This window comes from Clostridium moutaii (genome assembly GCF_041205085.1).
GTDB lineage: Bacteria > Bacillota > Clostridia > Clostridiales > Clostridiaceae > Clostridium_B > Clostridium_B moutaii.
This window is the reverse complement of sequence record NZ_JBGEWD010000013.1, coordinates 1-57,671: the sequence shown is the minus strand read 5'-3', so window position 1 is coordinate 57,671 and position 57,671 is coordinate 1. Positions and strand designations below refer to the sequence as shown.

At 32.9% G+C, this 57,671-nt stretch carries 43 protein-coding genes, 4 pseudogenes and 2 other annotated features; of the genes and pseudogenes, 7 read left to right on the top strand and 40 right to left on the bottom strand.

Annotation, left to right across the window (positions count from 1 at the left end; translation table 11 throughout):
* Positions 1 to 163: 163 nt before the first annotated feature.
* The 27 genes and pseudogenes from ilvC to modA form a co-directional block, all read right to left on the bottom strand.
* Entirely contained in the window at positions 164 to 1,177 is a 1,014-nt protein-coding gene (gene ilvC, locus AB8U03_RS13080) for a ketol-acid reductoisomerase (RefSeq protein WP_369704997.1), read from the bottom strand.
* A 245-nt stretch (positions 1,178 to 1,422) separates the two neighbouring features.
* Positions 1,423 to 1,621, bottom strand: a binding site (T-box leader).
* A gap of 271 nt (positions 1,622 to 1,892) precedes the next feature.
* Positions 1,893 to 2,091: a binding site (T-box leader), on the top strand.
* A 481-nt stretch (positions 2,092 to 2,572) separates the two neighbouring features.
* Entirely contained in the window at positions 2,573 to 4,006 is a 1,434-nt protein-coding gene (locus AB8U03_RS13075; protein ID WP_369704996.1) for a glutamate synthase subunit beta, read from the bottom strand.
* A 12-nt stretch (positions 4,007 to 4,018) separates the two neighbouring features.
* Entirely contained in the window at positions 4,019 to 8,548 is a 4,530-nt protein-coding gene (gene gltB, locus AB8U03_RS13070; protein WP_369704995.1) for a glutamate synthase large subunit, read from the bottom strand.
* A 291-nt stretch (positions 8,549 to 8,839) separates the two neighbouring features.
* Positions 8,840 to 10,228 carry an Ig-like domain-containing protein gene (locus tag AB8U03_RS13065; RefSeq protein WP_369704994.1) on the bottom strand — a complete coding sequence of 463 codons (1,389 nt, stop codon included), beginning with the start codon at positions 10,226 to 10,228 and terminating at the stop codon, positions 8,840 to 8,842.
* A 176-nt stretch (positions 10,229 to 10,404) separates the two neighbouring features.
* A pseudogene (locus AB8U03_RS13060) lies at positions 10,405 to 11,342 on the bottom strand (3-hydroxyacyl-CoA dehydrogenase family protein).
* Between the two features lie 36 nt (positions 11,343 to 11,378).
* The gene (arcC, locus tag AB8U03_RS13055; protein WP_369704993.1) at positions 11,379 to 12,332 is read right to left on the bottom strand and encodes a carbamate kinase; all 954 of its coding nucleotides are present in this window, start codon (positions 12,330 to 12,332) and stop codon (positions 11,379 to 11,381) included.
* Between the two features lie 36 nt (positions 12,333 to 12,368).
* Complete coding sequence (gene uraA / locus AB8U03_RS13050) at positions 12,369 to 13,700, bottom strand: uracil permease (RefSeq protein WP_369704992.1); 1,332 nt, start codon at positions 13,698 to 13,700, stop codon at positions 12,369 to 12,371.
* Between the two features lie 16 nt (positions 13,701 to 13,716).
* Positions 13,717 to 14,901, bottom strand: coding sequence for a xanthine dehydrogenase family protein molybdopterin-binding subunit (locus tag AB8U03_RS13045; RefSeq protein WP_369704991.1), 1,185 nt, complete (start codon positions 14,899 to 14,901; stop codon positions 13,717 to 13,719).
* Between the two features lie 123 nt (positions 14,902 to 15,024).
* Complete coding sequence (locus AB8U03_RS13040; RefSeq protein WP_369704990.1) at positions 15,025 to 15,165, bottom strand: hypothetical protein; 141 nt, start codon at positions 15,163 to 15,165, stop codon at positions 15,025 to 15,027.
* Between the two features lie 4 nt (positions 15,166 to 15,169).
* Entirely contained in the window at positions 15,170 to 15,895 is a 726-nt protein-coding gene (locus tag AB8U03_RS13035) for an oxamate carbamoyltransferase subunit AllH family protein (RefSeq protein ID WP_369704989.1), read from the bottom strand.
* A 145-nt stretch (positions 15,896 to 16,040) separates the two neighbouring features.
* Positions 16,041 to 16,349, bottom strand: coding sequence for a PucR family transcriptional regulator (locus AB8U03_RS13030; protein WP_369704988.1), 309 nt, complete (start codon positions 16,347 to 16,349; stop codon positions 16,041 to 16,043).
* Positions 16,350 to 16,478: 129 nt separating this feature from the next.
* Entirely contained in the window at positions 16,479 to 16,619 is a 141-nt protein-coding gene (locus AB8U03_RS13025; protein WP_369704987.1) for a hypothetical protein, read from the bottom strand.
* A 122-nt stretch (positions 16,620 to 16,741) separates the two neighbouring features.
* Positions 16,742 to 17,242, bottom strand: a complete 501-nt coding sequence (locus AB8U03_RS13020; protein ID WP_369704986.1) for a PucR family transcriptional regulator ligand-binding domain-containing protein — start codon at positions 17,240 to 17,242, stop codon at positions 16,742 to 16,744.
* A gap of 7 nt (positions 17,243 to 17,249) precedes the next feature.
* Entirely contained in the window at positions 17,250 to 19,121 is a 1,872-nt protein-coding gene (locus AB8U03_RS13015; protein ID WP_369705032.1) for a sigma-54-dependent Fis family transcriptional regulator, read from the bottom strand.
* 73 nt (positions 19,122 to 19,194) lie between these two features.
* The gene (locus tag AB8U03_RS13010; protein WP_369704985.1) at positions 19,195 to 19,821 is read right to left on the bottom strand and encodes a histidine phosphatase family protein; all 627 of its coding nucleotides are present in this window, start codon (positions 19,819 to 19,821) and stop codon (positions 19,195 to 19,197) included.
* Positions 19,790 to 20,896, bottom strand: a complete 1,107-nt coding sequence (locus AB8U03_RS13005) for a DVU_1551 family NTP transferase (protein ID WP_369704984.1) — start codon at positions 20,894 to 20,896, stop codon at positions 19,790 to 19,792. Before AB8U03_RS13005 ends, AB8U03_RS13010 begins: the two co-directional genes overlap by 32 nt.
* 1 nt (position 20,897) lies before the next feature.
* The gene (locus AB8U03_RS13000; RefSeq protein ID WP_369704983.1) at positions 20,898 to 21,941 is read right to left on the bottom strand and encodes an XdhC family aldehyde oxidoreductase maturation factor; all 1,044 of its coding nucleotides are present in this window, start codon (positions 21,939 to 21,941) and stop codon (positions 20,898 to 20,900) included.
* Positions 21,938 to 23,227 (bottom strand): DVU_1553 family AMP-dependent CoA ligase, encoded by a 1,290-nt coding sequence (locus tag AB8U03_RS12995; RefSeq protein ID WP_369704982.1) that lies wholly within the window; start codon positions 23,225 to 23,227, stop codon positions 21,938 to 21,940. The genes AB8U03_RS13000 and AB8U03_RS12995 overlap by 4 nt, the downstream gene beginning before the upstream one ends.
* 25 nt (positions 23,228 to 23,252) lie before the next feature.
* Positions 23,253 to 24,608 carry a radical SAM (seleno)protein TrsS gene (gene trsS, locus AB8U03_RS12990; RefSeq protein ID WP_369705031.1) on the bottom strand — a complete coding sequence of 452 codons (1,356 nt, stop codon included), beginning with the start codon at positions 24,606 to 24,608 and terminating at the stop codon, positions 23,253 to 23,255.
* Between the two features lies 1 nt (position 24,609).
* Positions 24,610 to 25,065, bottom strand: coding sequence for a DVU_1555 family C-GCAxxG-C-C protein (locus AB8U03_RS12985; RefSeq protein WP_369704981.1), 456 nt, complete (start codon positions 25,063 to 25,065; stop codon positions 24,610 to 24,612).
* Positions 25,058 to 25,792, bottom strand: coding sequence for a DVU_1556 family methyltransferase (gene trsM, locus AB8U03_RS12980; protein ID WP_369704980.1), 735 nt, complete (start codon positions 25,790 to 25,792; stop codon positions 25,058 to 25,060). Before trsM ends, AB8U03_RS12985 begins: the two co-directional genes overlap by 8 nt.
* On the bottom strand, positions 25,792 to 25,998 hold the full coding sequence (locus AB8U03_RS12975) for a DVU_1557 family redox protein (RefSeq protein ID WP_369704979.1): 207 nt from the start codon (positions 25,996 to 25,998) through the stop codon (positions 25,792 to 25,794). Before AB8U03_RS12975 ends, trsM begins: the two co-directional genes overlap by 1 nt.
* A 2-nt stretch (positions 25,999 to 26,000) precedes the next feature.
* Positions 26,001 to 28,277, bottom strand: a complete 2,277-nt coding sequence (locus AB8U03_RS12970; protein WP_369704978.1) for a pyridine nucleotide-disulfide oxidoreductase/dicluster-binding protein — start codon at positions 28,275 to 28,277, stop codon at positions 26,001 to 26,003.
* A gap of 148 nt (positions 28,278 to 28,425) precedes the next feature.
* Complete coding sequence (locus AB8U03_RS12965; protein ID WP_369704977.1) at positions 28,426 to 31,155, bottom strand: molybdopterin-dependent aldehyde oxidoreductase; 2,730 nt, start codon at positions 31,153 to 31,155, stop codon at positions 28,426 to 28,428.
* A gap of 295 nt (positions 31,156 to 31,450) precedes the next feature.
* Positions 31,451 to 32,512, bottom strand: coding sequence for a sulfate/molybdate ABC transporter ATP-binding protein (locus tag AB8U03_RS12960; protein WP_369704976.1), 1,062 nt, complete (start codon positions 32,510 to 32,512; stop codon positions 31,451 to 31,453).
* A gap of 1 nt (position 32,513) precedes the next feature.
* On the bottom strand, positions 32,514 to 33,200 hold the full coding sequence (gene modB, locus AB8U03_RS12955) for a molybdate ABC transporter permease subunit (protein WP_369704975.1): 687 nt from the start codon (positions 33,198 to 33,200) through the stop codon (positions 32,514 to 32,516).
* A 170-nt stretch (positions 33,201 to 33,370) separates the two neighbouring features.
* Positions 33,371 to 34,195 carry a molybdate ABC transporter substrate-binding protein gene (gene modA / locus AB8U03_RS12950; protein WP_369704974.1) on the bottom strand — a complete coding sequence of 275 codons (825 nt, stop codon included), beginning with the start codon at positions 34,193 to 34,195 and terminating at the stop codon, positions 33,371 to 33,373.
* 293 nt (positions 34,196 to 34,488) lie between these two features.
* Here modA and AB8U03_RS12945 point away from each other — a divergent pair, with 293 nt between their 5' ends.
* Positions 34,489 to 35,871, top strand: coding sequence for an FAD-binding oxidoreductase (locus AB8U03_RS12945; RefSeq protein ID WP_369704973.1), 1,383 nt, complete (start codon positions 34,489 to 34,491; stop codon positions 35,869 to 35,871).
* A 117-nt stretch (positions 35,872 to 35,988) separates the two neighbouring features.
* Here the strand turns inward: AB8U03_RS12945 and AB8U03_RS12940 are convergent, their stop codons facing one another.
* The 4 genes from AB8U03_RS12940 to AB8U03_RS12925 form a co-directional block, all read right to left on the bottom strand.
* The gene (locus AB8U03_RS12940) at positions 35,989 to 36,828 is read right to left on the bottom strand and encodes a sulfurtransferase (RefSeq protein WP_369704972.1); all 840 of its coding nucleotides are present in this window, start codon (positions 36,826 to 36,828) and stop codon (positions 35,989 to 35,991) included.
* Between the two features lie 65 nt (positions 36,829 to 36,893).
* Positions 36,894 to 37,574 carry a lysophospholipid acyltransferase family protein gene (locus AB8U03_RS12935; protein ID WP_369704971.1) on the bottom strand — a complete coding sequence of 227 codons (681 nt, stop codon included), beginning with the start codon at positions 37,572 to 37,574 and terminating at the stop codon, positions 36,894 to 36,896.
* 167 nt (positions 37,575 to 37,741) lie between these two features.
* On the bottom strand, positions 37,742 to 38,581 hold the full coding sequence (locus tag AB8U03_RS12930; protein WP_369704970.1) for an epoxyqueuosine reductase: 840 nt from the start codon (positions 38,579 to 38,581) through the stop codon (positions 37,742 to 37,744).
* Positions 38,582 to 38,757: 176 nt separating this feature from the next.
* A complete protein-coding gene (locus tag AB8U03_RS12925; protein WP_369704969.1) occupies positions 38,758 to 39,351 on the bottom strand; it encodes a GDSL-type esterase/lipase family protein in 594 nt (197 codons plus the stop codon).
* A 327-nt stretch (positions 39,352 to 39,678) separates the two neighbouring features.
* Between AB8U03_RS12925 and AB8U03_RS12920 the strand changes: the two genes are divergently transcribed.
* Positions 39,679 to 40,422, top strand: coding sequence for a LysE family translocator (locus AB8U03_RS12920; protein WP_369704968.1), 744 nt, complete (start codon positions 39,679 to 39,681; stop codon positions 40,420 to 40,422).
* A 31-nt stretch (positions 40,423 to 40,453) separates the two neighbouring features.
* Here AB8U03_RS12920 and AB8U03_RS12915 read toward each other — a convergent pair whose 3' ends face one another.
* Positions 40,454 to 41,305 (bottom strand): YitT family protein, encoded by an 852-nt coding sequence (locus tag AB8U03_RS12915; protein WP_369704967.1) that lies wholly within the window; start codon positions 41,303 to 41,305, stop codon positions 40,454 to 40,456.
* 290 nt (positions 41,306 to 41,595) lie between these two features.
* Between AB8U03_RS12915 and AB8U03_RS12910 the strand changes: the two genes are divergently transcribed.
* Entirely contained in the window at positions 41,596 to 42,288 is a 693-nt protein-coding gene (locus AB8U03_RS12910) for a DUF3298 and DUF4163 domain-containing protein (RefSeq protein WP_369704966.1), read from the top strand.
* Positions 42,289 to 42,357: 69 nt separating this feature from the next.
* On the opposite strand, the gene brxC is transcribed toward AB8U03_RS12910, so the two are convergent.
* The gene (gene brxC / locus AB8U03_RS12905) at positions 42,358 to 45,891 is read right to left on the bottom strand and encodes a BREX system P-loop protein BrxC (RefSeq protein WP_369704965.1); all 3,534 of its coding nucleotides are present in this window, start codon (positions 45,889 to 45,891) and stop codon (positions 42,358 to 42,360) included.
* Between the two features lie 184 nt (positions 45,892 to 46,075).
* Between brxC and AB8U03_RS12900 the strand changes: the two genes are divergently transcribed.
* Positions 46,076 to 46,390: a rhodanese-like domain-containing protein gene (locus tag AB8U03_RS12900; RefSeq protein WP_369704964.1), complete on the top strand. Its 315-nt coding sequence runs from the start codon at positions 46,076 to 46,078 to the stop codon at positions 46,388 to 46,390.
* Between the two features lie 96 nt (positions 46,391 to 46,486).
* Here AB8U03_RS12900 and AB8U03_RS12895 read toward each other — a convergent pair whose 3' ends face one another.
* Positions 46,487 to 47,563 (bottom strand): M24 family metallopeptidase, encoded by a 1,077-nt coding sequence (locus tag AB8U03_RS12895; protein WP_369704963.1) that lies wholly within the window; start codon positions 47,561 to 47,563, stop codon positions 46,487 to 46,489.
* Between the two features lie 305 nt (positions 47,564 to 47,868).
* Here AB8U03_RS12895 and AB8U03_RS12890 point away from each other — a divergent pair, with 305 nt between their 5' ends.
* Positions 47,869 to 48,414: a helix-turn-helix domain-containing protein gene (locus AB8U03_RS12890; RefSeq protein ID WP_369704962.1), complete on the top strand. Its 546-nt coding sequence runs from the start codon at positions 47,869 to 47,871 to the stop codon at positions 48,412 to 48,414.
* A 52-nt stretch (positions 48,415 to 48,466) separates the two neighbouring features.
* On the opposite strand, the gene AB8U03_RS12885 is transcribed toward AB8U03_RS12890, so the two are convergent.
* The 6 genes and pseudogenes from AB8U03_RS12885 to AB8U03_RS12860 all read right to left on the bottom strand — a co-directional run bounded on the left by AB8U03_RS12885 (position 48,467) and on the right by AB8U03_RS12860 (position 55,503).
* Positions 48,467 to 49,165, bottom strand: a complete 699-nt coding sequence (locus tag AB8U03_RS12885) for a response regulator (protein WP_369704961.1) — start codon at positions 49,163 to 49,165, stop codon at positions 48,467 to 48,469.
* Between the two features lie 17 nt (positions 49,166 to 49,182).
* The gene (locus AB8U03_RS12880) at positions 49,183 to 51,897 is read right to left on the bottom strand and encodes a DUF4118 domain-containing protein (protein ID WP_369704960.1); all 2,715 of its coding nucleotides are present in this window, start codon (positions 51,895 to 51,897) and stop codon (positions 49,183 to 49,185) included.
* 41 nt (positions 51,898 to 51,938) lie between these two features.
* Positions 51,939 to 52,310 (bottom strand): hypothetical protein, encoded by a 372-nt coding sequence (locus AB8U03_RS12875; protein WP_369704959.1) that lies wholly within the window; start codon positions 52,308 to 52,310, stop codon positions 51,939 to 51,941.
* Positions 52,311 to 52,389: 79 nt separating this feature from the next.
* Positions 52,390 to 52,860 (bottom strand): annotated as a pseudogene (locus AB8U03_RS12870) (potassium-transporting ATPase subunit C); the annotation flags it as partial.
* Positions 52,854 to 53,303, bottom strand: a pseudogene (locus AB8U03_RS12865) (potassium-transporting ATPase subunit B); the annotation flags it as partial. The pseudogenes AB8U03_RS12865 and AB8U03_RS12870, both read right to left, overlap by 7 nt.
* 343 nt (positions 53,304 to 53,646) lie before the next feature.
* Positions 53,647 to 55,503: an APC family permease gene (locus AB8U03_RS12860; protein WP_369704958.1), complete on the bottom strand. Its 1,857-nt coding sequence runs from the start codon at positions 55,501 to 55,503 to the stop codon at positions 53,647 to 53,649.
* Between the two features lie 365 nt (positions 55,504 to 55,868).
* Here AB8U03_RS12860 and AB8U03_RS12855 point away from each other — a divergent pair, with 365 nt between their 5' ends.
* Entirely contained in the window at positions 55,869 to 56,834 is a 966-nt protein-coding gene (locus tag AB8U03_RS12855; RefSeq protein WP_369704957.1) for a sulfide/dihydroorotate dehydrogenase-like FAD/NAD-binding protein, read from the top strand.
* A gap of 12 nt (positions 56,835 to 56,846) precedes the next feature.
* A pseudogene (locus tag AB8U03_RS12850) lies at positions 56,847 to 57,632 on the top strand (FAD-dependent oxidoreductase); the annotation flags it as partial.
* Positions 57,633 to 57,671: the final 39 nt, after the last annotated feature.

Below are 57,671 nucleotides of genomic sequence, written 5' to 3'. Positions count from 1 at the left end.
GCCCCTTTTTATTTATGGGGCTGCCCTGCTAAAGCTCCCCAGCTTCTCCAAAATAGAGAATAAGCAGTGACAACCCTCTCATAATTTCTTTTCTGATTTATGGCTCATAAACAAAATCTGCTTGAACCCATAACTCACTTGACATTTATGTTTGCAGAACAAACTATTCATTATCCGGGTTTTCATTTATCCAAGGCATCATCGACCTCAGTTCCTTACCAACTTTCTCGATAGTTGAATTTTGCTCCAACCTTCTCCTTGCAGTGAATCCTGGTCTTCCAGTTTTATTTTCAAGTAACCAGTCTCTTGCAAATGTTCCATCTTGGATTTCCGTAAGAACCTTTTTCATTTCAGCCCTTGTATCTTTGTTTATTATCCTCTTTCCAATCTTATAATCTCCATATTCTGCGGTATCACTGATAGAATATCTCATTTTATTTATTCCACCTTCATACATTAAATCAACTATCATTTTCATCTCATGCATACATTCAAAATATGCATTTTCTGGAGCATATCCTGCTTCGGTAAGAGTGTCAAAGCCTGCTTTTATAAGTTCAACAATTCCTCCACAAAGTACTACTTGTTCTCCAAATAAATCTGTTTCTGTCTCTACTCTAAATGTTGTGGTCATAACACCTGCTCTTGTTCCGCCAATTCCTTTTCCATAAGCAAGAGCGATATCTTTGCCTTTTCCTGTGAAATCCTGATATACTGCATAAAGACACGGAACTCCTGCACCCAATGTATATTCTCTTCTAACTATATGTCCAGGTCCCTTAGGTGCAATCATAAGTACATCTATATTCTTAGGTGGAACTATCTGATTAAAGTGAATATTAAAACCATGGGAAAAGAACAGTGCATTTCCTTCTGACAAATTATCTTTTATGCTCTCTTCATAAACTTGTTTTTGTTTTTCATCGGGAATGAGGACTGCCACAATATCAGCTTGTTTAACAGCTTCAGCTGTTTCATATACCTTGAATCCATAATCTTCAGCTTTTTTCCAGGACTTGCTGCCTTTATACAATCCAACTATTACGTCAAGACCACTGTCTTTTAAATTTAAAGCTTGTGCATGTCCCTGACTTCCGAAACCTAAAACAGCTATTTTCTTTCCCTTTAAAAGATCCAGATTAGCATCCTCATCATAATAAACTTTTAACTTTTCCATAATATTTTCCTCCTGAATAATTTAATTTGTGCCCACTGTACATTGTCAATTTAATAATTCTGAAATAAAGCACATCAAGTCCCCTTTTTAATTAAACGAAAATTGAGATAATTAAAAATGTTATGACTATTATTTTTAATATAGTTACTCTGCTTTATAATAAATGTTCCCCATAACTTATCCATAAAGCCTAAGTCAAAACAAAATTCCTAAAATTTTGTATAAAAAAACAACCAACATTCTCTCCTTGGGGCGAGAAGTTTGGTCGCGCGGTACCACCCAATATTTTTACTCAAAGTAATAACGGTTTTACCGGTAAAGCCTACTTAATTTCAGCTCACAACTTCAAGGCTACCTTCAATAGTTATATTTATGAGTTTTCACCAAAAACCTCACTCTCTAAAAAATATACTCCTATTTACTCTTCCTTATCATTGTCTTTATACTCTATAATATTTATGCTAACTTTCATAACAATTTATTTTATTAAAATTTAGTGTATGTGACGATAATAATACGCCTTTAGAAGAATGTCAAGGGTTTTTTTTATAAAAGTTTTACTTTTTGTAGTATTATTTTTTTATTACATTATATACAAAAAATAATTTTTTGCATTTTAAAAAGTCAATTATTAAAAATATATTTCTTGCAAAAAAAATTCAAAATATATTGTTGACATACATAATTTTTTATAGTATAGTAAATGCAATAAATATAAAAAACTTTGACGGAGAAGAGTAAATAAAGATATGCCTTCAGAGAATGGGTATTTGGTGAGAGCCCACAGGCTAAATTTATTGAAAATCACTCCCGAGTTGCATGCTGAAATTTATTTAAAGTAAGTTATGCCGGCACAGCCGTTATACATACGAGTAATAATTTGGGTGGTACCGCGGTAGACTTTCGCTCCATGATGGACGTATGTCTGCTTTTTTTATACCATATTTTTGTACTAAACTATTCAATCAATTATTTATTTAAAATTATTAGTGTATATGTTCTTAATATTAAAATTAATTATTTACACATTTCATATTTGTGTAAACATTGGGATCCCTTAACACATAAAACTACAATCAAATATTTAGCTGTTATTTTAGATTAGTTTACTTACAGCAATTCTTTTATTTATATTTACTAAAGCTAAATTTATTGCGCCTGGAATAAGCTTTCCCCAGGGGGAGGTATTCAGGTTGTATTTTATTCGTTTTATTTTTGATAATTCATGAGCTCTTACGTGCTATTTGCTTTAATTAATAATTTTTCATTGCTTTTTGAGAAGAAGCATTGTATTTAATTACTTAAAAAGTCCGATTTATGTCGGACTTTTTAAATGAAATTTTACTTGCAATTATCTGTATATTTTTTAATCAACTCTACGGACAATAGCTGTCATCATCCTCTTAAAGATGTCTCACCCATAAGATAGTAATCAACTTTTTGAGCTACCCTTCTTCCATCTTTTAAAGCCCATACTACAAGGGATTGCCCACGTCTCATATCTCCTGCAGTAAATATTCCTTCTTTATTAGTCATATAATTTTTATCTGCTTTGACATTTCCCCTTCCATCAAATTCTACTCCAATATCATTTAACAGCCCCTCATGTTTAGGATGGATAAAACCCATGGCTAAAAGAACCAAATCAACTTTTTGATGAAATTCCGTACCAGGTATATTTACCATTTTCATCTTTCCATTTTCCTTTTCCCATTTAACCTTTACTCCGTGAAGAGTTTTTACCACTCCCTCTTCACCTGCAAATTTTTCTGTGCTTATACACCATTCCCTTTTACATCCTTCCTCATGAGAAGTCGTTACCTTGAGGATTTTGGGGAAAGTAGGCCATGGCATAGTATCATCCCTCATCAATGGCTGCTTAGGCATGACCTCATATTGATAGACAGCTTTAGCACCCTGTCTTATGGAAGTGCCTATGCAATCTGATCCAGTATCTCCCCCACCTATGACTACCACGATTTTTCCCTTTGCAGTTATCTCCTCTTCCATAATCTTTTTGCCTGCTAATCTCATATTTTGCTGTTTTAAAAAATCTACGGCAAAATGTATTCCATTTAATTGTCTTCCCTGAATTTTAAGATCTCTTGGAATTGTAGAACCTCCTGTTAAGATCACTGCATCAAAATTCTTAATTAATTTATCAGCAGAATACTCTTCACCCACATTGATATTTGTTCTAAAATTTATACCTTCGATCTTCATTATATTTATTCTTCTATCCACTATGTGCTTCTCAAGTTTAAAATCCGGAATTCCATATCTAAGCAGTCCTCCTATTTCATCCGACCTTTCAAATACGGTAACATCATGCCCTACGGAATTAAGTTCTGCCGCCGCTGCAAGTCCTGAAGGCCCTGAACCTATTACAGCTATATTTTTTCCTGTTTTTACCCTTGGGAGATTAGGTGTTATCCAACCTTCTTCAAAAGCTTTTTCAATTATATTAAGCTCTATCTCTTTTATAGACACTGGCTCTCTGTTTACCCCCAGAGTACAAGCCCCTTCACAAATGGCCGGGCATATTCTTCCAGTAAATTCCGGAAAATTATTGGTAAGGCAAAGCCTTTCAAACGCTTTTTTCCATTCATCCTTATATATAAAATCATTCCAGTCTGGAATTATATTTTCAATAGGACAACCCCAGTTGCAAAAAGGAGTACCACAGTTCATACACCTTGCTGCTTGAATTCTCAATTTATCTTTGGGAAATTTGCAATATATCTCTTTATAATCTTTAATTCTTTCTTTTACCCCGCGTTTTTCAGGATTTTCTCTTTTATATTCTTTAAAGCCAGTTATTTTTCCCATAATGCCGCCCCCTTACATATTAGAAGCAGCAACTGCTTCTGTTTTTGTTTGTCTTAGTATGGATTTATATGCCCTGGGTATTATTTTTTTAAATTTTTCTTCATATATATCCCATTCGTTGAGTATATCCTGAGCTTTTAAACTGTTTGTATACTTATAATGATCCTGTACCAATTTATATACTGTATCAATATCCTCAACATCTGTAATTTTTTCTATATCAACCATTTGTAAATTGCATTTATTATTAAAAGAATCCTCCTCATCTAATACATAGGCCACACCGCCGCTCATACCTGCTGCAAAATTTCTTCCCGTTTTACCTATGATAACTACTGTTCCTCCAGTCATATATTCACAGCAGTGATCTCCTACACCCTCAACTATAGCTGTGGATCCACTGTTTCTCACTGCAAATCTTTCTCCTACACTGCCATTTATAAAAGCTTTTCCAGATGTAGCTCCATACAAAATGGTATTTCCAGCTATGATATTTTTCTCTGCCACAAAAGTTGATTCTTTAGGTGTCTTAATAATTATTTTGCCTCCAGACAACCCCTTTGCTACATAGTCATTAGCGTCACCTTCAAGTATTAAAGTAAGTCCATTTACTCCAAATGCACCAAAACTTTGCCCTGCGGATCCTTTAAAATTTAATACAATTGTATCTTCAGGCAATCCTTCACTGCCATATTTTTTAGCGATTATACCGCTTAACATAGCTCCTACCGCACGATTTACATTTTTTATTTCCATAGTTGCATTGACCTTTATTTTATCATTTATTGCCTTTTTTGCCATTTGAATAATTTTGTAATCCATAGCCTCATTCATGCCATGATCCTGAGGTATTACACAATAGGATTTAATTCTCTTGGGCATATATGGTTTATATAAAATAGCAGATAAATCCAAGCCCTTGGCTTTCCAATGTCCAATTGTTTCTTTTGTCTCCAGCATGTCTACCCTACCAACCATTTCGTTCATTGTTCTAAATCCAAGTTTAGCCATATATTCTCTTACTTCCCGTGCAATAAAAGTTAAAAAATTTATTATATATTCCGGCTTGCCTCTAAAGTGCTTTCTAAGTTCAGGATCTTGTGTGGCTATACCCATATCACAGGTATTTAAATGGCATTTTCTAAGCATAGTACATCCCATTACCACAAGAGCAGTAGTTGCAAATCCAAATTCCTCAGCTCCAAGAAGTGCTGCAATTACTACATCCCTGCCTGTCTTTAACTGCCCGTCTGTTTGAATTCTAACCCTACTTCTCAAATTATTTAATAAAAGTACCTGCTGGGTCTCGGATAATCCTAACTCCCATGGAATTCCAACATGCTTTACTGATGAAATTGGTGCTGCTCCTGTTCCACCATCATACCCGCTTATGAGTATTAAATCTGCATGAGCTTTTGCAACCCCAGCTGCAATTGTCCCAACTCCCACTTCCGAAACTAATTTCACACTTATATTTGCCTCAGGGTTTACATTTTTCAAATCATATATAAGCTGAGATAAATCTTCGATAGAATAGATGTCATGATGCGGCGGCGGAGAAATAAGATCTATCCCTGGAGTAGAGTGTCTTGTTTTAGCAATATACTTGTCAACTTTTTTCCCTGGAAGTTGACCGCCCTCACCAGGTTTTGCCCCCTGAGCTATTTTTATCTGAAGCTCATCTGCATTTACCAGATACTCTGTAGTCACACCAAAACGTGCCGAAGCTATCTGCTTTATAGCACTTCTTCTGGAATCTCCATTGAGATCTAATTTATACCTTTCTGGATCCTCTCCTCCTTCTCCAGTATTACTTCGTCCTCCTATTCTATTCATGGCTACGGCTATGGTTTCATGGGCTTCTTTACTTATGGATCCAAAAGACATAGCTCCCGTACAAAATCTTTTTAGTATTTCGCTTATAGGTTCAACCTCTTCTATGGGAATTTGATTTCCCTCTTTCAATTTTAACAATCCCCGTATGGTACATAGATTTTTATCCTGTTCATTTATAATTTTGGCATAATCTTTGTAAAGGTCATAATTATTAGTTCTAGCCGCAACTTGAAGTCTATATATGGTTTCAGGATTAAAAAGATGAAACTCTCCTCCCCTTCTCCATGAATAATTGCCACCTACATCCAGCTGTGAAATGGGTTTTCTTATTTTATTAAAGGCATTTTTATGCCTTGATAATACCTCACTGGCTATTACATCAATGCCAATTCCTCCTATTCTTGAAGGTGTTCCCTCAAAATATTTATCCACAAATTTCGAATCCAGACCTATGGCTTCAAATATCTGTGCACCATGATAACTTTGAAGGGCGGATATTCCCATTTTGGAGAGTACTTTTAATATTCCCTGATTTATGGCATGTATATAATTTTTCTTTGCCTCATCCACAGATGTTCCAGTTATATCCCTGTTCTTTATCATTTGATCTATAGTTTGATATGCAAGATATGGATTTACCGCCGAAGCTCCATAACTTACAAGCAGTGCAAAATGCATTGTTTCCCTTGCCTCTCCTGTTTCCACGATAATTGAGACTTTTGTACGGGTCTTTTCCCTAATGAGATGATGCTGCACTGCTGAAACTGCTAAAAGGCTTGGAATTGCTGCTTCATAGGAATCTACATTTTTATCACTTAATACCAATATATTATATCCTTCTTTTATTCTCTCTGAAGCTCTTTCACAGATTTTTCTAAGAGCTTCCTTAAAACCATCTATTCCCGTATCACACTTAAAAGTAATTGGAACCGTAGTAGCTTTAAAATCCTTATTTCTTAAACTTTTTATCTTTAATATTTGCTCGTCTGTCAAAATAGGACTGTCAATTTCTATAAAAGGATCTTTTGTAATTTCATCATTCAGTATATTGGCCTGGGGAGAACCTATATAATTCAAAAGAGACATTACCAATCTTTCTCTTATAGAATCTATAGGAGGATTTGTTACCTGTGCAAAAAGTTGTTTGAAATAGGAGAAAAGCAATTGATTTTTATTTGAAAGCACAGCAAGTGGTGTATCATTTCCCATAGAACCCACCGGTTCCTTACCTTCCACTGCCATAGGCACTAAAATTCTCCCTAAATCCTCAAGAGTATATCCAAAAGCCTGCTGTTTCTCTCTTAATACTTCTGGAGTTATCTGTTCTTTTCCCACAACCGTATCAAACATATCCAGATTAAACCTTAATTTCTCCAATATTTTTTCATAAGGCTTGCTTTTACATATTTTTTCTTTTAATTCCTCATCCTTTATAATTTTCCCTTTAGCTGTATCCACCAGAAACATCTCACCAGGTTTTAATTTACCCTTTTCCAGTATATCTTCATTTTTAAATTCCAGCACTCCAGCTTCTGAAGCAAGTACTGCAAATCCACTTTTTGTTATTACATATCTGGCAGGCCTTAACCCATTTCTGTCAAGAGTGGCACCAACCTGAACGCCATCAGAAAATGAAACAGCTGCTGGTCCATCCCAGGGCTCTATTAATGAGCCCTGGTATTCATAAAAAAACTTTTTATATTTTTTACTATGCCCATTTCCTTCCCAAGCCTCCGGTATAAGAAGCATAAGTGCATGTGGAAGAGATCTCCCATCTTGGTATAAAAGTTCCAGTACATTGTCAAGAGAAGCAGAATCACTGCCACCCGTATCTATTATGGGAAAAAGGTTCTTTATATTTTCACCAAAGGTCTTGGATCTAAGTACACCTTCACGGGCCTTCATCCAGTTCCTATTTCCTCTTATGGTATTTATTTCTCCATTATGCCCCAAATATCTAAATGGCTGGGCTAAATCCCAAGTTGGAAAAGTATTTGTGCTGTATCTCTGGTGTACTAGTGCTATGGCACTTTTAAAATTTATATCATTCAAATCAATATAAAATTTTTTTATCTGATCCGCCAAGAGCAGTCCTTTATACACTACAGTTCTACTTGAAAGGCTGCATACATAAAACGCTTTTGCGGTTTCTTTAAAATTTCCCCTTACTTTATTCTCCACTTCTTTTCTTATTATATAAAGTTTTCTTTCAAATTCAGTTTGATTCTCTGCGTTTTTGCCTATAAAAATTTGTTTTATAATTGGTTCAGTGCCCTTCGCAGTTTCACCTATGTCCCTGTTATCAGTGGGCACATCTCTCCAGCCTAGAACCCTCTGACCTTCTTTTTCCGTAATTCTCTCAAATATCCCCTCACACTGCAGCCTTAAAGCGGTTTCTCTAGGGAAAAACACCATTCCCACTCCATATTCTCCAGACTCAGGCAATTCTATACCTAGATTATCACAATTTATTCTAAAGAATTCATCTGGAATTTGAACAAGTATGCCTGCCCCATCTCCAGTTTTAGTATCAGAGCCCACTGCCCCCCTGTGTGTTAAGTTAACTAAAATTTGAATGCCTTTTTTTACAATACCGTGGGTTTTCTCACCTTTTATACTTGCTATAAACCCCACTCCACAAGAATCTTTCTCATAATCAGGATCATACAAGCCCTGTTTTGAAGGAAATCCATTATTATAATTCATGCTACAAAGCCCCCTTTTAGAATTGTTAAATAAATACCACCAGCTTAACTGGTGGTTTTATTTATACAGCAAAGATGTATTTTTTTAAGCCCCAAAATGCATCTCAAGCTTTTTCTTTTTAATTTTTAACATTGTACTTTAAATTAAAAAATGCAAAGCCTTAAAAATGTTATAACCGTTATTGATATTTTAGTAAAAATATTATCACAGTTCTTTATTATATGCAAGTCATATATAAAAATATTTCACTTTTATATATATTTTACAACTTGCACCCCCTATTTTGCAATATTAACTGCTAAATTTGCTTCCCATATCATTTATAAATTGCATAAATGTACTTCCGATATTATCTAATGACCACAAACCAGTAGCTTTGAAATCATATCCGCTATAAGTACTATAATCTCCATAGTCTACATTATAAGTCTGTATTATAGGATATATTGGCTTGTCCAATCCATAAGTTTTATAATCCTGAACCATCTTATTCAAACATGAAGCAACAGACCACTGCATATCTCCCCAATAACATTGAGGTGCCGAGAAATCACAGTATTCATTAAAGACTGAATAAGGTATATCCTGATGATAACTAGCTATTGGAAAAGATGTATATCCAATTATGGCATTAGGGCACTTATTTCTTATAATTTGACACACTTGCTCCGCCTGCTGGGTTTTCCCTGATACAGCATCTTCAGCATCAAAAACATAATAGTCACTATTATTTAAAGCCTCTATTATAAGGTTAGCTTCATCTTCGGGATAATTAAAATAATTATATCCCCAGGTACCTACTATAAATCCAGCTTGTTTGAAATTTCCAACATACTTTAAAAAATCATCTCTAAAGTTTGTCCCTCCTCCTGAAGGGCTTGAACCTTCATTGTATTTAATACATACATTGTTTATTCCCATGGATTTTAATTTTGCAATCAAATTATCTATACCTCCATAAGCATCCACTTGACTTTGAAGCTGCCATATCCACATGGAAGTAGAAGCTACGGCCTCCACATCCTTATTTGAAGGCTTTATAGTAACGTTTAAATTCACCGGTTTATCATACCCAGTCACATTGCCTTCATAAACATAAGTTCCTGGTGAATCTTCAGTATTGATATTTTTATTCCACACAACTCCCACTTGCTTTACGCTTCCATCAGACATGGTTGCCGTTACTATATCAGGAAGTACATAATTATCTCCCTGGCTTATTGATACATTTAAATCATTTACATTTGTTATCTGCAAGATAGTTTTAAAATCCATACTAAAGCTACTTTTTAAAGACCTGTTATATTTAGATTTTAAATTGTCAGTTACACTTAGAGTATATTCACTGTTAGAACTATAAGGTTCTTTAGGTGACACATTTACATAGGAATCATTATTACTCAAAGATATATCAATGGGTACTTGTCCATTAGTTTTTTTGTCTATTATTTTCACACTCGCCTGAGCAGATGACAAATCTACAGGTTCATTAAATTTTATTGTCCACTTCTTATCAACAGGTACATTATCTTGTGTTATGTATTGTTGAGATTCACTATTTAATACTGAATCATCAGCTAAAACAAAATTGCAGTAATTTAGTTGATACACTAAAATAACTACTGCAAATATTAGAATATTTTTTAGTAGTTTAAACAAGAAACTCCTTCCTTTCCGCATAAATACAATATATTTTCTTTATTTTCACTCCTTTCTTTAAATTTTACAAAATAGCATATATTATTATTCTATTTCCTTAAGATTATAGTCATATGAACAATATATTAATAATATGTAAATAATATATGAATTCCAATTTCATACCATTTACACATTATCATATAGAAGACTATAGATCAATTATGATTGTCTTCCTTTAAAAAATATAAAAGCAATTCACCCCGTTTTTTTTTATCTTTTTTAGAACATCTGGTGACCACTTGTAAAATCCTCTTTTGCTTTTACTACCCGATTCCCTATTTTGGACCTTGCTTTTAAGCAGTGAAGATGGTTCAGTTGAATTGCAAAGATCCTTAAGCAGGTATGCAGATACAGAATTTATTACATCAAGCCCTGCCAGATCGGCAGTACATATAGGACCTGTGACTGGCAGCCTTCTTCCCAACCCATATTCAATAGCTTTATCAACCTCTTCAACCTTTGCCCATCCCTGTTCCACTATAAATAAAGCTTCTCTTAACAAGGCATGTTGAAGCCGGTTTCCGATAAACCTCAGACACTCCTTTTCCATGGAAATTGCTTTATTACCTATAAGTTCAATCCATTCAATAATTTTTACCATGGTTTCTTGAGAGGTTCCTTTACCTGACACTACTTCTACAAGAGGAATCAATTGAGGTGGGTTCCAAAAATGAGCAGCTACTACTCTTTCAGGATGTACTGTATATTCAGCTATATCTGTTGGTAAAGGACCTGATGTACAAGTTGCCAAAATCACATTTAAAGGACATATTTCATCTAAAATTTTAAAAAATTTCTTTTTCACCTCTATATTTTCTGACAAACATTCAATTACTAAATCAGCATCTTTGACTGCATCTTCAATTGTCTTAACTCCCCTTATGTCATTTGAGATTTTTTTACACTGTTTTTCTGACAACTTTCCTTCGGTTTTCCAAAAGTTTAAACTAAATTCTATATTTTTGAATCCCCTGTTTAAACTTATATCAGATCTGCCATAAATGGTTACCTTCAATCCAGCTTGTGCACAAAGCAATGCTATCCCTGGTCCCATGGTTCCAGTACCTAATACTGATACATTTTTAACATTTATATATACCATCTCCCTGCAGCCAATGCTGCCTATTTGTCAAGTATCACTTATTACAGTTCCAGTGATGCCGCACAATGCTTCTTTAAGTTTTCCAAGAGATGTTATTATGAATTTTTTACCTTTTTTTGATTCTGCGAACATGACAGCAGCCTTTACTTTAGGAAGCATAGAACCTGGTGCAAATTGCTTCTCTTCTATATATTTATAGGCATCTTTAATGTTCATTCTGGATATATTTTCCTGATTTTTTTTATTGAAATTTATCGCAACCTTATCAACGGCAGTTAATATGAGCAGTATATCTGCATCAATTATTTCAGCCACTTTTTCTGATGCATAATCCTTATCAATTACTGCAGCAACTCCTTCAAAGCTACCGTCATCTTTTTCTATCACCGGAATTCCTCCGCCTCCCACAGTAATTACAATATGACCTGCCCCAACAAGTGTTTTAATTACTTCCTCCTCTACAATAGTTTTTGGAAGTGGAGAAGGTACAACTCTTCTCCATCCTCTTCCTGCATCCTCTTTCATTAAACAATTAGTTTCAAATATTATTGCTTCTGCCTGTTTTTGTGTAAAGAATGATCCAATTGATTTTGTTGGATTTTTAAATGCGGCATCATCTCTATCCACCGCTACCTGGGTAATTACTGTTGCTACTTCATTATTCATTCCTCTTTTTTTTAATTCTTTTTTTAATGCCTGCTGAAGATGGTAACCAATATATCCCTGACTCATAGCTCCACATTCCTGAAAGGGCATTACATCTTTTGACTTATCAGCTAGAGCTGCAGTTTCATAAGCTGAAATAATCTGACCTATCTGAGGACCATTTCCATGAGTGATAACAATTTCATTACCCTCTTCTAAAAGATCTGCAATGGACTTGGCCGTTTTACAACAGGTTCTAAGCTGAGATTCTGATGAATTATCTTTAGGATCTGACTGAAGTGCATTTCCTCCCAGAGCTACCACTATCCTTGACATATACAATTCCTCCGTTTTCATTATCAATATGATTTTCTAGGATTTAATATCTGTATTTGAAACAGTTATATCAGATTTTATTTCATATTTTTCATTCATTATTCCAAGCTTGCCTAATATATAGAAAATGATTGACAATACAACTCCAGTAACAGCAGCAAATGCCATTCCCTTTAATTGCACTGTTCCTATATTTACACTGGCGCCGCTTACTCCGACCACAAATGTAATTGCTCCTAAAACCATGTTGTAGTTTATACTGAAGTCAACCTTTTGTTCTACAAACATTCTAATACCTTGAACTGCTATTATTCCATAAAGCAGCATTGTAATTCCTCCCATAACCGGACCTGGAATAGCTTGTATTCCAGCTGCTATTTTTCCTATACACGAAAAAATAATTGCAAGTATGGCAGCACCTCTTATAACCCATACTGAATAAACACGTGTAATTGCCATTACACCTATATTTTCACCATAAGTGGTGTTTGGTGTAGAACCTGTAAAACCTGAGATGACATTACTAATACCATCTCCAAGAAGTGAACGGTAAAGACCTGGATCCAGCATTAGATTTGATTCAGTTATTTTTCCAGTAACAATCAAATGACTTATATGCTCTGCAAAAACAACTATACAGGCTGGGGCAATTATAAAAATTGCACTCCAATCAAATACAGGAGCCTGAAATTTAGGGATTGAAAACCAGTTTGCATCTGTAATTACTTTTGTATCAACCATTCCCATTGCAAATGCAAGAATGTAACCTGCAATTACCGCAATTAAAATTGGTATTACTTGTGCGAACCCTTTAAATATAACAGACCCAAATATTCCTATTGCCAGAGTAAATAGAGCAACTAAAATCACCTTTGGATCGGCTACATAAGGCTGAACAATTTTGCCAACTGCTGTAGCAGCAGGAGCAAGCCCTGCCTGAACTGCCGCATTTGGAGCAAGTTCAAGTCCTATTACTACAACTACTGCACCCATTACGGCAGGCGGCATTACAATGTCGATCCATTTTATTCCAAATTTTTTTACGACAAATGCAATCACTATAAAGAATAATCCAAAGAAGATAAATCCTGATTGTGCATGGTTAAAGCCCCCGAAGGACGTAATTATTAAAATAGTAGGTGAAATAAATGCAAAACTTGAACCTAAATATGCTGGAATTCCACCCTTGGTTACATAGGAATAAATCAATGTACCAATGCCATTCATCAACAGACAAATTGCAGGGTTTACCCCTAAAATTAATGGTACAAGTATAGTTGCACCAAACATAGCAGTAAGATGTTGAAAACTAAGTGGTATAGTTTCAGCAATTGGCAGTTTCTCGTGAATACCTACAACATGTTTCATAAATTTTCTCTCCTCCTTAAATAATTTTATTTAATGCCGCATATACCTTATCTGCTGAAAATGGTGTTTCAAAAATGTCAGTTCCTGTTGCATCTGCAATTGCATTTCCTATGGCAGAGGTTATTGAAATCATAGGGTGTTCTGCACAACCTCTTGCACCATAAGGTCCATCAAGCTGAGGTGTTTCTATATAACATATTTCAATGGATTCTGGTAAATCCCTCATTGTGGGAATCTTATAATCTACAAAGCTCTTAGTCAAAAGTCTGCCTTCAGAATCATATTTTAAAATTTCCGACAGAGCTGTTCCTATTCCCTGAATAATTCCACCAACCATTTGTCCTTTAACTAACATTTTATTTATAACATGACCTAAATCTATGGCTGTTACCACTTTCAATATTTTTATATCTCCAGTATTTATATCCACCTCTATTTCAAAAGCATGAGCACCATATGTCCAATCAAGCGCCGGCCTGCCTTGCCCTGTTTCCTTGTCAAGAATTGTCAATCCCTGTGCTATATATTTTACTCGTCCAATAAGTGGGTCGCCCATATCGTTTCCATTTGGATAAGTATAGCCTACTGCCATGTCTTTATAAAATACTTTATCCTCCGGAAACTGTTTTACAAACACACATTCATCGCCAAGGGCAAGATCCCTTTTGGATGAACGAAGAACAACTGCTCCCAATTCTAAAATTTGTTCTTCCATATCATCACAAGCCTGAAGTACGGCATTTCCTCCCAATATTGTCATTCTGCTTGCTACAGTCTGCCAATCGTATGTTGCTGAATCCGTATTTGTTTCATATACTGCATGAGCTTTTTCTATTGGCACCTGCAATCTTTGACATATCATCTGGCTCATTGCCGTATATGCACCCTGACCCATGTCTATTCCTGCAACATTAAATCTAAGTGAACCATCTTCATTCATCTGAATTAAAGCTGAAGTAGCTGCATTGCTTGGCATAGCAGGTGCTTTATGAAATACTGCTATGCCCTTGCCTCTACATTTACCGGTTTTTTTCTCCAGTAATTTTTCATCTTCTGTTCTACCATTTTTCCACCCTATCCTCTCTGCCACAGTTTCTAAGCATTTAACAATATTTCCAGGCTGCTCATTAATGGGCTCACCGGTTATGGTTATTGAACCTGGTCTTAAAAGATTTTTAAGTCTGAATTTCTTTGATATCACCTTTTCTCAGCTTAAAATGGTTTGCTATATTTGTGTCGGCTTCCGGGAAAAATACATCTGGAATTGTCTTATAATTTTTTAAGTTCTCATGAATCAATATGGAATTGGGTTTTACAGCTTCCTCTACATCCAGCAGCGCATGAGAGCATAGGGACTGGTTTTAATTTTAGCATACAACATACCTTTAAAGCCCATATCGTGAACATATTGTGCTTCTCCTGTTACCTTTTCAATTCCATCTATTCTTGGAACACTGTTTCCCACATAATTATAATTCTCCTGTTAGTCCTAATTTTTCTCTTAAAAACCAAAGTAGAGTACTGTTTGATGGTATTTCTTCAAAAATTTCATCTCCATTTACATACAAATGCAATTTTTTCATATAATTATTTTCCACCCTCTCCCTGCTGACCCTTGTGGTCTTATTTAATCCTAATTTGATAATTTTTCTATTCAAGCTGTATATCTGTGAAATATTAAAATTGTAATACCTTCCTAAATATACGAAAGAAACCATAAGACCACTTATGAAATCATCTATAGCAGGAGTTAGCCCAGGTCCAAATCCAATAATATTCCCTGTTTTTTCAGCTATTTGTTCTACATCACCTTTCAGCAGATCTCCAATAAAATTTATAAATCTATATTTAATAAATTCAAAAGCTCTATTATGGGAATACGTGCCGAATTGTTTAAGTTTCAACTCTGGAAATTCGCCGCTGATTATGCTTATCAGCGGACCCATTCCATAAAACCTGCCATATGCACTGAGGGCGCTTTCCAACACCCCTAAATTTTCTAATATTTCTTTTTCCGTGCAATTAATGCATTCCATGGGAATTTTAGAAGACCACGTTTTTATATCACACAATTGAATAAAAATATTTTTCTCATAATTATATATAATTTTGGGGTCAAACATGAATTTTAAATTTTTTCTTATGCCAATATCTATAAAGTCAATCGGTTTCTGATTATCAAGTGAAACACTCATAGGTGGCATATTTTTACCATTGCTTAATAATGTGATGAACTCATGTTCGGCTTCAATATTACATCAATTTATCGTTAATAATTGCCAACATAAAAAAAGAGATAAGTGATCATTTATCTCTTTCAATATCAATTTAACATTTGCATTATATTTTTATTAAATTCAAAGCTTTCATTGCAATTTCCAGATTCAACCTATTATCAGCATTTTCAATATCCATCCCTATAATATCCTTAATTTTTTGCAGTCTATATATGATGGTATTATAATGCATAAACATCTGCTTTGACATCTTTTTCATATTGCCATTGCATTCAAAATAAATTTCAAGAGTCTTAATTAATTCTGTATTATTTAATTTATCATATTCTACCAGGGGCCTTATGGTATCATTGCAAAATTTGACAAGTTCCCCCTGGAGACCATGAAAACACAATATCCTATATAGACCCAAGTCATCATAATGTATAATGTCTCCTGTAATTCACTTATTTAGTTCTTCTACAATAAATTTAGCTTGTTCATAACTTTTATTAAGCTTGTGCGCGTCATTATAAGAGCGTCCAATTCCTACTTTAAATTGTTACTCCGGAAATTTTTTCAAGACCTCTGCTAGTATATTTTTACAAAGAGAATTTATTTTTTCTTTTATCGATTGCAGATCTTCGGTTAAATTATTTTCATATAAAATAATAATTCTATCATTTTTATCTACATACAGCATTTCTTGCATATCACGCCTGGCAATTCTACTAATAATAAACAATAAGCTGCTGATAATATTTTTATTGAAACTTGATTTGCATGAACTAATATCCTTAGTTTTGGAAAAACTATTTATCCATATTATTGTGCCACACCGTATTTTTCATACAGGTTAAAATGAAAAGTCTTTGCCCGTTCAATAGCCTTATTTTGCCTATTTTCATTGCTACTTAATAGCTCATCGAAAATTTCCAATTTATAACGGCCTTCCATTTTTGATATAGAAAGTTTTTTCACAAAATCCAGGGCAATAATATCCGGTGGTAATTTTTTTATATATCTGCCAATTTTAATTCCGAGGGCAGCTACACCTTTTTCATTTAATTCAGGAATAAGCTTCATGAGTACATCTATATTATCCTTAATGGAATATGCTGTTGTAATCAAAAGCTCTCCTTCTCCAACCCATTCTATAATATCGGGAACTTCCATCACATCCACTTTTGTTATTCTCTTATTCATACCTCTTTTTCCCGCCAGTACCCTGGCTCTTCTTAATTTATCAACTTGCAGAAGTCTTTGCAGAGAAATACCCAGGTAATTATACAAGACACCCACATCCTTTGAAAATCTAATAATCATAAAATTTTTACATACTTATATTGTATTTTTTAATTTTATTATATAAGGTATTTCTTCTTATTCCAAGGGCATCTGCTGAATGAGTAATATTTCCTTTAAATCTTCTAAGTACCTTTGCCAGATGCAATTTTTCTATATAATCCAATTTTAAACATTCATCATTAATGTCTAAGATTATTTTATCATCACATTCTTCTTCGCCAAAATAATTTGCAGGTATACCCCCTGAATTTACAATGAGCTCCACAACATTTTTCAATTCTCTTATATTTCCTGGCCAATCATATTTTATCATCTTTCTCAAATACTCTTCAGATATAATAAAATCCTTTTTGCCCAATTTTTTTGATATACTGCTCATAAAATGTTTTACAAGCAATATTATATCGGATTTTCTTTCCCTTAAAGGCGGCAAATAGATGGGTAATACATTAAGCCTATAATATAAGTCCTTCCTAAATCTTCCTAATTCCACTTCTTTTTTTAGATCCTTGTTGGTAACAGCTATAATCCTCACATCTATGGGGATAGACCTGGAGCTTCCTATTTTTGTTATCACTCCTTCTTGAACCACTCTTAAAAGTTTTGTCTGCATATCAAGAGGCATTTCTCCAATTTCATCCAGCATTATAGTGCCACCATCAGCCAATTCAAATTTACCAGGATTTCCTCCTTTTTTTGCACCTGTAAATGACCCCTCTTCATATCCAAAAAGTTCAGATTCCATAAGCTGCTCAGGAATAGCTCCACAATTTAAGGCTATAAAAGGTCCTTCTGATCTACTGCTGTAATTATGAATGGACTGTGCAAATAATTCTTTTCCTGTACCGCTTTCACCTATTATAAGAATAGTAGACTTACTACCTGAAATTTTCTTTGAATATTCTATAACTTTTATAAAATTTTCATCTTCCCCAAGTATCTTGTCGAAGGTATAATATGCCTGATCATTATTTTTCCTTTTTATATCTTTTATACCTTCAAACACATATATTATTTCAATAGCATTTTTTTCAGAATTATAAATTGGATTGGCCGTTAAATGGCATCGGACTCTATTTTTTGAGACATGTATATTCACTTCCTCTGAAACACTTTTTCCCAAGTATATATCCTTTTTCACATTTATCCAATTTTCTATAATGTCCTTCATTCCCGATACTTTTACCCTATTGTTACCCAATATACTTAAAGCTTTTTCATTGCAGATTTCTATTTTTCCATCTGCATCAGAAGTGATTATAGGCATTGGAATAAAATTAAATACGGTTTTTTTATATTTATTATTTATATTGTTTATTATCTCATATTCTTTTATCTTTAACATTTCTTCTACAGCATTAGAAGCAGCAATAACCATTCCCAGTGTGTGCGAATGTACGCTTTCAATATATCCTGTGAGATCAAGAACAGCTATAAGATTGCCATATCTATCTCTTATAGGTGCAGCGGAACATGTCCACTTATGATATTCATAAATAAAATGTTGATTTCCAGAAATCTGAATTGGTTTATTATTTTTAATTACCATGCTCATTGCATTAGTTCCTATATTCTCCTCATTCATAAAAGCTCCAGGGATCATCTTCATAGAAAATGATTTTGAGAGTATTTTTTCATCACCTATGGCATTTAATATACAACCCTCTTTATCTGTAAGCAATATAAAAAAATTAGAGCCTCGTACAAAATTCATTAAATTTTCTATATAGGGTTCTGCAGTTAATATCAAATTTCTATTAAAAGTAAATTTTTTTTGTAATTCCGTATCACAAATAATCTTTTTACTGAAAACCTGGTTTTTTTGAATTCCAAGTTTTTTACACCTTTCATGGGAACGCTGTAACTCTTTATCAGATTTACAATAAGTTTCTCTCATAACCTCCATAATATACCCCCTTCATATAATATAATAAAAGGTTTACAGCAACTTTTTAACCATATATATTCACTCACATATTCAAACAAAACTTCTCTTTAACCCAGATTCTTCTCTCACTATCCCAATACAGTTCATTTATACATGCATAATTTTGTTTTATTTTGAATATATCACAAAGTGGAATCGACAAAATACTTCCCAGTATTACCCTATTTACCCCTGCATGAGTAATAACCATTATATTGCCTGTACTGTTTTTTATGATATGCATTATTTGGGGCATAACCCTTTCTTGAAGCTGCCGGAAACTTTCTCCCCCTTCAGGTACAAAAGTATCTAAATTTTCTCCTCTTTTTCTAAATTCCTCAGGGGAAAATTTTTTTATATATCTGAAAGTTTTTCCATCCCATTCACCCATGTCTATTTCTCTGAACTCTTCCACTAATACTTTTTCCACATCTTTGCACTTTAAAATTATATCTGCTGTCTGCACACATCTCTTCAACGGGCTCAAATATACTTTTTCTATATGAACATCAGAAAAAAATTTTTTTAATTTCCTACATTGCAAAATTCCTTCTTCACAAAGTGGTAAATCAATATTTCCTATATAACACTTTTCATTTCCCATATCTATCTTACCATGTCTTACCAGATAAATTTTTCTATAGGTACTCAATTTTCTTTCCCACTGCATTTTCCACTTTGTTCATTATTTTTTCTGCATCCCGCAATCTCTTTTTTATTTTTCTTTGAGCCTCTAAGTTATTATTGTATTTTAAAAATGATCTGTCAAATCTCTCTTTAAGTAAAACACATCTATCTTCTTCTACAAGTTTATCTGACAGATATAATATTTCATTTTCATTTATTTCATCATTTTCATTCACTTCTATATCCATATGAGTACCTATTAAATTTCCAACATGTTCATATCCAAGTTCTTTCAATATATTTGCTCCAACCTTTGCATGGCTTTTTGACTCCCTGGATATATCATGCAACAGTGCTGCTGCTTCCAAAATATCTTCATTAAAATTATAGCCCTTTTTATTTAGTTCTTTTAAGATATAAATACACACCTGGGATACCTCTTCACAATGCTTTATTATACCATCAGATACGTTATAATCATTTAAAATACAGTAACACTCTTCTTTATTTGGAGCCTTAGAATTAAAATATTTTAAAAGCCCAAAATAATCTTCTTTAGTATCCATATCCATTACAGATCCTTTATCAAATACGGGAATATAAATTGAATCATCCTCAAATCTGCTCAATAATCCCCTTAACCCTCCGTCACCATTCCAATTTTCTATTTCATTTTTATATTTACAATCTATTAAAGGCGGATGTCCTCTTTTACCCATAAAGGTAGGATAAAAAATTCCCTTATTACATGTTGTATATTTACTTTTAAGCAGTCTTAAAGTATTGGCCTTAACAAGAGGAATATCTACTGGAAGTATAAAAAACGCTCTTACTCTGCTGTCTAAAGTTTTTACAGCTTCTACTATGGAGGAATACATACCTTGAGAATAATATCTATTTTCTATACACTGAACTGTAAAATTTTTCAGGACTTTTCTCACTTCACTTCCCCTGTATCCTGTCACAACTATAACATTATGAATCCCTGAAGCTATAAAGGTATTTACGGCCACTTCAATTGAAGTATATTCTCCGAATTTTAGAAGAGGTTTAAAATCACCCATCCTGGATGAATATCCAGCTGAAAGAATTATTCCAGCAAAATCATCACAACTCATTTTAAACTTCTCTTCTAACTTTAATCATTTCAGCTGTAATGCTTATAGCTATTTCTTCAGGGGTTTGGGCTCCTATTGAAATTCCTATAGGGCAATGCACCCTCTTTATGTCCTCTGTAGTATACCCTTCATCCATAAGTTTTTTATAAACAAAATCCCTTTTAGTTTTACTGCCTATCATACCTATATATTTTGCATCAGTTTTTAAAACCTGTGCCAGTACTTCTTTGTCATAAGCATGTCCTCTTGTAACTATTATAACATAACTTCCACTATCTATTTTCACATAATCAAGTATATTTTCAAAAGATTCAATAACTTTGACCTCATCTGCAGTTTTAAAATTTTCCCTGTTGGCAAATTTTTCTCTATCATCTAAAACCACAGTTTTGAATTCAAGTATTTTTGTAATGATCGCAATTTTTTGAGATACATGTCCAGCCCCCATTATATAAACACTTTCATTATTTAAAACAGGCTCTAAAAGGTAAACCTTATTATCCTCTCTAATATTCTGGAAGTGTATGTTTTTAAAATTCTCTCTCACTTTTCCAAGTATTTTTTGTGCCATATCACTTTCTTTCCCATAGAAGCCTGTTTCAGTACAAATCCATTTATCCACTCCACCTACGTAATTTTCTTTTTCACTCAATTTAGTTATAAGTACAAAATTATCTCCTTTACTTTTTAATTTAAAGGCCTGACTATATATGGAATTCATAAATTTGTCATCAGGATTTATATATTCTAAAAGAAGCTTTAAAGCACCTCCACAGGCAGCTCCAATAGAAGAAGCACCTTCATTTGAAAGTGTAAATTTCCTAATAATAAATTTCTTATTATTAAATATATCAGCTGATAATTTTATGGCCATAGCTTCGAATATACCTCCACCAATAGTACCTTCGATAGAAAGATCCCTTTTAATAATCATTTTTGTACCCTGCTCCCTAGGAGCTGAACCTGATTTTTCCAAAATAGTTGCAAGTACAAAATCCTCATTTCTACATACCAAATCATTTATTGCCTCATATATATCCTTCACTTTAAAACCTTCTTTCTACAATCATATATTTTTCTCTTTAACATGCTATTTTTTATCTCAATATTTTTTTTCAAATAATAGACCATAATTTTATCTGGAATTATAGTTTGAACCGCGTCAGCCACAATGTTCCTTAATCTATAGAAATCTTCTACAGTAAGAGTATTTATTCCTATTGTTGTTTTATCTTCATATATACTGATCTTATAATCCATAACTTTTTCAAAAGATAAAATAACTTCATCTAAATCCTTCATGTGAATAAATTTATTGCCATTAAACCTTATTATATTATCTTCTCTCCCAGTAACTCTGTCCATAGTTTGTAAAAAAGTACCACATTTACAATTTTCTTTTTTAAAAGAAGCTATATCACCTGTAGCATACCTTATAAGCGGCATTCCCTCCCTGGTAAGAGTAGTAAAAACAACTTCCCCCTGTTTTCCAGGCTTTAAAGCTTTTTTTGAAACAGGATCTATTATTTCAAAATACAAATCCCCTTCTCTTAAATGATATCCATTTAAATTTTCGCATTCCACACCACCTCCATAACCCATTTCAGTCATTCCATAATGTGTAAAGACCCTACAGTCAAATTTATCTGTAATTTCTTTTATTAAAACTTCCGGTACATAATCCGCACTTAGAAGTATGTTTTTTATATTATCTCCAAATATTTCCGGGTAAATTCTACTTAATTTTAAAATCTGTATGGGTATTCCAATAATACAGCTTATTGCCTTGTCTTTTATAAATTCTGCAGTATCTGCATAGTCTTTTATTACATCACCTATAAAACACTTTACTTCCAATACATCTAAAGCTGCTTTAAGTAGATGTCCTATACTGCCATAGGTGTTTCCTGGCATCAGTATCAGTACTTTATCATCTTCATCTACAACGGATTTCATACCAGAATAGAAGAAGTCAACAGTTAATTTTAGATCATTGTCTGTAAAATAGATCCTCTTTTCACTTCCACTTGTACCTGAAGTTCTAAGTGTAACTATCCTGGAAATGTACTTTTGCGGCACACAGAGAAAATCAATAGAATTGTGTTCTACATGCTGTGGAAGAGTAAAGGGAATATTCTCAAAATTTTCAAAGGAATTTATTTCATTCTCTGCTATACCCTTTAAATATTTTTTATAAAAAACGCTGTGTTTTTTTGCATAACATATAGTCTGCTTTATTTTATATAATTGATATGATTTTAACTCTTCTCTGCTCCTGCTTTTTATTCCTGTCTTGCTCATTATCCAGTTTTCAATGGGTGTACAATGCATTTTTGCCTCCTTACATCTAAAAAAATCAGATATTTCTGTATATATAATTTCCCCTTGCATCTGTCATATTGTAAATACAAAAGGGGACAAGTTTTCCCTCTGGGTTTACCACATGAATACAGCAATCTTTAAGTCTCTCCAGATCAATATTCCATATATCCTGAAAGGCCATGGCAGATATACTGAAAGAATAATTTTTTATGGTATAGAGTATATTTTGCCAAGTATCTGGTCTTTTTAGATGCAATCTTTCTTCATGACTATTTTTTTCTCTTGAGGACCAGTTTCTTGAAACAAATTTTATAGACTTTTTTGCACCTTCCTCTGCTTTTTCAACACCACAGCATCCATTAGAATTATTTGTAACACTTATAAGCTCATTCTTACTTTTTAAAATATAATTTCCATGAAAGGAGCACAGTGAATTTTCACAACCTGGTGGTTTCATACTGTTCACCTTTATTTTTCCTGATGTTTGTTTCTCTATACTGTCCATAACTTCAGGAAGAGTCATTCTATCTTCATCCTTAGGACTATGCGGTATTCTTCCAAAATAGCTTACAGGTTGAAAATGAACCCCTCGTACAACAGGCAGTTTTCCCACTGCAAATTTTATTATTTCTCCTATATTGTCCGTATTTATACCCGGTACTAAAGTTGGTACAAGCACTACTCCTATACCATATATGCTGCAATTTTCTACAGCTTTCATCTTCAGATTCAGAAGTTCCCTTCCCCTCAATCTTTTATATATATTGTCCCGGGTACCATCAAATTGTAGAAATATGGAATTAAGCCCCGATCTTTTAAGCTTTTTCACATACTGTTCATCTTCTGCTATACGTATTCCATTGGTATTTATCTGTATAAAGTCAAACCCAAGTTTTCTTCCCATATCTACCACCTGAGGCAAATCGTCTCTAATTGTAGGTTCTCCTCCTGAAAGTTGTATATTACATTTTCCGGAAGATTTTAATATTGATTCATACCAAAACTTGATCTGTTCTAAAGAAGGGTCCTTAGGGGTAAATATACTGGAAGAACTTGCAAAACAGAACTCGCAATTTAAATTACACCTTCCTGTAACTTCAATTAAAGCTGTACAAGTACGCTGCCTGTGACTGCTGCATAATCCGCAGTCAAAAGGACATCCTTTTTCAGTAAGTGTATTTGGATTTTTAATGTACATCCTTTTTTTATTTCTCACCCATCTGTCAATAGGTGTACTTCCCCTCCATAAAATGGTTTTAAATTTTCCATGTTCACCACAGTATTTCTCCATGTATACTTCATTGTCCTGCAATACTTTCACTGCACTTATTTTTTCTCTACAGATGGGACATAGACTTTCAGTTTCAGAAATCACTTTTATATTGTCCATATCAATCTCTATCTCCAAATTCATAATCATGCTCACTTAATATATGTCGAATCTTCATATACCCTTTTTGAAGTATCTCCCCGCATTTTACAGGATAACTTGTTTTTTCCCCAACATCTTTAATATTCTGAATGCCAACCAGCTCCTTACAATCAGTGCTTTTAAATTCATTTTCAAACCAGTTCATATATTCATCCATCATATCTGTAAAATCCTCTTTACAATCTTCCTGTTCATTTCCCTTTCCCGCATAAAGGCCTATAATACCTATACCTCCTGTAAGTACACCACAGGTTTTCTCCATAAAATTTATACCGTTGCACATTCCCCTAAAAGCTCTTACTAAATCTTCATTATCATTTTCTTCTTCCTGAAGAGCCATTTTAAGCATTATCTGTGTGCAGCAAAATCCTGATGAAGCAAGCTTATACACTTTAAATGCAGTATCATTATCCATTAAATTTTTCTCCTCTCTTTGCCATAAGAATAAAATAGCCTGGTTTGCATTTTCTCAGTACATTTTCAAATTCACATCCATCTATCGAACACCTTGTTGTCTTATTCCAAAAAACGCTCATGGATCCATGGGAAAATATTATTTTAACCATAAGTGACTTCAACATATCACTGCAGTCCTCTATGTGAAGTATTTTAAATCCATTGTCCATAAGAGATTTTTTTAAAGATTTCAAATCATGAAGTCCCCTCATACAGCTGTTGATTGGAAATCCATTCAACTCTTTTAAAAATTCAGATTTTTTGGCATAGACATCATTTATAACAAACCAGCCATCTTTTTTTAATACTCTGGACACTTCTTTTAAAACACAATTTAAATCATTCATAAGTGAAAGGGTGCATTCAGCAAATACCCCTTTAAATTTATTATCCTTAAAAGGTATTTTTTCACCTGTTCCATAAACCAAATCTATGCTCTTGTATTTATCCTTTCCCATCTTTATTAATTTTTTAGATGGATCCACTCCCACTGCTTTTATGCCATATTTTTCAGAAACATAATTCACTGTAGATCCCATGCCGCTTCCCAAATCAAGCAGTGTATCTTCCTGTGAAAATTTACAAAATTCCATTGCCTTATCTGTCAATTGAAATCCGCCTGGCCGCAGAGTTTCCCCCATAACATTTCTCATATACTCGCTCTCATATGCGTTGCAGCATTTCATCACTTATCCTCCAAACTCTTTTCAACTTCAAGCATTTCACCCATTGCAAGTTTTTCATCTATAATTACCATTTTACACTTTGGGCATTGCATTAGCTTCACCTCAAAATTTCCTCCGAGATAACGTACTGTTACCTTTCTAGGCTCTAGTTTTTCATTACATTTATCACAAATCCATGGAGTTTTTTCTGCTTTATTAATATTCATATTCACTCCTCCACTATTTCCATTCTATGCATATAAACCTTATCTACAAATAATCCATCATCAGTTTTTTCATATTCCACCCAGTGAGTTACATTGTCAATTCTAAGTCTGGCCAGATAATGAGAATTTTCAGGATTAAAGAATTTTTCATTGTTTTTTTCCGCATTATCAATAACCTTTTTTACATCTTCAATGAGAATAAACCTGTCTTCCATTTCCTCTTTCACAATTTCGGACAAAATGAGTTTAAAATTATATTCTCCGTTTAAATTACCCATATCTTCTCTCCACACATTTTTTAATAAGTTGGTTTTAACTTTTTCTCTATTCTCATGCCTTTTAGAAAGTGTAGGCATTTTTTTTAAAGAAATGCTTTTCAAATCATCCCCATAGATCAAATCCAGAATGTGATAGGTTTTCTTTCCGAAAGATACAAATAAATCCTTGCACATTGCACAATATACCAGGTAATCCCGATTTCCTTCTTTTATTCTATCTTTTATAAATTCATTTGACTGTTCTCTGTTTGAAAAATACACAAGTCCACCATAACCACAGCATTTTGTGCTTTCCTTTGAAAATTTAAGTTCTTCTATGGTATATCCAAGCTCACCTGCTATATTTCTTATACTTTTATGAACCTTTTCATTATATCTGGTAGTACAGGCATCATGTATATTTAATATATGATTTTCACCTGTAATCTTATTTTTAAGGGGCACACCATATGTGTTCATAATTTCCCATAGTGAGATTATCTCTATAAAAGGCATGTATTTTTCAAATATGCTGTAACAAGTTGAACAAGCCAAAATAAAAGTTGGCTTTCCCATATCATTCCATGTATTTTTCATTTTCTCTATAACCTTTTCCATCAAGTCCTGCCTTCCTGACCAATCTGCAGGAGCTCCACAACATCCTAAAACAAGTCCTACACCTTCTGTAATATTTGACATGAGGTACTCATAAGTTTTTTCAATATAATCAGGATGAGAAGCTGGAAGCTGACAACCTGGATAAAATGCATATTTTACATTTTCATATCCCGGCTGTTTTTTAGCCATTGAAAAATGGTTTCCATTGCTGAATTCCATATCCTTCAGTGCAAAGTCATGGGCCGATAGAGGCATTTTATTTCTCTCCACCATACTTTTTCTTGTTTCATTTATTACATCTTTCATATCAATTGATACAGGGCATACCCCTTTACACAATCCACAGAGAGTGCAGGAATTGATAACTTCATTTGCATAATGATTCCCTAAAACTATATCCTCATTATGTCTTATTTCCCTTAAATATTTTTTTGGAATCCTATTGTATTTTCTAAGGTGGCTGCACGCCTTTACACACTGTGTACAATGGCATTTCAAGCACCTTCTTGCTTCTTCTGACGCTTCTTCAGCACTGTATTTTTCACAGGTTTTTTTTACCTCTTCTTTGATTTCAATATCCTCTGTATTAAAATTAACTGGAGACACATAGGAACCTTCTCGTTCCCTTACAGCTGTCATGGATTTTTTCTGAACATATCTGTCAATAGATACAGCAGCTCTTTTTCCCGAGCTTACAGAATATATCACCGATTCATTTTTATTTAAAAGCCTTCCCCCGACGAATATGGGGGAATTCTCTATTTGAAAAGTTTCCTCATCAATTTTTAAATCCTCTTTCCATATACCTGTACCTAAATAAACAGCATCATACTCTTTAACTATAACATCTAATTCTTTTCTATGAATTTTCCTGTTCAATTTTATGTGTATATCCCTATCAGCGAATATATTTAACTCCTCCTGTATAATTTCCCCGGTAAGTTCCTTTCCCTGATAGGACCAAAATCTTCCTCCTATTTTCTCGGCGCTCTCATATATTGTAATGCTATAACCTTTTTTATCAAGGCTATCAGCCGCTGTCATACCACTTATTCCCCCACCTATCACTGCAATATTCTTACCATTTCTCGGCAGTTCAAGCCCTCTTTTATTTTTTGAAAACCCAAGTTCTGCAGTAATTCTTTCAAGTTCAGCTATATTTATAGAACCTCCCAGATCTTTTCTGACACATACATCCTCACAGGGGTGATCACATATTCTGCCTATTATTCTTGTAAAAGGCATTTTTCTTGCCATTATTTTATATGCTTTTTTAAAGTTTTCTTTTCCTATTTCATCCATAAGGCCCATTACATCCACATGAATAGGACAGCGTGCTGTGCAAGCTGGTGGTTCGTCTGTAATACATCTATCACTCATTTCCAATAGTTTACTTAAATCCATATAAAATGCCTCCCATTCAACTCAATAGCATTTATATAAGCTTCAGGGCAGTTTATATAAATGCAGTCAATTTAAATCATTACACATATATACTTACCCTGAAACCAAAAATTTATTTACCTTCCACCACTAGCAAATATAACAAATTCTAACTGTTAATTGCTTTTAATCCTGCTAAAACCTTTTCAGGTCTTGCTGGTAATTTAGTTATACGTACTCCACAGGCATCATAAATTGCATTTACAATTGCAGCATGTGGTGCTGAAAGCGGCATCTCACCTGCTCCAGATGCCCCATATGGGCCATTTGGTCTTTGAGTTTCTACATACTGTACTTTTATATCATCAGGTACATCTTTTATTTGAGGTATTCCACAACCTGTTAATGTAGTATGCTTTTTTAAATCTTCAAAATCCTCGCTTAAAGCTAGACCAATACCTTGAGCAAGTCCTCCATACATTTGTCCATCTACTACCAATCTATTTATTATAGTTCCTACATCAGATACCAGGTTCAACCCTTGTACCTTGGTTTTTCCTGTCTTAGTATCAACTTCTACTTCTACTACAAGGGTACCATACATATAACATGGGAATGGATTTCCCTGCCCTGTCTGTACATCAGGAGTGGTACAAGGTGCTGTCCATTTTCCATCATATCTAAGTGGCAGTTTTTCAGTTATCATTTCCTCATAAGTTCTATAAGTTCCATCTGGTTTTCTTAAAGCTTCCAATAGATTTTCACAGGCAACTTTTGTAGCATTTCCTGTGAGGACATTTGAACGGCTTCCTCCAGCAGGTCCACTATCTGGAGTTTTCTGCATATCATTCATAACTAATTTTATCTGTTCAGGTTTTATACCCAGTGGTTTTAAAACTTCATAACTAATTGTCAACGTTCCCATATCTGCACCCTGTCCATGATCCTCCCATGAATTACCTATGGCTACTCCCGTAGGTGTTATTTCAGCCCAAGCTGCAGATGTATCAGCACCATCAAGACCAGAACTGTATAAAAGTATAGCCATACCTGCGCCATATTTTTTATCTCCGCTATTTTTATTTTTATCTGCAGCTCTTTTCTTAGCTTCCTTATAAATTGGTCGCAATTTATCAAGCATAGTTGGCAGACAAATTACATCCGGCTTACAGCCAGTAGGTGTAGTTGAACCTTCTCTGTATACATTTTTATATCTGAGTTCAAGAGGATCCACTTTCATCTTAGCAGCTAGCTCATCTATCAATACCTCTGAAGAAAATAAACTCTGAGGCGATCCATAACCCCTAAATGCTGAACCCCAGGCATGATTTGTAAAAACTTCTCTTCCCGCTCCATTTATATTTGGGATATCATAGCCGGCTCCTATAAACTGTGAACCTCTTGTAGTAAGCAAATCTCCAAATTCACAATATGGTCCATGATCTACTGTCCAGTCTGATTCTAATGCCAGTAATTTTCCATCTTTATCCGCACCCATCTTAACATGCATGAAGAAAGGTGATCTTTTTCCCGTATAAGTTATTTGCTGATACATATTAAAACCTAAATATACAGGCCTCTTTGTTATCAGCGCAGCTACTCCTAATAAAGCTTCAATAGTCGGGCTAAATTTATATCCAAAAGTTCCTCCTGTAGGGTTCTGGACTATCTTTAATTTTTCAAGAGGAATTCCTATACCTTCTGCTACCATGGCAGCATGCGCATGTATACCTATGCTCTTTGAATGAACTATCAATTCTCCCGATTCATTTATATATGCAAAACCTACATCCGGCTCCAGTGGAAGGTGTGGCTGCCTGCCTACATAAAAATCATCTTCAACTACATAAGCTGCCTTTTTCATTATAGCTTTAGTATCCTTACCTTTATCTATGCCGGTTTCAAAGAACACATTAGGTGTTCCTGGGTGAATTTCAATAGCATCTTCAGCCATTGCAGCAGGTGCGCTCATATATGCCGGAAGTTCCTCAATTTCAACTTTGACTTTATCCACAGCTGCCTGTGCCTCAGATGGAGTATCTGCAAGTACCATGGCTATGGCATCTCCAAATTGAAAAATCTTTTTATCCGTAAGTATAGGTCTTTCCTTTCCATCACCTTTATTGTTCGGGAATGCCAATCCATTTATTCTATTAGTTCCCGGGACATCTTTATATGTTATAATCTTATAAACGCCAGGCATTTTCTCAGCTTCGGAAGTGTCTATTGACAATATATTCGCATGAGATACTTTAGCCTGTACAAGCTTTATATGAAGAGTATTTTCAGGTAGTTCCAAACCCAAATCAGCTCCAAATTCCCAATTTCCAGTTACTTTGGCCAAAGCTGAAGGACGAATGGCTTTAGTTCCTATAAGACTTTCTCCTTCTTTAAATTTAAACATTAAATCCTCTTTTTTTATTTCTCCTCTCATAAGTTTTGATGCATCCATAACTGCATCTACTAATGGTTTATATCCGGTACACCTGCATATATTTCTATGTTTTTGAAACCAATCTCTCACTTCTTCTCTAGTTGGATTTATATTTTCGTCAAGAAGAGCTTTTGTTGATATTATAAATCCAGGTGTGCAGAATCCGCATTGTGCTGCACCATTAACCATCCATGCTAATTGAATTGGATGAGGATTTTGCTCAGTTCCTATACCTTCAATAGTAGTGATTTTAGCTTCATCAGGTACTCTTTTCATTCTGACAATACAGGACCTTGTGACTTTTCCATCCATTATTACAGAACAGGCACCACATTCTCCTTTTCCACATCCCACTTTAGTACCAAGCAAATGCAATTGATTCCTTAATACATCCGCTAAAGTTATATCTGGAGTTGATATTACAGTTCTGGCAATTCCATTGACAAATAAAGTTTTTTTAAACATTTTGAAATTCCCCCTGGTTATTATTTATTATATAAACCCTATGTTTTTTATTGGGTTATATTTAACTAAAGCAATATACGTACCAAAGGACAAGTATTGATTTCACTGCATTTTCTTTTAAGTATTAATTTCATGTTCAATTTTTGAGCAATTTTTTAAGCAATTTTCTGTAATTTTTTCGAACAGTGGCTTATTTTAACGCAGTAAAAAACCACAAGATAACCTCATGTATGATATCTTGCGGCTTTTTATTCAATTAACTTCATTTAATACTTGGCTTACTTATCAGGACAAACTAAATCAAAAAAAGTTTTTCACTGCTTATACATATGTTCCAGGGCTGTTCTATATTTTTAACTTTTTCCCACATTTCCTTTGTTATTTCCCATCGTAAAGCCTTAGTCTTAACACAAGTCTTTTTTCCCACATTATCTAGATAAACTGCTACAGTAAAAGGGCTTTCATTTACATAGCTCACACGACATTTAAAAGTATTTTCCTCATGATAATTATTGCCCATAGTAATATAATGAGATCTAATACCTACATAAGAGGGCGAGCTCTTAATTTTTTTACTGCTCTTAAGGATACATCCCCAATCCAAAGCTTCTATAGTGTTTTCATCCAATATTTTAATTTTTGATATATTCTTGCATCCAGTGAGTTGCGCAGTTGCAAGAGTAGCGGGATTTTCAAATATGTAATCTCTATTGCCATAGTTTTCTACCATACCTTTATTTATTATTGCAATGTTCCTGCAAATACGGTATACCTCATCTCTGTTATGAGATACGAATACCGCGGATCCATTATAATCAGATAATATATGTACAAGCTTTTCCTCCATTTTACTCCTTAAATGGCTGTCTAGTGCCGAAAAAGGCTCATCTAAAAGTAGTATTTCAGGCTCTATAGCCAACGCCCTGGCAATAGCAACTCTCTGCTGCTGTCCCCCTGAAAGTTGGCTAGGAAATCTGTTTTCCAGACCATGAAGATGCATCATATTTATTTTTTCACAGACTATTTCATTTTTTTTATCCCGGGACATATCATCTAAAGCAAAACTTATATTTTGACTTACAGTCATATTTGGAAACAAGGCATAATTTTGAAATAAAAAACCAACTCTTCTTTTACGAACAGGTATGTTTATTTTTTTTTCAGAATCATATAGTATTTTTTCATTTAATATGATTTTACCACTCTGAGGTGTTTCCAATCCCGCAATACATTTTAGTGTCATACTTTTACCAGAACCTGATGCCCCAAGTAATCCTATTATATTATCTTCTGTATCAAATTGAATATTCAAACTAAATCCCGGTAAACTTTTTTTAATGTCAACATAAAGTCCCATTTTACTTTCTCCCAACACCATATATATTTTTTTGCTGATGATCATTCCAGTAATTCATTAAAAAAATCATAACTGTTGAAATCATAACAATAATTATAACCCATATAAGAGCATTTTCCATCTCCCCATTTTCAGCTGCAAAATAAATAGCTATAGGAATAGTCTGGGTTTTACCAGGTATATTTCCTGCTACCATAAGGGTAGCTCCAAATTCCCCAAGACATCTAGCAAAAGAAAGAACCGTTGCTGCACCTATACCCGGCCATGCCAGCGGCAGTGTAACTTTCCAAAATACCTTCCATTCAGATACTCCAAGAGTTCTAGCAGCATTTACAATGTTATTATCTATTTGTTCAAAAGCACCTTTAGTTGTCCTGTACATTAACGGAAATGCCACAATAGTTGCTGCTACAACTGTAGCTGGCCATGAAAAAATTAAAGTTTTTCCAAACCTCAATAGTATTTTACCTATAGGACCATTTCTCCCAAAGATGAGAAGTAAAAAAAAACCAACCACAGTTGGCGGGAGTACAAGAGGAAGTGTAAATACGGTATCTACAACACTTTTCAATTTTCCATTATAATTAGTCATCCAATAAGCAGCGATAATTCCTATAAAAAATGTTATAATGGTAGCTAAAAAAACTGTTTTTATAGAAATCCAAGCTGGTGAAATATCGAAGCCCACAACAAATTCCCCCTCCCTAAAATCAAGTAACTCTTAAGCACGGTGGAGTTTTCCCATAAAAAATACTTTCCCCCACAGAACCTTATAAGAATTTATCCAGTGGCGTAGCAGTGCTTATCATACCACAGAGGTGTTAGCAGTGCTAGCCATCAGATAAAATTAATCATCACTTATTTTCCTATTTTGAAACCATATTTTTCAAATACCGCCTTAGCTTTATCCCCTGATAAAAACTTAAGAAAATCTTTAGCTGCATCTACATTTTTGCTACTTTTAATTACAGCAGCAGGATAAACTACAGGATTATGAGAATCTTCCGGTGCTGTAGCTATAATGTTTACTTTCTTTGACACCAGTGCATCGGTTTTATAAACAATACCTGCATCTACATTTTTTGTTTCAACCCAAGTTAAAACTTCTTTTACATCCTTGCCGTAAACAGCTTTTGGCTGAACCTTGTCCATTAATTTTAAGTTTGTAAGTATCTCCTGAGAATATTGTCCTACAGGAACGCTCTTGGGTTCACCAAGTGCTATTTTTTGAGCTTTATCTGTTGCCAGATCATCAAAAGTTTTAATATTTGATGAATCCTTAGGTACTATAAGTACTACGTCATTTTGCAATAAATTTTTTGCGGTATCGTTTACAAGTAAATTTTTACTCTTTAATTCATCCATTTGTTTTGTTGCTGCGGACATGAATATATCAGCTGGTGCTCCCTGTTCAATCTGCTGCTGAAGTGTACCTGATGCTCCAAAATTATATGTAATAGCAATATTAGGATGTTCTTTAGTATACAATTGTTTGATTTCATTCATTGAATCCTTCAAACTTGCAGCAGCTGATACAGTTAAGGTAACAGCCTTTTCTTGTTTTGTCGACGAAGCATTTTTTTGATCATTGGAGCTTGTGCTGCTGGTGCTTCCACAGCCTGCTGCCAAAGATGTAACAAATAAAGCCAAAATAATGAATAACATTTTTTTAGATCTTCTCATATAATGTAATCCCTCCCCATTTGAATTATATTTTCACAATATAACATGACAGAACATGATATAAAACATATAATCAAATTCATTCATATTATGTTATATTATGTTATATATTATATAGTGAAAAAAATAATTAGTCAAGTTATTTAAAGAAGCCGCAGAGATTCTGTATTAAAATCCCATAATACTACTTTTATCGAATGTACAACTTTCTATAAAAGTAGTATTATTTATTTATCGATATTTAGCATTGCTAAACTAAAAATTACTCAATTAAATATTAAGAGGTGAACCTATTGGAAAACAAGGTAATTGAAAATCTAAAAAAAATTGTAGGAAATGATTGGGTTACAAATAAATTATCCCAAATGCAAAATTATTTAAATGATGAAACTGAATCTTTAATTCGACTTCACCCACCAGAAGATTGTGTTGTAGTTAAACCAAGTTCCCCTGAAGAAATATCCGACATATTAAAATATGCAAATGAATTTCTCATACCTGTAGTTCCAAGGGGAGGGGGAACTGGAGTATGTGGTGCAGCAGTACCTATAAAATCCAGTATAATCCTATCTTTGGAAAGATTGAATAATATAATTGAACTTGATGAAAAGAACCTGATGATTACAGTAGAGGCAGGAGCCACCTTGTCGGATCTATTGGAATCATTAAATAAACAGGATAAGCTATTTTTTCCCATACATCCTGGTGATGAAGGTGCACAAATAGGCGGGATGGTTATGGAGAATGCAGGAGGCACAAAGGCTGTAAAGCATGGAATCATGAGAAATCATGTTAAATCCCTTGAAGTGGTTCTTCCTACGGGAGAAATCGTCACTCTTGGCGGAAAACTTATAAAAAATAACATGGGTTATGATCTTCTTCATATGATGATTGGAAGTGAAGGAACTCTTGGTATTATTACAAAAGTAACTTTAAAGCTCTATGCAAAAAATGATTACACCGGAACACTTGTGGTGTCATTTAATACAAGGCGGGATGCCTGTGATTCAGTACCTAAAATACTGCAGGAGGGAATTACTCCTTTAGCTGTAGAATACATGGATAGACCTATTTCCCAAAAAGCTGCTGAACATTTAGGAACTACATGGCCTGCACATAAAGGATCCGTAGATTTAATGTTCATGCTTGATGGGAAAACTGAAGACGAACTATATTCTAGCAGTGAAAAAATTGTAGAAATATGCGAACATCACAATGCAGTTGACAGTATCATAGCAGAAACTTCAAAAGAACAAAAAAAGCTTTTGGACATAAGAAGCAATGCCTACACTCCCTTTAAAGAACATGTGGCAGATGGATTGGATATGGCTGTCCCACCCTCTTCAGTACCGGATTTTTTTGATGATATAACATTGCTGGCAGAAAGATATAGCACCACAATTCCGGCAGTAGGTCATATAGCAGACGGAAATATACATAATTTCATTATGAGTGATAATGGCAAATTGCCTTCTTATTATGAAGAATTCAAACAGGAAATGTATAAAATCGCACTAAAATATGGTGGAACAATAACAGCTGAACATGGCACCGGCAAGACCAGGAAAAAATATATGCCACTTCAATTTACTAAAAGAGAAATTGAGATTATGAAAAGCATAAAGAAAGCTTTTGATCCAAATGAAATCCTCAATCCAGGTACTATAATAGATTAAGACTGATCTCCAACTGAACCTTAGAAGAACTTATTCAAAGGCGTAGCAGTGCTTATCATCATCTACCTTAAAAAGCCATGAGTGTTAGCATTGCTGGCCTTTTTTGACATCTAATTATTATACAATGGTTTTTTCTATATTGTTTCCCTTATAAGTTATCCAGTCACTCCAGCTGCCGCTGTAAAGCCTGGCCTTTATTCCAATTTCATCTAATGCTAAAAAATTAAAGGTACCATCTATACCTGAGCCGCAATATACTATTACCTCTTTTTTACCATATGCATCCTTAAATCTTTCTTTTAAACAGGTCATATCTTTAATAGTATTATCCTCATTTAAATTTTCTTTCCAATAATAATTTACTGCTCCAGGTACATGCCCTGCTATTTTATCTATAGGCTCATTTTCTCCTCTATATCTTATAGGTGTCCTTGAATCTATTACCATCCATTCACTATTATATTTTACTCTATTTACATAATTCACATCCACTCTCATATCTTCATTTACATTTGATTTAAGGGCGCCTTTTTTAACGGGTTTTACTATATCTTTAGAAAGGCAATTTCCATCCTTTACCCATTTATCTATTCCACCGTCTAAAACATAATTAAACTTGTGACCCATATAATACCTGAGCATCCAACATAATCTTGCTGCGTCTGCAATTTTATAATCATCATAAGCCACCACTACAGTATTATCATCTATTCCTAGCTTCTCCGCAGTATTTTTAAATCCATCAGCTTTTGGAAGGGGATCCCTTCCTCCATGTTCTCCCGGTGTTGAAGATAGTTCAGTACTTAAGTTTACAAAGGCCGCTCTTTCTATATGTGCTCTTTCATAAGCATTTCTCCCATAACTCTTGTCCAATAAATCTCCCCTGCAATCTACAATTATTAAATTGTCATCCTTCAAATGTTCTTTAAGCCACTTAGTAGTAACAAAATTTTTCATTTAATCTCCTCCATACTATATGAATTTATCCTCATAACTTTACTGCAATTATATAATTAAGCAAATTATTTTTTATCTAAGTTTTTTTCTATTATCAACTTAACCATTAAAGGTAAGTTCTTTTTCTGATTTGTACTTAAAAGCTTTACATCAATGGGCTTATCAATAACCAATTTTACTCGTGCAGGTACAAGTTTTTTCCCATTATTATCTTCAAATATTTTATAACTGCCATCAATAGCTACTGGAACTATGGAAACACCAGATTTAACTGCAAGTTTAAAGCTGCCTCTTTTAAACTCAAGCATTTTATGACATCTACTTATAGTACCTTCAGGAAATACAACCATGGAGTATCCTTTTCTTAAATTATCTATACCTTTATCAATAGCTTTTACTGATTGCCTTATACTTTTCCTGTCCATAAATACACAATGAATTTCTTTCATACATTCCCTTATAACCGGTATTTTCAATAATTCTTTTTTTGCTATAAATCCTATAGGTTTATGGATATAAGCAAGCATTATAAATGGATCAAAATTCCCCTGATGATTTGAAACAAATAAATAGTTTTTATCTGTTAGGTTTTTATTTCCAGTTACATTAACTTCAACCCCAATTTTATCCAAAATATTTTTTGCCCATTTTGATACCAATTTTGATATAAGCTCATCTGATTCTTTTCCAGTAAAATTTTTATCAATAGCTTTAAACTTAAATTTTAAATAAAATGTATAAATCATATAAAATACAAAGTACAGATATAAAAACACAGTTTTCATTTTACTTTTTCTCACCAACCAATATTAATTATATTATATCATTTCCAGCTATAAAGTAATATTTAAATAAAACCTTTTAAAAAAAATAAAGGCAGACTTATTTTAACGTCTACCTTTACTTATAGCTTTCATTTTTCAAGAGATTTGGAGCCATGCTCCCTGCAATGCACCCATCCAGCATATTCCGGATCATTTTTATCTTTTTTTAATGCTTCTTTTTCATTTAAATATTTTCTAGCATTATATCCGTATATCTTTCTGTCAGCTCCTATAGGACAAACCTTTATACACACCCCACATGGATAGCAATATGCACTTTTAAGCTTAGCATGATATGCTGCACACTTTTTCTTATTCATGTCTGCTATAAAGTTTTCCGTAGTCTTAAATGAAGAGGTTGGACAACATTTTCTGCACATTTCACATTTAATGCATAAGTCTTTTTCTAAAACTGGATCTCCTGGAATCACAGCATCTGTTAAAACGGAAACCAGTCTTACTCTTGGCCCAAATTCTTTAGTTATCAGAGTATGATTGTATCCAATTGTTCCAAGTCCTGCATATTTTCCAGCTAATACCTGAGAAAAAGCTGCTGCTGGTTTCTTCACAAGAACAGAAATATCTCCATAACAATCTCTTGGAAAAAAGAATCCTTGATTCCCCAATGTATTTAAGTAATTGGCAATTTTATATGCAGCTTCATCTAAAATTCTATTAGATGTATTATATAACTCGGAATAAACAACCGAAGGGGTTGTCTCAAGCATTGGCAAATATATTTGAGCACCCAACACAATAACCGTTTTTATACCTGGCCATATATTCTGGGGATAATATTCTGCATCAGTTTCCTTATATTTTTCCCATCTTTCCACAGGGGCAAATCCCACAATATTCATGCCTAATTTTTTTGCCCTACTTATAATATCAAGTTTCAACTTACAGTCTTCTTTTAAAATATTTGACATATTGGTCACCTCAAAAATTATGAATCAATTTATTTCAAAAAAGACTAAACTCTTTAAGATACAGTAAACACACCCTATTACCATACTTAAAAGTTTAGCCTTTAGTTTTTCTAATCGGCTAATATATAATAATTTCTAATGTACAATATGATATATTGTTTTAATTAATTTGTCAACTATTTGACCTGACTAATAATATTATGTATATCAGTATTAAAAATAATATCTACCATTTTTTCATTTCCATTGACATTTAAATGAAGCCCATCAATATAGTATTTTTCTTTTCCTTCCCCATTATCTTTAATAAAAAAAGAATAAAAATCTATGATTTGTATATTGTAATTTTTGCAAAAACTCTTTAATAAACTATTTAATTTTTTTAATTTATTATTTATATCACAAATATTCATTAAAAAATCCCATTTTTCTTTTGCCATTTCACTACAAATTGGTATAGATAATCCAAATATAGGTATTATATTATTTTGCATAAGTTGAAAAGCTATAGTAGCTAAATTTGCTGCGGCTTGATCTATATTTAAATTCCACACAAAATCATTTACACCTCCCATAATTATAGTATGTGTTGGATTATTTAAGATGACATCATTATATACTCTGGATAACATACCTGCCGAGGTATCTCCTGCTATCCCTTTATTTATAACTTCAACTCCTAATTTTTTTTTGAGAGTAGTTGTCCAAGTCTCACTTCTTTTCACCCCATATCCATAAGTCACACTATCTCCTAAACAAACTAATTTCATTTTACCACTCCTCCCTATCCTTATATCTCTCATACAAACTCGTCTCAGAGTTACTGCATTAATTTAAAACTTTTTTATTTTACATCTTAAGCATTTTTCTTCCAATTATATTAAGAAGCCGTATAATTAAGCAAGATACTACATAATCTCTCCGGAAATTTATTTTATATTTTTCCTGTCTACTAAAATTATATAATATGACATAAAAATTTGTGAAAAATCATTGAAGATATATGCCGTTAAGGATAAAATAATAGCATGTGAATAATAATATAAATAATTCTGTTGGATTAAATCTAAAGTATACTGTGGGAAGCGATAAATCTTATGTTAACAAATTTATTTAGAGGAGTACTTATAGGATTAATAACAGGCATGCCCTTAGGACCCATTGGTGCCATGTGCCTCAGAAACGCCCTTGATTTTGGGTGCAAATATGGCTTAGTTTCCGGACTTGGATCAGCATTTACAGATAGTATTTATGCCTCACTGGCTGTTCTTGGTTTTATAATAATAGAAAGATTTATTGTATTACATGAATTATATTTTCGCATTATAGGCGGCCTTATATTGATTTGTTTCGGTATTTATCCTTTTATAAGTAAAAAACAGAGCAAAACCTTAAACAAAAATACAGATAAACTTAATAGGGAAAGTATTTTCTCCAATGATAATTTATTATTCAAAACCTTCACTTCTACATTTTTGATGGCATTAGCAAACCCTGCCACTATTTTTTCATTTATGGCCGTATTTGCAGGTTTACATTTATCAAATGTAAAAACAAGCCCCATGAACAAATCTTTTTTAATTCTTGGTGTATTCACGGGAAGCATGATATGGTGGTTCATACTTGTTTTTACAGCAGGAAAATTCAACAATAAGCTTAACGTTAAAAATACAAAATTTATAAATAATATTTTAAACACAGCAATAATCTTTGGAGGAGTACTAGTATTTTTAAGTGCCTTTAATTCCTTCAGTATCAGAAGGCCTCCATTTTTGCATTCAAAATTATTTAAAATATTTTTTAACATCAGATCTAAAATACCCTTCCATAAATATAAATAAAAAACCGTATTTCATACCCTATGATTATTTTTTAAAAAACTTTGGGTTTAAAACCTTTGCCCCGTACTTCATTTGCATCCATAATTGACATAACTGCATTAGCATCTAAATTATAAATAAATCTCTTGGCCTCCTCCACCTGTCTAGAACTCATTATGGAATATATAATCTTTTTCTGAGTTCCAGTATAAGCCCCTTCTCCATAAAGATAGGTAACTCCTCTTCCAAGCTTTTCAACTATAGCTTTTTCTATACTTTCATTATCACTGGTTACTATAAACATTATCTTTTCCTTATCAAATCCTTCAATTGCCTTATCAACTACTACAGAATACATATACATAGATATCAAAGTATAGAGTGCAATTGGTAAATTTCCTATAATCATACCTATTGCCACTATTACTGCATTAATTGCAAAACCCATTTTTCCTATTGAAACTCCATACTTTCTCTTTATTGCCACTGCTATTATATCCGTACCTCCCTGAGAAGCCCTGCATTTAAATACAATTCCAGCTCCAATTCCTGTAAGCATTCCACTGCATAATGCCGATAAAAGAGGATCCGGCAGATAATAAAGGCTGTGCACTGACCTTGTGAATATCAAGGATAAAGACATGGCTGCCATACCAATAAAACTAAATATTCCAAATCTCCTATCTACGATTTTAAACCCGATTATAAATATAGGTATGTTTATTGCTATGACAAAATATCCTGAGGGTATATCTGTTAAATACTGAAATATAATTGCGATACCCGATACTCCACCACTTAAAAATTTATGGGGAATGATGAACATATTGACTCCAATAGAATATATGATATTTCCTATTATAATTACCAGTATTTTTAATATATTATTTTTTATATTTTTCATATTACCTCTCCATTTCAAATCTTTATTGCAAATAGATTTTATTATATATATGTATAATGGTCAATTATGATAACTGACCATTAATTTGTGGCATTATTTATAGGCAAGCATAATTATGAATTATATTGGTCACTTGTCCCATATCTTTCCCTATCTAATGAATACTCTTTTATCTTATTACTAAATATTTAGATAAATACATAAAATTTATTCGAAATAAAATAATTTGCACATTAAAGGATAAACAGAATAAAATATTATGAGAAGTAAAATCATGAGGAGACTTAAAAATGCTTTATTTTAATTATCCCGATAATTCAAATTATACATTTAATATTGGTGACACCTGCTTAAGGTTCTACAGAAATGATGGCAGTAACCATTCCGTAAAATTAAATGAACAAAAATTATCACCTGCTAATTTTAGTATTAGCTATCCAGTAATATCAAATGAAAAGGAGACAGAACCTCTTACGAAAATTAATAATATTATTGCAGATGAAGTAAGCAAGCTTTTTAGGAGTCAGGTTCTGCTGCCTGAAATTGTAGACTTCCATGATGTACTGGGAAATTATGAGGTAATGTTAAACCAGAAAAATGTTCTCAGCATACTTTTTAATATGGGTATTTATATAAATCATGCTGCTCATGGATATACAAAATATTCTTCTATAACAGTGAACACTGAGACAGGCCAGGTATATGAGTTCAGTGATCTATTTAATTCTAAAGTATATTATACTAAAATTTTAAATGAACTGGCACAGCAATACATTAAAGAAAATAATATTGATTTAATCGATGAATATAAGGGAATAACAGAGGATCAACAGTATTATCTAACTCCGGATAGTCTGGTGCTGTATTATCAGATTTATGAATATACCCCTTATGTATATGGGCTTTTTAAGATAGAAATTCCATACAATAAAATAAGTAATATTATTAGCCCGGTAGGTCCTATAGCCAGGCTTAATAGATAAAACAACAAATTTTTATTTTGAAAAGGTAATGTCAATAGTACCTGACACCTTTTCTATTATTTTGCCAACTTACACTAATTTAATAATAATATCCTCTTTTAGTTCGTTTTCCAGTTTTCTTCCTATTTCATCTAGAATATTTCTGATATCCTCTTTGGATTCTAAAATTTTTACTCCTTGAAGTATATTGGCAGCACTTATATTAACAATCCTTTTTAAATTACATTTAGATGTTTTATCTTTGTCTTCTGTATGCTTTTGTCTAATTATTAACAACTTCCCGCTAATAGCTTCAAAACATCTGAGTTTTAATCTGTCGCTTTCTTCCTTCATGGCGATAACTTCATAAAAACTATTTGAGCTATCAAGTCTTGTCATCAAATCATCAAAACAATTTTTAAATCTGCCATAAAACTGCTCTTTAAAATCATATTTGTTCAGTTCATTCAATACCTCTTTACAATCCCTTTCTATTACGGTCCTAACAGGTTCACATTCACTTTCCAAAAGTTCCGTAAATATCAATGAAAATTTATCTATTAAATCCGGCAATTCATGAATTTTGGAATAGGGTTTCTGGCTCTTTATTGTTTTTTCAATTTGTTCTATTAAGCCAGTAGATCTTTTATTCAACAAATAAGTTTTATTTTTTCTATAAATATTTATAACATTCACTGCTTTATCAAAAACATCCTTCTGATTTTCAAAAAATTTCTTTACGTCCACAAAATCTTCTTCATAACCCAGTAAATCGTCCTTTAAATTTTGAAGTTTTTCATAAAATTCCTTGGGATCATTTATACCTTTAATTTTTTCAAGTACTTTCTTTCCTGAAAGTAGAATATTTTCTCCTGGATATTCAAACTGTTTATAATATGTCAAGAGTTCATTTATCTTTGCCACTTCATTCCATGATAAATCCCTAAATTTTCTCATTAAACAATCTTCATCATCTGAAAGATCCGTAATTCCAAAAAACTCTTTAAGTAAATTTCTTGCAATTTTAATCTGATTTACAGGAATTTTTCTTCTCTTTTCCAAAAATATTTTATCCCCATAATCTTTCTTTGTGATATATTTTACCACTTCTCCATCAGAAATATCTATATATTCACTGTTTAATTTCAATCTTATTTCCTGCATTTTAAATAGTTTTGCCACTATTCCCTCTATATCAAGCTGATTCCAGCCATAAGGTACTTTTGAATATACACTATTTATTGCTTCCATTTTAATTGGTACATGACGGACTGTATTCCTTTCAATATAATTATTAATCTCCTGAATTGCCAATTTATTTTCATTCTTTTCTGTAACGGACATAAGCATACTACTTTCAGTGAATATGGCATTTATATCTTCGGAAGAATCTATGTATTTATTTATGTAGTTTAATTTGCCATATATACTGCCTACTAGTATTTTTAATCCGCTATTGATTCTATCTTCAGGGTGTTTTTCTTTAATATCTAGCTTTTGAGAACAAACATACATATCCGCATTTTCAAGTGCATCATAGAGTAAGATTCTCACTCTGTCCCTGCGTTCTATAACCTCCTTGCTTTTTCTTATATCTATTCCGTCAGCCCTGTCAGTAGATGCTGTATCGCATTTTTGCAATAAATATTCCTGAATTTTTAATACTTCTTCCATTTCCTCCATAAAAGCTGCGTTTCCTGGCAGTTTTATTATAAGGTTGTTTTCCTCAAAGGACATTAACTTTAATTCCTGAACTGTAAGCTCTGCACTATGGTCAAAGTATGGAGTTATTACCTTAATACCAATTTCAATATTTTGATTACCTCTGAATATTCTGCCATCTACTATAGAATTAAAGCCAAAAATATATCTTGCAGAATATCTGTATTTTTTATTCCTGTATATTTCTTCAAATATTATCTGGGAAACTTTCTGTATAATTTTACCCGGATCAATATTTATATTTCTGATTTTCTTATTGACAATTTGTTCTTCATAGGTTAAAAATACATACTCCTCCCCATTTTTCTCCACCATTGCCTCTTTTACCAGTGTTTTTAAAGAAATACCTATTTTATTCCTTAAATCTATTTTATCCTGATCTATGGATTCAATCATAAGAGTCGCAATGTTTTCAATAGTTGATGGAACTTTTTTAAGGTATTTTATCATAAATAGCACCTTTAAAATTTCTAAATCAAAAGGTTTTAATCTTTCATTATCTTCAGCATAAATCATTATATTCCTTACATCAGAATCCCAAAGATCATCCAATGCATGGTAAAAGGCTGAAAATGGTATAAGCGCCCCTACTTCATTATCCTCATAAGCAACTCCCGCTTTTTGAAAGGAAGAAAGCATGGAACGCTCTCCTTCTATCAGATGCTTTCCTGAAACTCCATGAATTCCAAGAGAGATAAATACCTGCTGAAGCAGGTTGAACTGGTAAGGCACAAAAGGGTATACTTCAATAAAATCTTCATAATCCCTATAGGGGGTTTTTTCAGGTATATCTGCAGAAAAAGTTATAAGATTTTTGAGTATTGAATTCTTTTTATTATATAAAAGCTTTAAAGTGTCATAAGCTCTACTGTTTTTTTTCAAAATTCTCTTTTTAATCACTTCACTTACATTGGCACTTGAAAGTGATAATCTTGTATTAAATCTTCCCTGTATTTTAGAGAAATCATTCCCACTAGCTTTTGTAACTGTATCTATATCCTGCTGACTTGTCACTATAATCCAGGCTTTTCCTCCACATTCTGTTCCAAGATCTTCTACTACAGTTTGAAGATTCAACATAAGTTGATAATTATTTCCAATATACTGTCCTATCTCATCTACCAAAAATACCAGGTGGTAATTTTCACCCTTGCTTTCTATATATTTTTTCACCCTTCCGGCAAATTTTTCTACACTTAACGAATAATTTTTTTCTCCTTCACGAAACCAATTTCTAGCAGATTCACAGCTCATCTTTGTAGATTTTGACAATGCTTCAATTAAAGAATCCTCCTCATAATAAAAATCTTCCCTGACATCGTTCCATTCTCTTCCTGATGCTTCCCTGAAGGCATTTTTGAATTTATTGTAAGTTCCATCTATCTCCATCTGTCTTTCAAGATCAGCCAACCAAGGTATGGAACCACAGAATCCCTGCATATCGTTAAATGCTCTCATAAATACCTTCACTATGGCATCCTTATTTGTCTTAAAACCCAAATCACTTTTGGATTCTATATTAAAAAGAATTACATCCGTCAAAGTATCTCCTGCCAGCTTAATATCCGCCATAACTTGGGGATCTTCAATTTTATCATTAAAATATTCCGCTGCTTTCCTGTTCCCCACTGTTTTATTCTCAAGAAGATATGACAATATTTTTAAGAAGTGAGATTTACCACTGCCAAAAAATCCTGATATCCATACTCCAATTTTATCAGTATTTCCTGTTATACCATTTTTATATGCATTAAAAAAATGGCTGAAATGTTTTAAAAGTTCCCCTGTAACTACATATTCATCCAATTCTTGATTTACATTTCCTTCATAATCCCGTCCTATTTTAATAACACCTTTTATGTCCCTGTCAATATTTTTGTAGAATATATCTTTAATTTTCATAATATAAAATGTGCCCCCTGGTATCTTTTAAAAAGTGTAACTGTCCTATAATAATTATCATACTTTATATATTTGAAAAGCACTAGCTTATGTTTATTATTATATCATAAAAATTTAATGAGAAATTGAGATGACTATCATATATTATCAGTATAAGATTCAAATGCAAAAGGAGACATAATAAATGGGAAGTATCAAAAAAATATCCAGCAGAGAATTAAGAAAAATGCTTAAAGACCAGTTTCCTCCACTTTTAATCGACGTTAGAACTCATAGGGAATTTCATAAAGGACATATCTTAAATAGCAAAAATATTCCTATTGAGCATTTTAAAGATACTATAAAAAAGATGCAATTAGATCTAAATTCTGTTATTGTAGTATACTGCAAATGCGGTATAAAATCTGCTAAGGCTTCTAATATATTAAGAAAACTGGGTTTTAAAAAAATTTATGATCTGGGTGGAATTGACAATTGGCATCATAGACTTAAACATTAATTTCATAAAAGACAGAGAAATTAGGTTATTTTATGTTATAACAATACAGCTAAACCTAATTCCTCCTGTTTGTCTTACTTATATCAATTTTTAATACTATTCCACTATCATTAAGTTTTTTGGATAATGATTTAACACTTCACATCCATCTTCAGTGGCAATTACTAAATCTTCTATTCGCACTCCAACTTCCCCCGGTATATAAATGCCTGGCTCAATGGAAAAAATTTGTCCTGGCTGAACTATATCAGTATTGACTGAAGAAACATCACCAAAATCATGATCATCTATTCCTATAGAATGTCCCAATCTATGAGTAAAATATTTTCCATAACCTTTTTCCGTAATATAATCTCTTGCTGCAGCATCTATATCACAAAACCTTACTCCTGCTTTAGCTTTTTCTATTCCTCTTTTATTTGCTTCAAGAACTACATTGTAAACCTCTTTGCTGTGCTCTGGTACATATTTATAGAAAACAGTCCTTGTCATATCCGAACAATATGAGTCTTTTTTACAACCAATGTCAATAACTACACTGTCCCCCTCTTTTACAGTTGAGCCATCCATTACATGATGTGGATTTGCTGCATTGACACCATAACCTACAATTGGATCAAAAGAATGACCTTCAGCTCCTAATTCCTCCCATATATCAGAAAGTATCTTTCCCATTTTCTTTTCTGAATATTTTTTTGGAATAAGATTAATCATTTTGCCTACAGCAATATCATTTAATTTAGAAGCATTTCTCATTAACTCTTTTTCTCTTTCATCTTTGCACATTCTCACTTTGTCAATGATTCCTGAGGCATTTACAAATGTACTTCCACCTTTTAATTCCATCAATCTAAGCAGGAAATGTGATGGCCAGTTCTTATCAATACCCATAGGTTTATCTTTTTCAACGTATTTTGCAAGAATTTCCACAGGTTTTTGCACATCATTGTACCATACAGTTTCTATTCCTATACCTTCACTCATAGGAAATAACTCATTGATAAACAATTTGTCATGTCCACTTAATGTTATATAAAGTGCCAGCATTCTCTCACCAGGTAAAATCCACTTTCCGGTAAGATAAAATATAGCAGATGGATCTGAAATTATCATTTGGGGTAACTTTTCCTCTTCCATAATCCTTAAAACTTTTTTAAGTCTTTCTTGTATCATTATAAATCAGCTCCTAATATAAATTATTATTTTAATTTCCTATATTTTATGAGAATAATAAATTAATAATCAGAAAATTATAATAGTTCCTTTACAATACTATCATATTTTTTTTGGCATGTACATATTTTTTTAATAATACAGTAATTATTTTTAATTACACAGTAATTATTTTGGATTGTAACTTTATTAAAATTTTTGATATTATTAAGACATATTTTATTGAATATATCTTTTTATTATGATATCATGTTGGGGTAAAAACTTATATAAAAATTCTAGATACAAGATTATGGAGGGAAATAATGATTGGTGAAATAGCTGAAAAAATCCGCAATTTAAGGAAAGGAAATAATCTCACTTTAAAGGACTTAAGCCAGAGGACTGGTCTTTCAGTTAGTTTTTTATCTCAGATAGAAAACGGCTCTTCTTCGCTTGCAATTACTTCCCTGAAAAAAATTTCAGATGCCTTGAATGTTAACATAAGCTACTTTTTTAAAGCTCCTGAAACTCATAATTTTCTAGTTAAGATAAATGAAGAAAAAACATTTAAAATGGAAGGTTCCAATTCAGAATTTATAAGAATAAGCAGTAATTTCCCCTCAAGAAGCATGGAGTCAATGCTGGTGATAATACCTCCTGAGCAGATGCACGGAAGTAAATTCAATCACCCCGGCGAGGAATTTGTATATGTATTGGAAGGTGGTCTCATTGTGACTTTGGATGGAACCGAATATTTTGTTGAAGCCAAAAATTGTATACAATATCCTTCAACCATTGTACATTCATGGAGGAATCCCATGAAGCAGGACACAAAATTGATTTGCGTAATAACTCCATTGATTTTTTAATAGTTATGATTTTTTCTTTTAATGCGATTCATAAACAGATAAAATACAAAATTTATTCATCAACAAGTCTGTATCCCACTCCTACCTCTGTATATATATACTCAGGTTGTGTAGGGTCTTTTTCTAACTTCCTCCTTAAATTCGCCATAAACACTCTAAGTGATTGGGTTTCATTTCCCAAAACAGAACCCCAAATTTCATTTATAATAAAATTATGAGTCAATACTTTTCCAGAATATCTACATAAAAGTGCCATTATTTTATATTCTATAGGAGTTAAATGTATGTCTCTTCCATCTACAACTACCCTTCTTTTCTCAAAATCAATAAACAGATTCTTAACTTTAAAAAAACTCATTTCTTTTTCCTGAACATTATTCATTCTGCTATGTCTTAAGGACACGCGGATTCTGGCAAGAAGCTCCCCTATTCCAAAAGGTTTGGTCAGATAATCATCTGCTCCTTTATCAAGAGCTTCCACCTTTTGCCTTTCATTCTCCCTTGCAGATACAATTATAATGGGAACTTTGGACCATTCCCTTATTTTCGATATGACTTCAATCCCATCAATGTCTGGAAGGCCTAGATCAAGTATTACAAGATCAGGATTATTTGACATGGAAAGTGCAACAGCTTCATTTCCCATATCGGTTTCAATATATTTATACTCTTGAGCAGACAATGCTGCAGTTATAAACCTTCTTATAATTTTGTCATCTTCAACTACCAGAATATATGGTTTGTTCACCACTTATCATTCACCTTCCTTTAATCTATTATCTTTTTACCAGGAATATTAAATCTAAAAATTGCACCTCCATTTCTTTTATTGAAAGCTACAATTTTTCCACCATGAATTTCTACAATGGATTTGCATATGGCAAGACCCAACCCCACACCTCTTCGTGAATCGGATATTTTGCTTCCATTTGTAAAAAACCTGTCAAATATATAAGGCAGTATTTTATCATCTATTCCTATACCATCATCAATGACTTCAAAAAATACATCCTCATTTTTCCCATAAGCTTTCACCTGTATGAGGGATCCTTTTGGAGAAAATTTTGCAGCATTGTCTATTAAATTTATAATCACCTGTTCAATCAGATTTCCATCCATAGGAGCCATTATCATTTTCTCAGGGACGCTTATTTTTATCTTATGATCTTTAAAATACTTGGAACTTCTTTGTGATGCCTCTGACAGTACTTCCTCCACTAATTCCATATTTTTATTGATTTTCATATTACCTTCATCAAACTTTGTCATGCTGAGTAGATTTTCAACCAATCTTATGAGCCATTCCGTATCATCGTAAACACCACTGAGAAGATTTTTTTTGGTATCCTCAGATATAAATTTACCATTCTCCAGAATTGTACTCACAGCTCCTTTAATTCCTGCCAGAGGACTTCTTAAATCATGAGAAATGGACCTTAAAAGACTGCTTCTCAACCTTTCCCTATCAATGTCCACTTTAGAAGACTCCTGCTGACTTACAAGTATTTCCCTGTCAAGTGCAATAGCCATCTGGCTTGTAACAGTTTTAAGTATGAATTTCTTCTCTGGCTCAAGAAATCTTTCGGAACAATAGACTCCAATAACTCCCAATATATTTCCCCGAACTTTTATAGGTACATAATATCCCTTTGCCCCATAAAGTGTATCCGTACCTGCCCCAGCCTCCTTACCTTTTAAAAAGCTCCAGTAAGCTACTGCACTTTCATCTTTATCCAAAAACGAAAATTTATTTTTTCCATTATCTTCATTATATATAAATGGAGTGGATAATTTGCCGTCTTTTGATAAATAACATATAACAGTTCTATCAACAAGCCTTGAAATATATTTTATGCCTATTGATACCACATCTGAATTTCCAACTGCACTAAGCAGTTTACTGCTGATTCTATAAAGTGTTTGCGTTCTTTTCTCTCTAATATACGAATTGGAAGCATCCTTTTGAATCTTGTTTGTAAGGTTGCCAATTATAAACGCTACAATAAGCATGATAACAAAAGTAATCAAATAATTTTTATCATAAAACTGAAATGAATATTTGGGTTCAATAAAAAGATAATTAAATGCAGCCACTCCGATTATTGATGATATTATTCCCAACAAGTATCCAGTCGTCTTAATGTACACAATTATAACACTTAAAATTAAAATCATGAATACATTGGCTTCAGAAAATCCCATATGTTCAAAAACCATAGCAATACAAATTGTAGTTAATATAATTACTGCAGTTTCAAAAATTTCTTTTAAGGATAAATTAAACTGTGGATTGAATTTTGAAACAAATTTTTTCTTCTTTTCCTCATATAGTGAATTGGGCACAACGTAAACGTCGGTATAGGAATTTGAATCCATGAGTTTATCAACCACATCTTTAGCATAAAAATGGAATATTCTACTGGTTTTTTTATTATTTTTTCCTATTATTATTTTAGTTATATTTCTAAATTTGGCATATTGTATTATTTGATCTGATACATCATCTCCATATACTGTAATTATCTCTCCACCTAACTGTTCTGTAAGGTTGAAGTATGAATTCAGCCTCTTTGTATCTTCTTTCCCTAATTTTTGCGATTTATCGGTTTTTACATACAGCACTATCCATTTGGAGCGATAAACTTCTGCCATTCTTGCAGCAGTACGTATGACCCTTGCAGAAGAAGGAGATGGACTAATACATGCCAGTATCTGATCTGAAGTTGGCACTACAGTAATTTGGTTCTTTGAAAGTCTAACAGTTTCCACTTCATAATTGACCCTGTCCGCTATTTTTCTAAGCGAAATTTCTCTCAAGGCATATAAATTATTTTTAGTAAAGAAATTATGAAGTGCACTTTTAACCCGTTCCTTAGTATATACTTTTCCATCATTAAATCGTTTTAAAAGCTCATCTGGTTCTATGTCTATAATTTCAACTTTATCCGCATCATCAAATACCTTGTCTGGAATGGTTTCTCTTACGGAAATATGAGTTATACTTTCTACTATATCATTTAAGCTTTCAATATGCTGAACATTTAAGGTAGTATAAACATCAATTCCCCCATCAAGAAGCTCATATATATCTTCCCACCTTTTCCTGTTCCTTTTCCCTTTAGAATTGGTGTGGGCAAGTTCATCTACAAGTATTATTTCAGGATTTCTTGCAAGTGCCTTATCAAGATCAAATTCTTTTAAGGTTATTCCCCTGTAATTGATGACTTTAGTATTTATACTCTCAATGCCCTTAGCCAAATCCATGGTTTCTTTTCTCCCATGGGGCTCTATATAGCCTATAACTACATCTTTTCCAAGTTGCTTGATTTCATATGCTTCCCTAAGCATTGAATAGGTCTTCCCAACCCCTGCAGCATATCCAAAAAATATTTTTAATTTTCCACGTCTACTGTGCTCATCTTCTTTCAATTTGTTTAAAAGATGGTCAGGATCAGGCCTTTTGTAATAATTTATTTTGATCATCCCCTAGTATAATTAATTTATATAAATCAATTATACATATTTTATTTAAATAGTACATATTTATTTTTTAAATAAAATACAATATTATTTTTGCAAAAATTATTGAATTCAATTCTATGTCCTTCAACCTCTCCTTTAAAATATAATTTTCTATAAGAGGCTGATTTACCTTCATTTAAGACTATTGTTATATTATTATTTCTTATACTATATCTACCTTTAATGCAAAATGTATCTCTATATAAATTGTTTATTACCGTACAGTCGTTATTTTTGGATAATACCAAAATTAAATTATTTTGAGGACATTCATATTTACCTGTATAGGGATCTTCACTATATCCTCTTTCTAAAAAAAATAATATATAACCAATAAACACCATAAATAATATTATAACAAATATCTTTTTCATAATATCCATCACCTGCTTTTAGGCTGTTGAATAATTAGCTACATATTTAATTATTCAACACCCGTTTTAAAAATAATTTTTACTTGTTTAAAATTGAAGCTATTTCAAGATTGACTTTAATTACATTTACTCTTGGTTCACCTAAAATTTCAAAAGTCTTGCCTTTAGTATATTTATTAACTATTTTTTGAATATCTCCCTTACTTATTCCTGTTGCTTTTGACACAGCAGGTATTTGTATTTTTGCAGCTTCAGGACCTATATCGGGATCAAGCCCTAAACCTGAACTTGTAAGAAGATCTGTAGGCATATCTTCTTCCTTCTTCACTCCAGGATGACTTTTTAAAAAATCATCTATATCTTTTTTAACTCTATCCTGCAGTATCTTATTTGATGGTGCCAAATTTTGAGATCCGGATGTCACTCCAGAGTACGCTGCTTTTCCATTTTTATCTGGCTTTGTATCCTTTTCTGTATAAGTATTATAATTTATGGATAAAATCCTACCTCTGAAAAATCTCGGGTCAGTAAAATTTTGCCCTATAATTTTTTTACTCTATCTTTTATGGCATCATATTCACCCCTTCTTACTGAAACGCCATCTTCCAAATCTACTCCACTCATTCTAGTCTGTGCTGTAAACTCTTCAAATTTTAAATCATCATATTTAGCCTTTTCTACTTTAGATCCCAATTTATATCCAAGTTCTACTGTAGATTTACCTTCTGGTGTATCATCCTTAAGATAACATATGACCGAATAATCTATAAGATCTTTTTTATTTGAATCTCCTACTGAAATAAAATCCGCAGCCAGCCTGTTTCCAAAAGTTATAGTTCCTGTTTTATCAAGTATCATGGTATCTACATCACCACAGGATTCAACTGCTTTTTCAGACATGGCTATAACATTAAATCTTGTAACTCTATCCATGCCTGCTATACCAATAGCAGATAACAGTCCTCCAATTGTAGTAGGAATTAGACACACCAATTATCATTTTTTACTTATCTGTTTTTCACACCAGTTTATAAAATGTTTCAAGGATAAAAAAACAGTAAAATTAAAACAACAAATATAATATCCAGCGCACCCATTCCTTCTTTAATTTTCATTTTCAATATTATCATCACAAATATAAAGTTAGGATTAAAATCACATACAGCTGTATAATGATTTTATAAAAATTTAGACACTACTAGTGTCAATTAATATTACAATTTTTATTATTCATATAATAAGGTAAAATAAACATAACAATTAAAAAAGAGCTATCCCTCTTTCTATTTTGAGAAGCTCTTTTAAAGGACAATTTATATTCAAAAAATGATCAAATTTAATCTTCGTCTATTATATAGGGTATAGTAATTATAGCTATATTCCTCCTTCTAAGCAACATGGTCTTGATAAATACTGCAGTTTGATTATGAAGTATATTTCCCCACCATTTTGTAACTACAAATTGAGGCAAAACTACTGTTACCGTATCTTTTGATCCTGCAGCATATTCTTCCGATTCTATGAATTTAACTAGCGGCCCCACTATATTTCTATAAGGAGACTTTTTCACGACTATAGGTATGTCAACATCATACTCGTGCCATTTTTTTAAAAGCTTTTCTGTAGCTTCATTATCCACAGAGACATGAAATATTATTATATTGTCCGATATAGTTCTGGCATAGTTCAATGCTTTTAAAAATGATTTATTCAAAGTATCTATAGGTACTATTACATATCGTTTCTGCCTTTTAAAATTTATTTCTTTAGGCATTTGCAAATCCTCCGCAGAAAGTTTTAGTTGCTTTGCTACTTCCGAATAGTGTATTTTTATTTTACCCATAACATATACAATTAAAGGTATGCATATGAAAACCACCCATGCACCATGTTTAAATCTAGTTATTCCTATAATGATAGTAGTAGTAAAAGTCAATACTGCACCCAACCCATTTATAAATGCCTTGTGTCTCCAGCCTTGTTTTTTACTTTTAGTCCATCTCCTAAACATGCCCCATTGTGATAAAGTAAATGATATAAACACGCCTACGGCATAAAGTGCCAATAGATAGTGTGTATCGCCCTTAAAAATTACAACTAGCATGGAAGATAAAATGCCCAATGTTATTATACCATTTGAATAACCGAGCCTTTTCCCGCGTTTTGTAAATTGTCTTGGAGCATAACCGTCTTTAGCCATAATTGCCAGTAAAAGTGGTAACCCTGCAAAGGAAGTATTTCCCGCCATGATTAGTATGATAGCTGTAGCTATTTGAATCAAATAAAATATGATATTTCCATTAAATATTTGCCCTGAAATCTGGGCAACTACAGTTACTTCTGAATTAGGAACAGCGTGATAAATTGTAGCCAAATATGAAATCCCCCCAAACATCAAAAGCACTATAAATGATAAAAGCGTCAATACAATTTTAGCATGTTTTTGTGATGGCTCCTTAAAATTTGGCACACCGTTGCTCACTGCTTCTATTCCGGTTAAAGCCGTACATCCAGCTGCAAAAGCTCTCAAAAATAAAAACAATGTTATACTTCCTGAAACCTTAGGTATTTTATAAGCGAGTTTAGGTATATACCCTAAAAAATGTACTCTAATTATTCCCCATATAATCATAAATAATATTGAGATTATAAATAGATAAGTGGGAATTCCAAATACCTTTGAGGATTCTCTTATCCCCTTTAAGTTTCCAATAACTAAAACTAATATGAGCAATAATGTAATACCAACTTTATGCTCCAATAAATGTGGTACTGCTGAAGTTATTGCTGCAGTACCTGCCGAAGCACTTACTGCCACAGTTAATATATAATCAATGGTAAGTGAAGCACCTGCCACAAGCCCAGCAGTTGTCCCCAAATTATCCTTTGCTACAATATAAGAACCTCCACCTCCCGGATATGCATCTATAGTTTGTCTATATGAAAATGTAAGCATAAATAGTAGAAATACAATACACAGTGAGGCATAAAGCATATATCTATAGGACATTATACCCATAACTGGAATAAGTATTAATAATATTTCTTCCCCTGCATAGGCTACAGAAGAAATAGCATCACTGGACATTATAGGAAGTCCCCAAAGTACATTAAACTTCTCACTTTTTAATTCCTCAGTTTTTAAACTTTTGCCTATAAGAATATTTGAGAAATTTGGTAATTCAAATTTCATTTTTAACACCCCTGGAAATAAATTTTTAATTTTTTATCAATATGCTATAGTTTTTTATAATTTTATTACTACTGTGCTTATTATTTACATTTTAAATATCTTATATCCAATATAATTTCCAGCACAATTATAAACTTTGCATTTTTTCAGTTATAATATTATCATCCTAAATATAAAACTAGAATTAAGATTGTACTTATTTATATAAAGATTGTATAAAGATTTTACTTTAAAACAAAAATACATGGCCTCCTAAATTAATAAATTTTCCTATTTTTAAGTAACAAAATTTATATTGGAAAATAACCTAATATTGTACACAACTTTATAAAACTTGTAATAAATTATAGACGGAGGTTATTTCCATGAATTGTATCGACGCTGGAGGCGCATATTGCCCATGTCATCTTGCGGAAACCCTGGATTGTGTGCTTTGTTCACAGCTTTCTGGTAAAGAATTTTGCCAGTGTAAAGACTGGTGCGGCGTTTGCATATACGACCAATATATATCAAACGGCAACAAGGCTAAGAATTTAAGAAAAACTTATACTTGTACTGTATTTAAAAAGAGTTTGCCTGATAAAAATTTATGCTTACTTACTTTAAAAGCTCCTGAAAATCTTACAAGAGAGCTTATTTATCCAGGAAGTTTTATATTTTTAAGAAATATAGAAAATGCAAATTACTATGATGTTCCAATATCAATAATGGAAGCTAATATAGATAAAAGCACCTTAAAGATTGCAATAAAATTAAATGGGACTAAAACAAAAAATCTATTTAAATTGGGTGAAGAAAACCAGGTATTGGTTAGAGGTCCATTTTCAAACGGAATAATGGGTCTTTCAAATGTCTACGGAGCTAAAAATGGCACCTCATTAATTATAGCCCGTGGCATAGGTATTGCACCTTCGATTCCTGTTATAAAAAAGTTATATTCAAATAATAATAAAATCATTTCCATAGTTGATACACAATTTGATGGCAATTTCAGTAAAAAATATTTTGATGATTACAGTTCAGATATAGTAAATTGTACAACCATGAAAGGTGAAAATCTTACAGATAAATTTAAAACCATTCTCCAAGATCTTTTAACTACAGAAGACATAAATATAATTCATTGTGGTGGTCCTGATATATTAATTTATAAAGTTCTCCAATTTGTAGACAAATCCATAAACTTTTCCTGCTGCAACAATTCTAAAATGAACTGTGGTGAAGGAATATGTTCCAGCTGCACCAAACATTATAAAAATGATGTGGTTAAGAGACTGTGCAAGGTCCAGATGGACCCAAGAGATTTATTTAAAGATAGAAATTTTATATAGGGGGCATTTTTTATGAAAGTAATAGTAATTGGTTCTGGATGGTCCGGATGTGCTGCAGCTCTAACTGCCAAAAAAGCAGGTGCAGATGTAACTATTTATGAAAAAACAGATATGATCCTCGGTCTGGGAAATGTAGGTGGAATAATGAGAAACAACGGCAGATATACAGCTGCCGAAGAAATAACAGCTCTCGGAGCAGGTGACCTTATAAATATTACTGACAGTCTTACCAGACATAAAAATTTGGATTTTCCAAATCATGCTCATGCATGGCTTTATGACGTAAATAAAATTGAACCAATTGTTAGGAAATATATTTTAAGCAAAGGTATAAAGATAAATTTAATGTCAAGAGTAGTAGATGTTAAAATGGAGGTCAATAAGATAAAAGGAATATATACCTCTGATGGGAATTACGAGGAAGCTGATGTATTTGTTGAAACTACCGGTTCCACAGGACCCATGGGAAACTGTATAAGATATGGGAATGGCTGCTCTATGTGTATACTTAGGTGCCCATCATTTGGTCCAAGAATAAGTATAAGCAGCTGTGCCGGAGTGGAGGACCTCCATGGGGAAAGGGCAGATGGAAATTACGGAGCTTTCAGCGGTTCCTGCAAGCTTGCAAAAGAAACAATCGGCAAAGACTTATTAAATAAAGTCGAAGAAAAAGGTGTAGCTGTACTCAAAGTTCCCAAAGAAGATATAAATCTGGATAAACTGCAGGCCAAGGTATGTCAGCAATATGCCTTAAAAGAATTTGCTGAAAATATAATTTTACTGGATACAGGTCATGCAGTATAAACAAAACTGCAACTTATCAAAAAGTATTTAAAC

Bases quoted from the DNA above. Each gene is read 5' to 3' on its own strand.
- modA (WP_369704974.1), bottom strand. From the start codon at position 34,195: ATGAGAAGATCTAAAAAAATGTTATTCATTATTTTGGCTTTATTTGTT.
- AB8U03_RS12910 (WP_369704966.1), top strand. From the start codon at position 41,596: ATGCTTTATTTTAATTATCCCGATAATTCAAATTATACATTTAATATT.
- AB8U03_RS12900 (WP_369704964.1), top strand. From the start codon at position 46,076: ATGGGAAGTATCAAAAAAATATCCAGCAGAGAATTAAGAAAAATGCTT.
- AB8U03_RS12975 (WP_369704979.1), bottom strand. From the start codon at position 25,998: ATGAATATTAATAAAGCAGAAAAAACTCCATGGATTTGTGATAAATGT.
- trsS (WP_369705031.1), bottom strand. From the start codon at position 24,608: ATGGACAATATAAAAGTGATTTCTGAAACTGAAAGTCTATGTCCCATC.
- AB8U03_RS12875 (WP_369704959.1), bottom strand. From the start codon at position 52,310: ATGAAAAAGATATTTGTTATAATATTATTTATGGTGTTTATTGGTTAT.
- AB8U03_RS12860 (WP_369704958.1), bottom strand. From the start codon at position 55,503: ATGAAATTTGAATTACCAAATTTCTCAAATATTCTTATAGGCAAAAGT.
- ilvC (WP_369704997.1), bottom strand. From the start codon at position 1,177: ATGGAAAAGTTAAAAGTTTATTATGATGAGGATGCTAATCTGGATCTT.
- AB8U03_RS13020 (WP_369704986.1), bottom strand. From the start codon at position 17,242: ATGATTATTAGATTTTCAAAGGATGTGGGTGTCTTGTATAATTACCTG.
- brxC (WP_369704965.1), bottom strand. From the start codon at position 45,891: ATGAAAATTAAAGATATATTCTACAAAAATATTGACAGGGACATAAAA.
- AB8U03_RS12925 (WP_369704969.1), bottom strand. From the start codon at position 39,351: ATGAAATTAGTTTGTTTAGGAGATAGTGTGACTTATGGATATGGGGTG.
- AB8U03_RS12880 (WP_369704960.1), bottom strand. From the start codon at position 51,897: ATGATCAAAATAAATTATTACAAAAGGCCTGATCCTGACCATCTTTTA.
- AB8U03_RS12940 (WP_369704972.1), bottom strand. From the start codon at position 36,828: ATGAAAAATTTTGTTACTACTAAGTGGCTTAAAGAACATTTGAAGGAT.
- AB8U03_RS12855 (WP_369704957.1), top strand. From the start codon at position 55,869: ATGAATTGTATCGACGCTGGAGGCGCATATTGCCCATGTCATCTTGCG.
- AB8U03_RS12970 (WP_369704978.1), bottom strand. From the start codon at position 28,277: ATGGATTTAAGTAAACTATTGGAAATGAGTGATAGATGTATTACAGAC.
- AB8U03_RS12895 (WP_369704963.1), bottom strand. From the start codon at position 47,563: ATGATACAAGAAAGACTTAAAAAAGTTTTAAGGATTATGGAAGAGGAA.
- AB8U03_RS12935 (WP_369704971.1), bottom strand. From the start codon at position 37,574: ATGATTTATACATTTTATTTAAAATTTAAGTTTAAAGCTATTGATAAA.
- AB8U03_RS12930 (WP_369704970.1), bottom strand. From the start codon at position 38,581: ATGTCAAATATTTTAAAAGAAGACTGTAAGTTGAAACTTGATATTATA.
- trsM (WP_369704980.1), bottom strand. From the start codon at position 25,792: ATGAAATGCTGCAACGCATATGAGAGCGAGTATATGAGAAATGTTATG.
- AB8U03_RS13065 (WP_369704994.1), bottom strand. From the start codon at position 10,228: ATGCGGAAAGGAAGGAGTTTCTTGTTTAAACTACTAAAAAATATTCTA.
- AB8U03_RS12960 (WP_369704976.1), bottom strand. From the start codon at position 32,512: ATGGGACTTTATGTTGACATTAAAAAAAGTTTACCGGGATTTAGTTTG.
- AB8U03_RS13035 (WP_369704989.1), bottom strand. From the start codon at position 15,895: ATGAGTGTTTCACTTGATAATCAGAAACCGATTGACTTTATAGATATT.
- uraA (WP_369704992.1), bottom strand. From the start codon at position 13,700: ATGAAACATGTTGTAGGTATTCACGAGAAACTGCCAATTGCTGAAACT.
- AB8U03_RS13010 (WP_369704985.1), bottom strand. From the start codon at position 19,821: ATGCAGTGGGAAAGAAAATTGAGTACCTATAGAAAAATTTATCTGGTA.
- AB8U03_RS12965 (WP_369704977.1), bottom strand. From the start codon at position 31,155: ATGTTTAAAAAAACTTTATTTGTCAATGGAATTGCCAGAACTGTAATA.
- AB8U03_RS13015 (WP_369705032.1), bottom strand. From the start codon at position 19,121: ATGAGAGAAACTTATTGTAAATCTGATAAAGAGTTACAGCGTTCCCAT.
- AB8U03_RS12920 (WP_369704968.1), top strand. From the start codon at position 39,679: ATGTTAACAAATTTATTTAGAGGAGTACTTATAGGATTAATAACAGGC.
- AB8U03_RS12915 (WP_369704967.1), bottom strand. From the start codon at position 41,305: ATGAAAAATATAAAAAATAATATATTAAAAATACTGGTAATTATAATA.
- AB8U03_RS12985 (WP_369704981.1), bottom strand. From the start codon at position 25,065: ATGGATAATGATACTGCATTTAAAGTGTATAAGCTTGCTTCATCAGGA.
- gltB (WP_369704995.1), bottom strand. From the start codon at position 8,548: ATGAATTATAATAATGGATTTCCTTCAAAACAGGGCTTGTATGATCCT.
- AB8U03_RS13025 (WP_369704987.1), bottom strand. From the start codon at position 16,619: ATGCTGTATGTAGATAAAAATGATAGAATTATTATTTTATATGAAAAT.
- AB8U03_RS13005 (WP_369704984.1), bottom strand. From the start codon at position 20,896: ATGAGTTGTGATGATTTTGCTGGAATAATTCTTTCAGCTGGATATTCA.
- AB8U03_RS13075 (WP_369704996.1), bottom strand. From the start codon at position 4,006: ATGGGAAAAATAACTGGCTTTAAAGAATATAAAAGAGAAAATCCTGAA.
- arcC (WP_369704993.1), bottom strand. From the start codon at position 12,332: ATGTCAAGGATAGTGGTAGCTCTGGGAGGAAATGCACTTCAGTCAGAT.
- AB8U03_RS12995 (WP_369704982.1), bottom strand. From the start codon at position 23,227: ATGCATTGTACACCCATTGAAAACTGGATAATGAGCAAGACAGGAATA.
- AB8U03_RS12890 (WP_369704962.1), top strand. From the start codon at position 47,869: ATGATTGGTGAAATAGCTGAAAAAATCCGCAATTTAAGGAAAGGAAAT.